Consider the following 57,671-nt stretch of genomic DNA (forward strand, 5'->3'; position numbering starts at 1 on the left):
GACGTAGTAGTTGGTTTGTCAATAGCGATTGCAACGGCCAAGGATATATTTTTTTGTCTTATGGGTTGTAAAAGAACATATATCCATAAAACAAAAAGCCGCGAAAAGCGCGGCTTGTAATGAATATATGTTCTTGTTCTCCGACTTTGGCAACTGTGGATTACAAGGGTACATGCCTTTCTCATCTAAGAATTCGCCGTTATGATGTTTACCATCTGTCGCTAAAGATACCGAGGAGAAAGAAACTTGATTGATTTAGTTATCCCAATTACCCATAGTCGTCAAGAAGGAAATCATCTTTCGTATAGCTTTTTGAAAAAAAGAAATCTAAATCTGTTTCCTAATTCTAAACATGTTGTTTCTTAGCAAAATAAACAGTGCACTCAGTATCACGGATAATAATCCCCCGATAACGATGTATGGTGTGCCGAATGCGGTTATAAAAAATCCCCCAACAGCTGTACCAACTGTTGTTCCTATATTTGCTGATGATAAAAATAGTCCATTTGCGAAATCAGGGGCTTTGGGAGCTGCAGACGAGATCCAAAATTGAGCGATATTTCCTCCAATACCAGCTAATATTCCCCAAACCAATGTAATGATAGCCATAGGTGCAGTCAGTTGTCCGAATGAGAATAATAGGATGTAAACGGCTACTAATGCGAAAGGGAAAATGACAACCGTTTTCATGGCATTTTTAGTAAGCAACTTCCCTGCTAAAATGTTCCCAATCACATTTGCCCCTCCATATACGACTAACATTAAGCTAATCGTTTTCCCGGATATATGAGTGATGGTTTCAAGATACTCTGCAAGGTAACTATAAACCCCAAATATTGATGCATTTATAAAAATAACAGCGGCAATTGAAAGCCAAGTTATTGAACTTTTCAACACACTTAATTGTGATCCGTAAGAAAGTTTTTCCTTAACAGGCATAGATGGTACTAATAGAAATGTAGCAAGGAATGTAATAGCATTTATGAAAGCAAAAAATAACATGGCCAATTCAAGTGAGGATTCATTAGCAATATAACTTGTGATGGGCACACCGAGTACTATACCTGCGGATACCCCTAACATTATTTTAGAAACAGCTTTTGGCGATTCTTCATGACTAACGGAGTTAGCTGCTACTGTAAAAGCCATTGAACAATAAATGGGATGAAAAAATGCTGGAATCACACGAGCAATTATTGCAATGGTAAAGTTAGTTGCGAATATGGATACAATGTTACCCAGAATGAAAATACCGAGGACAAGTAACATAGCCTTTTTACGATTTAAACCTGAAAACAATAACGGCATACTCGGAGCAGAAATTGCAACCACAAGTGCAAAAAGACTCACAAACAATCCAGCTCTTGACACACTGACATCATAGTAATCAGCAATCAAAGGCAATATACCAATAACCCCCATCTCGGTATTCAAAATACCGAAAACGCCTAGCGCCAATATAAATATAAGCAAATTACTTTTTTTATCCATAAAACCCCAACTCCAACCTTCCCTACTTCTTCATTCTTTTCTAAAGCAAAGCAAGAATAACCCTTAAAGTCGACTTTAAGTCAAGGGATATTCTACTTCAGAAGATGAAAAAGTGTTGTTGCATTAAAGTGGACTTTAAGATCTATAATAAATAGGATTCTTGAGTAAATGAATCGAAAAATATCATTAAGACTATGGAGGATACCATGAATTTTCATATAAAAGAAGCTGCAGATAAGATCGGTTTGCCCGCACATACACTGCGATATTATGAACAAGAGGGTCTTCTCCCTTTTATTAAAAGGGATGAACATGGCAACCGTATTTTTAACGAATCCGATTTATTATGGTTAGAACTTATTGTATGTTTACGAAAAACGGACATCCCTCTCTCCGAATTACGTGCGATTGTGGAACTAACGAAAGAGGGAGACGGCACTGCCTTGCAACGAAAACAGATATTTGAAAAACATAAAGAGAAAATGATGGAGAAAAAAAGAGACTTGGATAGCGCTTTTGCCAAAATTGAATTGAAAATAGAATATTACGACGAACTAGAAAAGCAAAACCACAAAACAAAGCTTAATGAAGAACTACACGTAAAATGAAATGCAGTGATCGCTGCACTCTCTTCTTCCCCATCATTTTTTCGGAAAAATGCTTGCCTTAAAGTCGACTTTAAGGAGTAAGCTATCCTTGCAGCTCTTAAATCAATTTAAAAAAAGTTGATCGATGCGGATGACATCTTCAATCTATTTGACAAAAGAAAGGTTTGTGTAATTTTATGTGTAATAATCATAAAGGCGAGATCACGACAAGTGTTCTCAGTGTCTCAAGTGCAAAAGCACCATTTGAAAAGACCACTATTGAACGGAGAGAATTACGATCACACGATATCTTGATTGATATTAAATTCAGCGGTATTTGTCACTCTGATATTCACAGCGCATTCGGTGAGTGGGGTGGCGGAATCTTCCCGATGGTTCCTGGTCATGAAATTGCTGGTGTCGTAGAAGCGGTAGGATCAGAAGTAAGCAAATTTGTCGTTGGTGATCGTGTAGGCGTTGGTTGCTTTGTTGATTCCTGCGGAGAATGTGAATACTGCCTCAGCGGCGAGGAGCAATTTTGTACGAAAGGCGTTATCAACACCTATAACGGTTTAGATTATGATGGCAATCCAACCTATGGAGGATATAGTCAAAAAATCGTTGTTACGGAAGGTTTCGTTGTCCGGGTCCCAGACAGTCTGAATTTGGATGTGGCAAGCCCACTATTATGTGCAGGTATTACCACATATTCTCCTCTAAAGCATTGGAACGTTGGTCCAGGCAAGAAGGTTGCCATCTTGGGAATGGGCGGCCTTGGACATGTAGCCATCCAATTTGCTCATGCTTTGGGTGCGGAAGTAACCGTATTGAGTCGCTCTAATGATAAGAAAGAGGAAGCATTGAAATTTGGCGCAGATCATTACTTTGCAACAAGTGATTCTGATACATTTACACAACTAGCTGGTCGTTTTGATCTGATCTTAAACACGGTGTCTGCAAATCTGGATGTTGATGCGTATTTATCACTCCTTCGTATTGACGGAACACTTGTAAATGTTGGCGCACCGTCTGAATCAGACAAGTTTCATGTATTCTCATTAATTATGGGTCGTCGCAGCATTGCCGGCTCGCTCGTTGGTGGAATTCGTGAAACGCAGGAAATGCTCGATTTTGCAGCGGAACATGGCATTGCTCCTAAGATTGAAGTGATCAATGCTGATCAAGTTGGAGAATCGTATGAGCGTATCCTCAAAAGTGATGTACGGTATCGGTTCGTGATTGACATTTCTACTTTGTAACATGCAAAGTCGTTTTCTAATATCTTGAACTGAACCTATAGAAAAGAAGTCTCAACAAAAAAACAGCGGCATGCCTTGGACGAGGTAATGAAGTCCCTAGACTGCCGCTGTTTATTTAAGCAATCGTCTCTCGAGTGCGAAATATTTGACCGTGAACAGCTGTGTGTCCAGACCTATTCTTCATATAATTCAGTAAGGTTTCTTGTACCTTTTACTCAGTTCAGTTCATAAATACTGCCTTACTCCTGTTTGTGCTGCTATCTCCACTGCATCAAGTAACTGATGAAGCTTGACCGCATCCGCAAAACCTGGTGTTAAGGATGTTCCTTTCTGAATGTCCTGGGCGAACTTATGGTATGCCTGAGCTATATTCAGAACAAATCCTGAATCACTTTTAAGGGATTCAGGTACCCAGTAATAGGAATCTGGGATAGTTAATTCATGTAATTCTTGGTCTGTAGGTCCTGCTCCCCGTAATTGATGTGAACCGAATTGAATCGAAGCAGGCGCATTTAATACGATTGTGCCTTTGTCTCCGAAGATTTCAAGTGTAAGTCCTGTCTGATGTCTGACTCCCCCTTGAATATGAACACTGGCAGCTGCACCGTTAATCAATTTTCCCGTAATCAGAATTTGATCATCCGTCGTCTTCTTAATGACTTTGTGGATATCCACTAATTCGACTTCAGGAAACTGTTGTGCGGTGACGGCAGAAAGTTCTGTAAAGTCACCAAGCATGTAGGTGAATGCATCCAGATTATGCCCCCCTACAATGGTGAGCAAGTTCCCTCCAATTTTCCGATCAAATAAGTACGCAGTAGACTTATCACCTACGCCACCCATCCCGTCAATAAATACCTTTAGATTAGCTGACAATACTTTTCCAACATAACCTTCTGCCAATAAGTCTTTCACAAACTGAATAGCCGGAGCCTGCCTGGCCTGTAATCCAATGGCGTTGGGCAACTGGTTTGAAGCTGCCCATTCCTGCATTTCGATTGCTTCAGCAGTATTTGATCCAAGTGGCCATTCGCAGTATATCGGTTTTCCAGCAGGAGCAATGGCTTTGACAGCATGATAATGGTCCTTGACGTTAATACTAACGACGACCATATCCACATCGGCATGTTGAGCCAAATCCGCCATTTGATCAAAGCCGTGGGCTGCGCCGAAAGCTTGAGCGCTCTTCTTTGCACTATCCATATTGCTCGTCCCGACTGCTGTAAGCTCAAACTCATTCAGCTGTTCGATAGCTGGAATATGTGTGCCTCTCGCCCATCCATTATTAATCGAACCGCCAATAATACCTGTACGTATTTTTTTACTCATATAAAACAGCTCCTTATTATTAATTTTGGTGAAATACTAGGGATATATGAATATCTATCTTCCGGTTAAAACTACTCGTGTATTTTATTTAGCCTGCTAACTAAATGTATATATTATAATGAGGTTCCTTTTCCTCAGCTAACTTGATTACTAATATCTGTTGTATATATTTAGCTTGCTAAATATATAGTGGAGAATAGAGAGCTACAACAGATTACTCTCCATTTGTTGCATTAATCGTTTTAATATCAGCCGGTCTTCCGTAGAAATAGATTGAAGTAACTTCTCCTGATGCTGTCTCCATTTCATCTCAACTGGTATCTCTAATGCTTTGCCTTTATCCGTTAGAAAAATGCGCATGATCCTCGCATCTTGCTCATCACGTTTACGGTATATGAATCCGTTCTGCTCCAGTGATTTCACCATGTTCGTTACTGTAGGCGGTTCGCATTTTAAGTGATCACATAATTGCATTTGAGTTACCCCATCGCCTAACCATAAGCGATACAGGAGATTATCTTGACCAACATAAAGGCTAAGCTCTCGTAGAGATTCACCATAATTTCGACGCATCTGTGAGGAAATCCGATCTAACGACTGACGAATATCACAATCCACTGCATCTGTCATGGACTCACCTCCAACCATCCGTATCATATTTAGCAGACTAAATGTATCATGGTAAAATACAGGTGTCAATTTAGCTAGTTCAAGCGGATAGACACAGAATTGGTTCACTTTTTTTGTGGTAAAATAATATTTAGCCTGCTAACTAAGTGTTGAAGCATGTTGTTCTGTTCAGTGACATTAACATCATCATAAATTCATTTGTTTAATTTGCAAAGAGGGCAATATAAATGAACCTAGTACATTTTTTTGTACCTTTAGATTAGGAGCGGTATCCATGAGGGTTTGTAATGAAGGATTTGATAAAACGTTTATCGATGAAAAAAGGGATATGTATGCGATTGCCTTTACCCAAAATGTGCTTTCAGGACGTTGGAAATACTTTATATTATGGTATCTAAAAGGAGAAACACGCCGTTATTCAGATATAAAAAGATTTCTAGGAGGTTTATCACAAGGCTCTCTCACAAAGCAGCTTAAAGAGCTTGAGAACGATGGAGTGATTAAACGTGATGTTCATCCGGAAGTTCCTCCGCGAGTAGAGTATTCATTAACAGACAAGGGAGTTAAATTACTGCCAATCCTGGAGAAGATGCAGGATTTCGGTAAGGAATTCGGAGAAAAGCCTTAGGGATGAGTGTTCACTGTATCGCTCCTGAAAATCAGAGTGCCGTTCTAGTATACAAAAAAACCACGCATAACGCGGTTATCTTAGTCTTATACTCGCTTTGTCATTCAATCACAATGGAATGTTCCAAGCAATACATTAATTGGTATAGTGAAGCAAGATAAGTTCTCTTGAAATCAGGTGGTGTATAGATCGAACCGGATAACTTGATTGCGTCTATTTGTAATTCGCTTAATTTACTCATCGGATACAAACCAAAAGCCAGTGTAAAAGCAGCATAGATAAAGTTCGTAATACTACCCACGCCTGCTTTTGGGAAAAGTTGACTTACCAGATTAAAGATTGCGGAATTATTCGCTATCGATTTTTTCTCGAATTCAGCAAGTGCTTCCACTGAAACATTTTTCTCAATAGTGGTGTAGAGAATAGCATGTAACTCGATTAGGCGTTCATGCTTCATTAACGTATCCGTCCAAATTTCTCCGATCTCTTGAATAGAATACAGCTTATTAATGTGAAATGACTTGCTTAGTTCGAAAATCCAAGACTCAAGATCCTGGTTTAGGATTAAGAGGATAATTTCTTCTTTTGTTTTGAAATACTTATATATGTTTGGTCTTGTGAATTTTGTGTATTCTGATATCGTAGTGAAATTCAATCCTTCGTAGCCTTCTGCGTCATAGATCATGGATGCTGCTGCAACGATTTCTTGAATTCGATCTTGAATCTGTTCTTCAGATCTTGCGCGCTGGTACTTCATGTTTCAGACTCCCCAATCAGAGATTTTATGCATTGGCATCGATACCTCTAATTATAAACGATCAGCAATGTAATGGCGAGTAACCCATCATGCTATCAATGGGGGTCATTTTATAACATGCATCATCATGGTTTTGGTTCCATGCAAAAAGGACGGGATCGTATATAAATCGATCCCATCCTTTCCATATTTGACTCGAATATTACATTACCCTTTCAATGGTCTTGTTTCGACAATGATGTAGTGTGAAATGCGTTCCTTTATTAGCCATTTTCCATTCTGAAGTACATATACATCATGATATTGAACGCTATAGTCAGTAATCATTTCGATGCCCTCTTCATCTCTCACCATTTTCGTCTGTGAGAATAAAACGCCAGTAGCAGTTTCACCATCTATTTTCACAGTGTGTTGTGCGTTTGTAGAGAAGTAACGTTTCACAAGGGAAACATGTCCGTTGAACTCCTGTTCCAGCTGTTCTGTCCCTGTAACATCGGATACCAATTGTTCACCAAAGTAAACCTTGAACCTTGTATCAGGCGTAAATAAAAGCATTTGCTCCGATACTTTTTTTGCATCTGTAAGAGTGGCATAAGAATCTACTAATTGTCTTAACTCCAATTTTGCTTCTAAAATTTCCAGTGACATGATGTTGTCCTCCTAAGATTCATTAATTACACTTCGTAACTTATTATATATTTTAAATTACATCTAGTCAATTAATTTCGTGTTATTGTTTTTGGCATGATTTATGAGATAACGTTGCATGAAGCATACTGCCTAACGAAATTTTCTCTAATTGCTGTTGAACGAACTTAATGTTAAACATAAAAAAATGAAGGGATTGTCCGACTGTGAAAGTCAGACAATCCCTTCAAATTTAAAATCGTTTATTTTTTGAAAACCACTTTGATCGTCGTTTTTTTCCGCTCTTCCATACTTGTGAGATTTGGCCAACAAATGATTCCTTTAATTCTGCAATTGTCGTATCTGTTTTTACCGAAGAACAACCACCCTGTCTGTACTGAAGCTGCTTGGCTCGATCAAAGTCACATGAATGTTGAATGAGGCTACTTCTTTAGCAAGACTATCAGAAATACCTTCAATGGCATATTTTGTTGCGAGATAATAACCAAGTGTTGGGAATGAAGTTAATCCACCAATGGAAGAGAAGTTGATAATATGACCGGAATTTTGAATTCTCCTATGCGGTAGTACAGCGTTGGTCATATTTGGCGTTTAATTCACTTGTGGAAAAATCCCTGTTGTTATCTATTTAATAATGTATTAAAAATTTCCTTCGTCAAATCTTCCGATGGCTTATTTCCATTTTTCACATATTTGGTTGACATGCCAAATATGCTCCAGCTTATCATCATACTATGCAATTCCAATTTTTCAGAAGTCCAATCTGGGTATTCTTGCTTTAGCAAAGCTTTAAAAGCTTTGCCGAGTTCTTCCTTGATGATGGTTTCAATTTTGGGTGTGAATGCCTCATAACTTCGTGAACATTGATTGGCTAACCCACTTTGTAAGGAGATTAAACTTAATAAAATATCATTTAAAGCTTCCGTCGTTAAAGATTCATGCGAGGTTACATCTTTTAATACTCCCTGTAACACATTTTCACTAAGCATGTTCTCCATTAAGTCATATTTATCGTAGTAATGATAATAAAAGGTTGCGCGATTAACAGTTGCCATTTGGGTAATATCTTTTATCGTTATATCTTTAAAGTCCTTCTCTACGACTAACTCCATAAATGCATCCATAATCAGTTTACGTGTTCTTAGGAACCGTGGATCTAACGATTTTTCCATATTATTCACTCCTGTTTTTCGACATTTGAGATGAAATGTCGTATATACAATCTTTCACTTATATTGTTGATTGTTCAGATATTAAAAGAGATTTAAACTAAATTATACAACAAGTGTTGTACATCCGGAAAGTGAACATGCTGCAAGCAATCCAGGATGAATCTATCCCAAAATGGAGGAAAGAAAAATGAGAATTTTAGTAACGGGTGCATCAGGCAAATTAGGTTCCCAAATTGTAGAAAGCTTAGCCGAGAAAATACCGACTTCACATATTATTGCAGGTGTACGGGACACACAATCAGAGAAAGCAGAAGCTTTCATTGGACAAGGGATTGAGGTCCGCGAAACGGACTTCGAAAAGAAAGATACACTGGTTCAGGCGTTCCAAGGTATAGATCGTGTATTTATAGTTTCGACATTTGGCGATGCAGATTCTTCAATCCGTCAACAAACAAATGCTGTAGAGGCAGCAGTAGAAGCTCGCGTTGCACAAATCGTTTATTCGAGTGCACCACGTGCTGATGTGAGTGAATTCTTTCTTGCAGGTATTCACCGTATTCGTGAAGAGATTATTAAAGCATCTGGCATTTCGTACGTGTTTGTTCGCAATAACTGGTATGTAGAGAATGAGTTAGGGACCATTCAGCAATGTTTGAACGGTGCACCCTGGGTTACTTCTGCAGGTACAGGTCATGTTGGCTGGGTATACCGCCCAGACTTGGCGGAAGCAACAGCAAACGTTCTTATAGGCGATGGTCATGATCAAAAAGCATACGAATTATCTGGTGAGAACCTGACACAGCAACAATTTGTAGGTGCATTAAACGAAGTAACGGACAAAGATATTCCACTATTGGCTGTTGATGATGCTGCTTATGGTGAAATGTTAACAGGTGCGGGTTTACCAGAAGACCTAGTCACCATTCTTGTGATGACTCAACAAGGGATTCGTGAAGGCGGACTAGAAAATACTCATTCTGATTTAGAAATGCTCCTTGGTCGCAAACCAACCTCTGTCAAAGAGGCATTACAACAATTATTAAGCTAAACGATTTTCTTATTCTTTTGTAAGTAGGTGAAGAAATGAATTTCGAATTCGGAGTATATTCGTTAGGTGAACGCATCCCGGATGCTAATGCCAATGTATTGTCTGCTAAGGAACGAGTTGAGAATATTATTCAAATGGCAAAGTGGGCTGATGAAGCAGGACTCGATGTATTTGGGATAGGTGAGCATCACCGTTTGGACTTTGTCACATCAAGCTACGCTACCATTCTAGGAGCCATTTCACGAGAAACAAAAAAGATTAAGTTAACAAGTACATTATCTGTTATTAGTACAGCTGATCCTGTACGAGTTTATGAGGACATTGCCACACTTGATTTATTAAACGGTGGACGAACCGAAATTATTTTGGGGCGTGGTGCCTTTTTAGAGAGCTTCTCCCTTTTTGGGGCCAGCTTAGATGATTACGATCAATTGTTTGAAGAGAAGCTTGGACTTTTCATGCAATTGCAAGAGCAAGAAGTAGTCAGCTGGCAAGGTGATTTCCGTTCACCTCTTCATCATGCACAAATCGCTCCACGCCCCGTTCAACCAAATATTCCAATGTGGATTGGTGTAGGTGGAACACCTGCCAGTGCAGAACGTGCGGGAGTGCTTGGTGCAAATATGGCACTTGGGCTATTAGCTGGCGAGCCAGAGCGCGTTCAATATTTAGCTACACTGTATTGGAAAGCAGCAAAAAAAGCTGGACATGATTTATCAAAATTACAAGTTTCAGTTACCGGTCATAGCTACATTGCTGAAGATGGTAAACAAGCGATGCGTGAGTTTACACCTCATTACAATCAATACATGGGACATTTTATGAAAGATCGTAGACAGTTCTTCTCCCCTGTTTCAGTGGAGCAAATGATGTCACAGCGTGCCGCGAATCAAATTTTAGCCGTTGGCAGTGCTGAGGAACTGGCGGAGAAAATTTTGTATCAGCATGAGCTATTTGGCCATACTCGTTTTATGGGGCAATTTGATATGGGTAATCAGCCTTCCGCGCGTGTTGAGAGAGCTATTGATTTATTAGCAAATAAAGTTGCACCGATTGTTCGTAACGCCTTAAATAAATAATTGCATTTATGTCGTCAAACCGAAGGTTAGAAAAGCAGCCACCGCTTCCCACTCGCTGTTTACAATCTCAGCGAGTGGGTCGATGACTGCCACATTCCTCAGCTTGTCTGCTGATGGTCATATTATTTAATTGCCATAAACCTCGAAAGTGAAATGTCCAGCGTGAACGTTTGCCGGCAAGCCATTGTATACAATCCTGACATACCTTCCATTCGCGGCAAAATGATCGATACGTGTCTGCTCAGTAGAAGTTTGTCCCGTTTGGTTCGCTGCTACGCTCCAATCAATTCCATCAGTAGAAACTTGAATGACATATAGGAAATTCCCTTCCTGATGGAACTTCACCTTGGTTCCGATGATCGCTCGTGCCTCGATGAGGTCTACCTGCCACCAGTGACCCACACTGTCGTCTGACGCAAGCCACAAGGTATGCCCAATTCCATCATTTCCTTTAAACGGTGCATGGTTGTCATCTTTCACGCTATCGCTTGAAGCTGGTTTGCCTATGCCAAGCTCACGTCCCGCAATGGCCTGATTGGCTCCGTCACCTTCGTGAGGCTCTTTCTTCTTCAGCAGCTTCCGAAGCCCTTTCATGTCCAAAGTTACCTCGGGAGCAAAATCATCCCTGGCTATATAGGCGATTAGACTGCTGCGAAGCTGTGCCGCCGCCGGCCTGTTCGCCAAATCCTCCTCTATATTAATACCGCAAATGATTAGCTTGCCCTTGCCGACCCTATATTCTGTCAGGTTTGTAAGCTTTCGATTATGATAAAAATTAGGTATTACCTGAACAATCGGATTAAACGGCAATTCGTCATTAATGGCGAGCGATACGGAACGATCGAGCAGATCCTTCCATTGATGCTCAGCATAGCTCAGCGTAGGGAAACCAGTCAGTGCAGGATGTTTATAGTTTACGACAATCCCGCACGGATTCTCAGTTGCAAAGTGGACCGGACTCCAGAACACAGGGTAAAACTTCCCAGGAGCAGCATGCTCGAGTCCGGCGCCTGAGGCAAGGAAGAGAACATTCTGTCCCTCTGCGAGCATGCGCTCTGTCTCACCGTCTAGATGACTCGTCACCAAAATATTCGCCTCCGTAACTTGCAGTTCCGCCGTAGAGGCATATACCCATATTGGCCATTCACTTCGAATGTCGCTTCCTATCCATTCCAGTAATATCGTCAGTCTATCGCTTTGAATAATAGTCTTCAGCACGTCCGAAATGAATTGACCGATAGGTATGTCAGCGCCAAAAGTGATAATAGCTGATTGCAGCAGTCCGCTGTCAAGGACACGTCCTTCTCCATCGGCAATGGTCCATTTGACATTGGAGGCAGGTAGCTCGCTTGCTCCGTAATTTGTAATCGTCACTTCTGCATGAAAGGTGTCTTCGGTCGTATAAATACGTTTTGACATGCGAAGTAATAGCACAGTTGGAGCGCAAAACTCGCGGAATTGTTGAGGTTCAATTAAACCCTTAGATTCCCAAAACGCATTAAGTATACCTACTGTTGCCGTGCTTTGACCCGGAAAATCATGTAAATCAAGCAATTGGAATCCACCAAGCTCTGGTGTGCGAAGTGCAGCTTCAATCTCATCTCTATAAAGCTGAAGTGCCAGCATGCCTGAACCATGAACAAACTTACGGATATCGCCGAGCAAGCCGCGCTTCTTTAAATCCGCTCTAATGACTTCCAGATTGACCGGGCGCAGTGCTCCGCTATAAGAATCAATTTCCTCTACATCCGGATATACGGTGTATTGGCCCACTTCATGGGTGACAACGGGAACAGGCCGCTTAGAAACGGCAACACGGAAGTCAAGTTGAGTGGTATCGGACAATTGCTCTGGGAAATACTGTCCTCTAGCACCGACGCCGTCAACTGTCTGGGAGCAGAACAAATCATCTTCTGGATCTAGCGGGCGATCCCAATTCGTCGTCAATGTGTACAGGCGTCTATTGTCGTTCTCTTTCAGCTCTGCAACCATCTGATGAAGTAAATTAAAATCACCGTTAAGCTCATTCCCGTTGCTGTATATGCAGAACGAAGGATGATTCCCGTAGGCATCTAGTATGCGGCGTGCTTCTTCCGGCAAATACGTGTAATGCTCCGGATGGGTCCCGACAGGCAAGTTCCAAGTATCCATCCATATCGGACTTTCCACTTGCACGTAGATGCCTAATTGGTCTGCGGCTTCGAAAGCCGCCTTCGGAGGGCACCAAGAATGGAAACGGATATGGTTCAAGCCGTAATCTCTCGCCGTCCCGAATAGGTTGAGCCACGCATCAAGCTCCATCGGTGGATGACCTGTTAGCGGAAATATGCAGCACTCCAGCGTGCCTCTCAAAAAGATTGGACGGCCGTTAACCTCCAATATCCTTCCATTGTTCTGAAAACTACGCAGGCCGAATGTCTGCGTTTCTGTTGAATCTACCTGCACATCTCCGAGGATAAATCGGTTTTCAAGTCTCATCTCATAGATGTTTGGTAAAAATTCGTCCCACAGCAGTGCACCATCCCCCATTTCGTACATCCATTCAAAGGTTTTTGACGAGGACGCGGCGATTACCAGATTTTTCGATATCGTAGGTGCCTCATGTCGTGTTTGCCCATGCTTAATACGAGCCGAAATATTAATCTCAGCTCGCGCCTCCATAGATGACGTATTATAATACGTACCCAACAGTTTAACCGTACGCTGCTTTGGGTCAGGGAAAATCTGCAAGTTGCTTAGCCATATTTGCTCCAAAGCTTGAAGCTCGATTCGCCCTATTATTCCGTTCCAAATTGATTGTGTTTCTTCCGTATAAGCGCTTGGATAACTTCCTAGATTCTGAATATCGCGATTGTCGATGCGAATCGTAAATCGATTCTTTTCTCCCGTTTTAATGAATGCAGTTGCGTCGTAAGTATGGGGAATAGATAAACTGTCCTGACAGCCTGCGAATTGACCATTCACCCATAACGTGGATTGGAACATTACCCGTTCCAAAAAGATTTCGAATCGTTTGCCTATCCATTCGGCCGATACTTCTGTCTCATATTCATACCATGCGGCTCCAATATAAGAATGACGCTGACGCAGAGAGCGTACCGATTCACGATTCATCTCCTCGCTCCACTCCTGGACGTCTCCAACACCATTCAGCGTTAGGGTTCCTGGAAGTGTTACAACGTCTTCCTGTCCAGCAATCTGTGACTGGTACCAGCGTTCACTCTCACCGATATCTTGAGGGTCCAGGGCGTAACTCCATTGCCCCTTCATATTAAGAATTTCAGTATCATACTGCTGCATCTGTTCCATATGTCCAACTCCTTGAGGTAGTATAGTAAACGGTTTCACATTGTGGTTGTCTCGTATTTTATTGTAAAATAGAGGGGGAATGAAAGGAATGATCATATGGCTGAAAATCCTACTTATCCTGCTATTCATCAATATAATATGCAATATACGCATCCGCCTGGAATCCTTATATCTGATCACTACAACGAGCCTCATGGATACACCTGTTATCGGCCGCAAGGGACGAAGGATTGGCTTATTATGTACACACTATCAGGTAAAGGATGTATAAATAATGGCAGGAAAGGTTATCTGACATGTACTTCGGGGACGTTGACCCTTGTATCGCCCGGAACCATACAAAACTATTTCACCGAAGAAGGGCATACTTGGGAGAAGCTGTGGGCACACTTCGTGCCTCGTTTGTCATGGATGGACTGGATTCCAACCAGTAACACGGAAGGTCCTGTCTTTCACCTCCACTTTGATGATGAGAAGTCCCGCCAAGCGTTAGAGTCGGCTTTTCGGAGAGTACTTTCCTATAGACTTGATGGTTATGGATTGCTTCGTGACGAGTTGACCTTGAACGCGCTTGAAGAAATCATCCTGCTGGTTGCCAGCCAGAATCAACAGAAGAAGCTAGATTCGCGAGTGAAAGAAATACTCGATATCCTATCTGAGCATTATACAGAAGATTTTCTTGTGGAGGACCTTGCCAATAAGGTGTGCTTGTCTCCCTCCCGTCTCTCTCACCTGTTCAAGGAGCAGGTCGGAGACTCCATTATTGAAACACTGATGAAATACAGATTAAAGCAAGCAGAGAAATTGCTGCAATACACGATGCGCCCAATTACCGAGATTGCTCTCGGTGTTGGTTTCAATTCGTCTGATTATTTTACCAGGCAATTTACCAGCTTCTACGGAATCAATCCGTCACAATACCGGAAGCAGCATCGGCAATGATTTATAGATCTTACCCGATCGAAAAGCAAAAAATGTCTGCCCCTCCGCTCATGGTGAACGAAAGGACAGACATTCGATCTTCTTTAAATTCAATTTAACTAACTAATATGCATCAAGATACCAATACCGGTTGCTTACCAAAAAATAGTTGAATCTCCCTTTCTGCACTCTCAATGGAATCAGAACCATGAATGATATTACTGGCAATGTCGGTCGCAAAGTCTCCGCGAATCGTTCCTACATCAGCGTCAACGGGATTTGTTGCACCAATCAACACTCTTGATTGTTTTACGGCATTCCTGCCTTCCCAAACCATAGCAAATACTGGACCGACAGAAATAAAATCCACCAATTCCTGAAAAAACGGTTTTTCTTTTAAATCCGAATAATGTTCTTCTGCCTTCTCTTTCGGTACCGTCATTAATTTGGCATCGGTCAAAGTGAAGCCCTTCCGCTCAAACCTTATAACAATTTCGCCAATAAGACCTCTGCTGACTCCATCCGGTTTAACCATAATAAATGTTTGTTCCATGTGTATTCCTCCATTAATAGTTAGTTATACGGCAGGCAAAACATTTTTCTCATCTTTAAACTGTATAGCTGCTTGAGCTGCTGCAATCCGAGCTAAAGGAATTCGATATGGCGAGCAGCTCACATAATTCAAACCCGCGTTATGGCAGAACATGATGGACTGGCGATCGCCGCCATGCTCCCCGCAGATGCCTGTTTTGATACGAGGCTTTACGCTGCGCCCCGAAGCAACGGCCATTTCAATCAGTTGTCCGACGCCTTCGTGATCCAGCACTTCAAAAGGATTATGTGGCAAAATGTTATGATCAAGATAATGGGCAAGGAATTTATGCTCTGCATCATCACGGCTGTATCCATAAGTCATTTGAGTTAAATCATTGGTGCCGAAAGAAAAGAAATCGGCTTGCGCAGCTATCTTTTTAGCCGTTAACGCCGCGCGCGGCACTTCAATCATGGTACCTACTTTATACGGGCAGGCCTGTATTTTTTCTTTGCCAAGCACTTGCAGCGCTACTTTATCAACGAGTTCCCGCATCGCTTTTAATTCAGCCACATCTCCTACCAATGGAATCATTAGTTCAGGTATGACTTCTACACCTTCGTCCAAACAACGGGAGAATGCCTTGAATATAGCTTCGATCTGCATATCATAGATTTCCGGATATACGATGCCGACTCTGCAACCGCGCTGTCCTAGCATAGGATTTTTTTCTTGCAATGCCTCCGTCTTCAGGATGAATGCGCTTAACTGTTGTTGTTTCAGCCGTGATGCCTCTTTATCTTCAACAAGTACAGCTAGCTGTTCTTCACGCTCTAGATGGAGCATTTGTTCGCGGAGTTCATCGAGATTAGGCAAAAATTCATGAAGCGGCGGATCCAATAACCGGATCGTCACGGGAAGCCCCGACATCTCCTTGAACAGTTCAAGGAAATCGGATTGCTGCATCGGGAGAATTTCTTCCAGTACCGCCTTTCTTTCATCAATTGAATCCGCAAGTATCATCCGCTGCACAACCGGCAGCCTAAAGGGTGAAAAGAACATATGCTCTGTCCGGCATAAGCCGATCCCTTCTGCTCCAAGTTTCCTAGCCACGGCTGCATCACGGGGAGTATCTGCATTAGCTAATACCTTTAACTTTCGAATTTCATCGCTCCAACGAAGTATTTCTTCAAGCTCAATCGACATTTCCGCTTCGTGCAAGGATACTTTGCCTTCGATAATTTGGCCTGTACCGCCGTCCAGTGTAATCCAATCTCCTTCATGGATAACAGAAGAAGCAACATACATCGCCTTGTTTACCGGATCAATTCGGACAGCCTCGCATCCGCACACACAAGACTTCCCCATTCCACGAGCCACTACCGCTGCATGGCTAGTCAATCCTCCTCTGCTGGTTAACACCCCTTCCGAAATTAGCATGCCTTGGATATCCTCGGGAGTCGTTTCCTGTCTTGCCAGAATCACCTTTTTACCGGCTTTGCTCCATGCCACGGCTTGGTCGGTATCGAATACAAGTTGGCCTGTCGACGCACCCGGAGAAGCTGCCAAACCAACAGCTAAAACGTTTTGAATTTGGAATTCATTTAAACCCCTGTGCAGGAGTTGATCGAGATGTGAGGGCTCAATCCGCAGGATGGCCTCTTCCTTCGTTATCACTTGTTCGTGCACGAATTCTACTGCTAATCGTACAGCCGCTTGGGCATTTCGTTTACCGCTTCTAGTTTGGAGTATGTACAGCTTACCCTGCTCAATCGTAAACTCGATATCTTGCATATCTTTAAAATGCCGTTCTAGACGTTTAGCCACATCGACTAGCTGTTCAAATGCTGCAGGCATGGCTGCTTCTAACCGAAGGATGGGAAGAGGGGTTCTAATTCCGGCTACCACATCTTCGCCTTGCGCGTTAAAGAGAAACTCGCCATATAATTCGTTTGCGCCAGTAGAAGGATTTCTAGAGAAAAGCACGCCGGTTCCGCTCGTTTCGCCTGTATTTCCAAAAACCATGTTTTGAATAGTAACAGCCGTCCCTTGCTTATCCGATATGTGGTTTATTTTCCGATAGTATTTTGCTCTAGGATTGTGCCAAGACTTGAACACCGCTTCAATCGCAAGCAGCAATTGTTCGTGTGGATCTTGAGGAAAAGGCCGTCCAGCCTGCTCGATCACACATTTCTTATACCTGTCGACGATCTGTCGTAATGCCGCTTCCGTGAGGTCTTGTTCATGATCAAGCCCTTCTTCCCGGAGAAGCGCTGTGAGCTGATATTCAAAAAAATGATGTCCGATGCCAAATACGACGTTTCCAAACATTTGAATTAACCTTCTATAGCAATCGTAAGCAAATCGAGGATTTTTCGTTATGGCGGCAAGTCCTCGAACCGTTTCATCATTCAATCCTAAATTTAGAATGGTGTCCATCATACCGGGCATGGAGGTCACTGAGCCTGAACGAACCGATACTAGCAACGGGGAAAGGGGATCACCCAAACGTTGTCCTTTTTGCTTCTCTAATGTTCCCAACGCTTCAAATAGTTGATCTTTCAATAGCTCATCGATCTTATATCCGCGATTGAAAAATCGTAAACAAGCTTCTGTCGTTATCGTAAATCCAGGCGGAACGGGCATACCCGCTCTAGTCATCTCTGCAAGGTTTGCCCCTTTGCCTCCTAGCAGCGAACGCATTTTGCCGTCACCCTCGTTAAAATCAAAAACCCATTTTGCACTAGTCAAATTCTCTCGCTCCTTCAATTTCGCTTTTGCAGCCTTCAGAGCATTCACCATAGAAACGCTTTACACGATTTGTTGGAAGAGTCGCGATTAACGAGTCGCATCTTTTACAAATTACGTAACCAAGCTCCAAACCGTCTTTCTTTTTGTTACTGCCGTTCATTGCAACGCTTTGGTATTCCATTAGTACTCCGCCTCCTGAAGACCGTTTAATTTCTTGCAAAATGCGCCAAGGAGCATTCAAGCCATGGGGGTAATTCATGACTCTTCGTTTAATGTGATTATCATTTGACGCCTCTCACCCATATAATACAACACAATAATTAAATAGTACACACTATATGATGAAAAATAAACAAAACAGATGATTTGTTGACTTTTAGATTCAATTGTTCGTCACAATAGAAGATAAGTCCACAACAAAAACTTATTTGGCTATATTCCAACGTCATTACGATATTCGTATGGCCAACCTGCAAAGTCGCTTGACAAAAAAAAGCAGCCCTTCGGCTGCTGCATTTTGTGGTACATATAAAGAAATCAAATTTCGATAAAAGATTTAATATTCATTCATTACAATATTTCGATATAGCCATCTGTTCCATGTACTCGAATTCGCTGCCCATCTTTTATTAGCTTGGTAGCATTCTCCACTCCAACAACGGCTGGCAGACCATATTCTCGCGCGATCACTGCTCCATGAGTCATCAGTCCACCCACTTCGGTGACTAGTCCTTTAATGGATACAAACAATGGTGTCCAGCCTGGATCTGTAAAGGAAGTTATTAAAATATCTCCATCTTCTAGATCTGCATCTTCCATACTTAAGATGACACGTGCGCGTCCCTCAACCACGCCGGCGGAAACAGGCAGACCTACAATAGCGTCGGCTGGAAGATTTTCTCGTGCGTACTTCCCGGCGATGATCTCACCATCGGACGTCATAACGCGTGGGGGAGTTAATTTTTCGAATAATTTGTACTCGATTTTTCGTCTGTTGATGATTTGGTTATCCAATGTATTCGTGCGTACGACATCACGAAGTTCATCAAACGAGAGATAGTAAATATCTTCTCTGTCATGAATGATGCCCGCATATACGAGTTGTTCGGCTTCTCTCAGTAAAGCCTGTTTATAAACGAAGTAGCGATTAATCATTCCGTATTTGGGATACTCACGATAACCGATGTACGTTCGGATGATGCTGATCATTCGTTTGGTCTCTTCAGCTTTTTGTTCACCGCCTGGCAGTTGATTTAATCGATGTAATAACTCTTGTTCTTTTTCTAACGCTTCCTGCCGCCCCTGCTCAAATTTACGTTTGCCGGTATTAGGCTCAAGGTTTTTAATGTTACCTAGAATAATCGGGACAAGCGTGAGCGGTTTTTCCGACCAACGAGCTTTAGAGATATCGATTTCACCGGCACATCGCATACCGTATTTATGGAGATAAGCATTGATCGCGTCCTTCGATTCCTGTCCGCCGTCAAACTTAACGAGTTCATCCAGAAAACGATCATCTTTAACATGCTGTAAATAATCAATGACTTCTGGATAAGGACGAATCTTATCTGCAACATCCAATAGTGCTAATCCCATTTCCGAAGTAATATTGTTTGGTACAGATTGAGAAAGCTTGTCTGCTGCGTTTTTTTCACCTAACCACTCATTCATTTTTTCATTGATCCACGTTGAGGCATTCATAGCAGCCATAAATACGCTTGTACTTTGCGGGTCAAATAGAATTTTCTTTAGTTCAAGGATATCTTCTTGAATAAAATCAATTAAATCCGATCCTGATTTCGTTTGGATGTTTTGTTTTAACTTTTCTATCGATGTTTGATTACTCTTAATTAAATTAGTAACGATTGAAGGATCGATTTCGACTTGCGCCAACATTGTTGTATTGCCTCTGCTGCGATTCGGTGCTTTTTGCTCATCCGGTAACGATTTAATAAAATCTCCTCTCTCTAAAACGGTCGTGAGTGCGTCTTTTATGAGCGGATCGGATTGTCCCACGTTATCTAATAACATTATTCTGTTGGTAGGCGAAGCCAGCATAGGCGTAACATCAACAAACAACCTTCCACCGGCTTTGCGCATAGGTGCAGGAGTAATTAATAAGTAGAAAGATAACCCTAGAGGTGTGATGGGGTCGGTCATCATTTGTTGATGACCCACAGATAAATAAACGTGATTATCTTGATCATTCGCTTCCGGAATCGGATACAATGTCGTGATTGGCCGACTTTGGACAATATAAAATGAATGATCGACCAAACACCATTCGATATCTTGCGGGCAGCCAAAATAAGCTTCGATCTGTCTACCCATTCGTGCAAGCTGTAAAATTTGTTGTTCGGTGAGCGTTTGAGCCTTTTGCTGTGGGGGATTGATTTGCTGAATCTCTGTTCCGCCTTCTTTTAGTCCGTAGATAGCTAATTTTTTGGTTGCGATTATCTTACTGACGATGACCTCATCCTGAACTTTATAACTATCAGCAGAGACCAAGCCAGAGACCAGAGCTTCTCCAAGTCCAAAACTGGCATCAATGGATAACAGCTTTCGGTTAGACGTAATCGGATCAGCAGTAAATAAAATTCCAGAAACCTGTGGGAAAACCATCCTTTGAATAATTACGGATATAAAAACTTCCCTGTGGTCAAATCCATTTTGCATACGGTAAATGACTGCACGATCCGTAAATAGAGATGCCCAACATTTGCTAATATGCTGCATGATAGCTTCATGGCCAATGATATTTAAATAGGTGTCTTGTTGGCCCGCAAAAGAGGCATGTGGCAGATCTTCAGCAGTTGCACTAGACCGCACGGCATAAGCATGTTCATTACCAACCAGTGAGAGATAATGAGTAACGGCTTCCTTAACATCAGAAGGAATCTCTATATTCATAATGATTTGTCGAATCTTTAGGCTGATTTCATTAATTTGATCTCGATCTTTTACTTTTAGCATGGATAATTGAACCAACAAAGCATGATATGATTCATTTTGTTCAATGGCTATTTGATATCCTACAGTCGTAACACAAAATCCTTCGGGAACGGTTATTCCTTTAATTTTAGATAATGTCCCTAAATTCAACCCTTTTCCGCCAACGAGCGAAAGCTGCGTTTTATCCATTTCTTGAAAACCGAGAACCAAAGTACTCATTTAACATCGCTCCTTATTATAAAACTGAAAAAAGGTTTGACAAAAACGTACCGGCGTGATATATTAAATATATATGATAGATAATTTATATCCAAATACATTAATTTAATCGCGTCCTTATTATATCATCGTGTATTTTTATATGCAATATGAAAGAACCTGATTAATGAATCAGGTTCTTTTTTTGATTTCTATGATCAATACTCTCGTTTATTTCTCTTTTTATGAAATCCCCTTTTCTCTTTTCAATAAACTCTGTTTGACTAATGGAATGTAACGCCCTCGCGACGATTCGAAATTCACAAAGCATCTCCTTCATCCACTCATCCGAGAACTCTAATTTTATTACATTTGCAACAATAATAATTTTGTGTATGCTTGTACTGTATTGAATTATTGAAGAAAGCAGTGGGAGTGAATCGTATGGAGATAAAAATCGATGATTTAACAGGAACCGAAATAATAGCGTTTATCAAGGAACATCTACAGAACATGTTTGAAAATTCTCCTCCTGAGAGTGTGCATGCATTAAATTTGGATGAATTAACATCGCCTGAAATTACCTTTTTCAGCATTTGGGAACAAAACGAGCTTTTGGGCTGTGGCGCTATTAAAGAATTGGATAAACAACATGGTGAAATTAAGTCCATGCGTACTTCTACCAAGCATCTAAGGAAGGGTGTCGCATCAAATATGCTCGCCCATATTATTGAGGAATCCAAACGGAGAGGCTATCGGCGATTAAGCTTGGAGACCGGATCCATGGCATCTTTCGAACCAGCTATAAAATTATATAAACAATTTGGATTTGAACAATGTAGTCCTTTTGCGAATTACACCGAAGACCCCTACAGCGTTTTTATGAAAAAAGACTTATAAGTGTAACAAGGGTGCTATTGGTATTGAATAAAGATAATTACTTCCACGAACTTATTGTAAGATGTACGAAGAGTAAAATAAGCCCCGGACTACTGTTCGGGGCTAGTTCAACCAACCTTCTCACCATGTTGGAATAGCAAGCTCTGAATTGGAGAAAAAGCCGAAATATTTGCATCTTATTTAAAAATTAACTTCGCTTTAAGATTTCGGTTATTTTCAGTGGATTAAGATGGTCTACCGTCAGACTCACTTCGTCTTGATGCACGATAATCATGTCCATAGTGGCCTTCTTCAGGAGATTAATCAGTGTCTCCAGTATTTCGGGATCATCGTTAGAGTTAGGCGAGAGCTTGAATGTGATTTGTCCAAAATGGGCTTGAGGAACTTTATATTTCACCATATAGGACATATTGTTCACCAAAGTTTCCAACTTACAGGTCGAGTCTATCGATACCTGAATATTACTGAACATTGTTTTCGATAACTGATTCTGCAATTGAACCTGTTCCCATCTCAAAATATCCTCAAGCGGCATTACTTCGCGGAATTTCCTGCCGCGCATTTTATGGTGGGCTAGAATTTCTTCACTAAACAAAGCAAACTCACTTTCTTCTGCTTTGAACGGTACAGTTAGTTTCTTGGGATGATGCCTCTCATTATAAAGCTGTTGGTGTTTTTTTCCTTCCTCCATCGGTTCGTAAGCATCGTAAGGCAGAGCAATCACCGCGACATCCTGGTACGTTCCCGTTCGAGATACCATCAAATCATCACTTAGCGGGTAATCCTTTTTCAGCTTTAGTGCGTTCTCCTCCTCTAGTTCCGTCATTGCCCCCGAAAATGGATGATAATTGTTCGAGTTATGTCCACCGCTTGTGCTTAATCCCATCATCCCGCGCCCTTCGCCTTGCCGCTCGGCTAACAGCATATTGCCTTCCTCGTCAAACGGGACAACGCCCTGATAATTAATCTTGGCGCTCAGCATTCGCTGAAGCAATTCCCGCACAGGCACTTTAATTGTTAAAGTGTTGCCCGATGCCTCGCAATGCTGCTTATCCAAGTTCAATGACTGGGACAATGTGCTTGAAACAAGTTCGAGCTTATCCTTCTCGTTTGATTGATCATTAACTTTAATTTGAACGTAATCTTCATCAATCGTTCTTACCTCGATACTGTATTCCTGGAGCTTATTCTTATTATTGAGTACAGAGCTCTCTGTAGCCCCCTTACCAGTAACGGGATGGATCGCTCCATGCTTTATGAAATAGTCTTCGTTCTGTGCAGAAGTGAGCAGTGTTTCCATTTCATGCTTGAGCAGCGCATCCCGAACTTCCTTTACATTGTTAAATGATCCGTGCCCTTGAGGGGAATCCGGAGCATGTTCCTGACCGTCAAGCATTACCTTGAAATCGGATAACGGGTCCAGTTCGTCCATGGACATTTCGAGGCTGTCTTTGTCCACATAGTGCGTATTGCCCAAAGCCCCCGCTAGTGCGGTAATTGCGGCGGAATGCGTGCCATCAGCACGGCGGTTATGGTTCAGCTTGGTTTTTAATGTAAGCTCGTCCTTAGACAGAAGCGCCGTCGTATATTCGCTCTTGTTTTCCAAAATAAGCTTTTGCAACAAATTGATATCCGTCACTTCTCTTGGAATAACGGCAATGCCTTTATGCGGAACGATATTGTTGGTATACATCACATTCAGCAGCTCAACGATCTCTGATTTTTCGCTGTTTCTCGCAATGTCAAGTGCACTCTTCACAATAAAAGGCATTTTTACCGCTTCGGGATGTTCCATAAAAAAGTTCTCAACTGCCAATAAATCTCCTTCTATAATGCTTTTCTTCAACTCCGCCAACTTCATGGTGACATTCTCCAATTGCTGATTAGAATCGTGGGGTTTGCGAATGGTATCCATATAGCGAATATCCAGTGGCAACGATCCTCCAATGGAAGCTTCCATGAAATAAAACTTTTGAAAAATGTCGGCTACAGCCTGTTTGGACATAAATTCCTGCTCCATTGGTATGTTTAGTTCCTTTGCCTGCTTCAGCGGTTCCAAGATCTGCAGCTGCGCCTTTTCCGGCAATTGATCGAAATGACGCATGATGAAGCTAGCTGTGGCTTTTTTGAAGTTTTTCCCTACCGCTACCTCATCCGAAAGGTTAAAAGAATATTTTTTTATCTCGCCGCTCGACTTATCGCTATAGGTATAGTGAATTTTCGAATCCTGCGTGTGAACCTTTTCGGGTTTGCCGCTTTCGAACTCGATCATGATTTTCATTTCTGAATCTAGATCAATCGTACGTTCGTGCTGCGCCCCCCAGTCCTCGCCCTTCACGACTAAATGCTTCGCATGGAGCGGCTCGGCTTCCATGAAATCATCCACATTCATAATAAATTCTGGATTGGTGGTGCTATTTAGCGATTTTGGCGTTGGAAGCTTGTCCTTGATTGTGCCAGTACTGTGATAATTATAATAATGCGATTGGTTCGATTGGTCGGACTCGGTATTCAACCCTTTGCTTTTGATCCCTTTGACATTTTGTACGCGATCCTGTGACATAAGACTTCCATCTTGCATAATAACATCATAAATAGCAGGATCGGTTAAGGCATGCTTCATGTAATAAGGTATCTGCTGTGCAAGCTTGAAGAACTCCGCTCTCAACTGTTGAAGCTCATGGTGGTCGGGCAGCTCTTTAGCTGCGCTTCGTTCTCCGTAGGCTGCATTGCGTTCGGAGGCTTCGACTAAATCAATGCCTACATGTTTTTTTACTTTTTTATTCGCATGACGGCCGCCGATGATTTTCTGTAAAGTGGTAATCAACTTTAGTGATTTATCTTCCAATAGTTCCTCGCGTATTTTAGGTTTGCGAACGACCTTTCCATCGCCAAAATTTTCAATCTCGTACATCGTGTCGGAGGATTCAAATAACCCCACTAAATCCCCATGCCCATTTTCCTGTAGAAACTGTTTCAGGCTCATCTCTAAGCTTTTGGCTTTTGCATGCTTGTGAATCTCAACATATACCTTGCCGACGGCGACAACATGTTGTTCAGGCACTAGTGCTAGAAACTCCCGAAAGGCATCCTTCTGTTCCGTTAGGCAGCCAAGCATGTGAGCCACGTTCGATGCGGTTTCTTCCTCGTTATCCCATGTAAGTTCAGAAATGAGTTGTTTTGACTGCTTCAGTACATTCTGGTGGCCTTCTTTCACGCTGCGACGAATGGCCGTTCCTAACGTCACGGCATTGCTGCTGTTCAACGTGGTGAAGTCTAATTTTTTGACGATGGTTCTACTCTCGACAGGATGGCCTAGCAGCAATTCTACAACGTCGGTATACTTTCGGTCAGCTGCCGCATCCAATGCTGTCATCCATTGCATCTTCGGTATTTCCGGATACTTCGTATCTTCATCATTTTGTCCGTTAGATTCCGTGATTTGAGGGACAGCCAGCTCTTCTTTGGTTTCTTCGAATTGACCATCGTCGGAAATTTCGAAATCTTGCACATCAACGTCTTCATCATTCTGTTCACTATCCGTATCCGTATCAGTTTCATTGCTCCCATTCGACGACAGGTAGGCGAGGTTCGGATTGGCATGAATGGATAATAAATATTCAACGACTTCGATATGGCCTTCTAACGCGGCGTTTATTATTGCAGAACCTGAATGACCATCGGTTCCAGAAACAGCGTCTATCTTAGCGCCATGGATCACCAATAATTTGACAAGCTCGAGCTTCCCTTCGCCCGCTGCTTCATATAAGGGCAGTTGATCAAGAAAGCTAGGTCCGTTTACATCGGCTCCAGCGTCAATCAATGCCTTAACCATCCCTATGCTACCCTCATTTATTGCATAGCTAAGCATAGTGTTCATTCCCAACTTCGCTTTTAAATCCACACCGCTTTTCAATAGCTCCGTCAGCATATCTTCACGATCCGCTTCAATACATCGAAAGGTTAAAATAACCTTGTTTTTCGGTGCAACAATCATCAATAGATTCCGATTAACAATTATTTTCAGCAACAAATCGATTAAGTTAGGATGATTGCTCACGTAACTAATTACTGATGTCAAATAGGGGTCGGTTACATCGTCGGAATAGTTTTGGAGGATTTCTTGTACTACTGCAAACTTTCCCTCCTTAACAGCTGCAACTAAAGCAGTGTCCTTGTTGACTAACTGTTTAACCTGGGTAGAACTGTTTCCTGACTTTTCAACATGCTGTTTCATCAATTTATTTACAGCCTGATTGCCGATTGTCTGTTGCAAATGATTAATCTGTTCATCGGTTAGATTAGACTGTGGTTTACTCTCGTTTACTGGTTTTTCACTTTTGTTAACAAGATTGGAATCCTTAATTTCTGCTTGCTTCGTTGAATGGGAGAACTGAGGCGATGGTTTCATCGTGGATTCCTCTTTCTAAAAACCAAATTTAAAATCAACGGAATTTTTCTATGCAGAATAAGAGTATGTCCACATGTTTTACCATAGATTACCATAGTTTAAAAAGGAAGAACACCAAAATTGTTTCATGTCGTAATCCAATACATCATTCTCACAAGGAATGATGCTGTAGGTGATTTGAAGTTACCTTTCTTAATGCTTTTCGTATTACCATATGGATTTAATTTGCTTTGTTCATCGATTAACCGTAATAAAAGTTTGTTATATAATTTTAGGAGGCCTGTTATGCCTGATTTGTTGCTGTTGCTATTCTTGTTTAATTTATCTCTATTTCTCCTGCATGAAATGGATGCAATCCGACGTTCGGAGTGGAAACTGTTTATGGTTTTAAAACAAATGGATGATGCAAAAGCCTATAAAGTGTTCACCCTTATCCATCTCCCGTTATACACTATCATTCTTGCTTTTCTATTTAGCCAATATCAAATGATTATGTTTTGGTTTCTAGACATCTTTTTTATAATTCATGCGATCCTGCATTTGTTTTTCGAAAAGCATTCCAGTAATGAATTTAAAAATACATTCTCTCGATTTATCATCTATCCAATGGGAATCATTGCTGCCATCCATTTATTCTTGTTGATTACGGATATATGATATGTTACTTTTAGCAACGCTCAAATAACAAAAGAACCATCGTCAATGCTGAATGACGATGGTTCTTTTGTTTGAATTCGTTTTTTATTTAAATGGTTTGTTTGGAAATTGTCCCGAAATATTCGATAACGATCTCTCGGAACTCCTGAGCTGCCCGTGAAATGTAACGACTCTTGTGCCAAAGCAAAGCGATTTCCCTTACCAATTCGTGATTCTCTATTTGGAGATATGTGATATTTACCGTTGTAAGTCTTGCCGTACTCGGAATAAAGGCTATGCCGATTTCTGCTTCCACAAGCGAGCTTAACCTTGCCGGTTCATCTCCCTCGTACACATAATTGGGAACAAATCCAACCGATTTGCAAATAGAGTCCACTAGATCACGAGTACCATAGCCCCTCTTTACACCGACAAACCATTCATCTCTAAGTTCTGATAGGGATACGCTCTTTCGTTCTGCTAACCGATGCCCCTTTGGTACGGCTACAAGGATAGGGTCGATATATACGATTTGACACTCAATATCATCCCCTTGAATAGGTGGAGAAGACAAACAGAAATCGATCTCTCCTCTATATAGAAGCGTAACCATTTCAAGCGTGGTCAGCATTTGTACATGATAATGGATATATGGCCATTTTTTCCGAAACTCACGAAGGATATTGGGCAACGCGCTTGCTGTGGTCACAGCCAGTTCAAGCTTGCCATGTTCGGGGCTGGTTAAATCGCTAATTTCTTGCTTTCCCTGTTCCAATTCAAACAAAGCCTTTTCTGCACGGCGAAGGAATTTGCTTCCAAACTCATTTAATCGCAGCTTCCTTCCAATTCGATCGAATAATGGGACTCCTACATCCTCTTCTAAGCGTTGAATCGTTTTGCTTAAAGACGATTGAGTGACATGTAGACTTCGCGCAGCTTCAGTCACATGTTCCAAGTGTGCAACCGCTAAAAAATATTTTAATTGAAGTAATTCCATATCAATATCCTCCACTCATTCCTTTAAATCAATGAAATCATAACATAAAATGCGTTGGAATAAATATATGATTTCAATTACCATGACATTAATAAGCTATTGGGGGAATCATACATGAGTGTTAAAAACAGATGGTTAATGATTTCAGTCGGGCTCGGGATATTATTGAATCCTTTGAACTCTTCTATGATTGCTGTTGCTATTGCAAGACTGCAAACGGTATATCAGCTGGATTTTACCGTTGTTTCTTGGATTATATTTTCTTTTTATATTGCCAGTGCTGTCGCTCAGCCTGTAATGGGAAAAGCCAGTGATTTATTCGGTCGCAAGAAAATATTTCTAATCGGACTTGTTGTTGCCTTTGCTGCATCATTACTAGCACCGTTATCGCCAAACTTTGGATGGCTTATCGTGTTTCGTATTGTTCAGTCCATCGGAACAAGCATGATGGTTTCAGTTGGAATGGCCATTGTTCGGATTCACGTTACGGAGAAACAAGCGAGTGCGCTGTCCATTTTGTCCATATTCCTCTCTGGAGCGGCAGCTATTGGTCCATTTGTTGGTGGGGTTTTGATTCACTGGTGGGATTGGCCTGCGATCTTTTTAGTGAATATTCCGTTTGCATTGTTGAGCTTTTTATTAGGCTGGAGGAATATCCCCAAGGACAAGCCGTCATCCTCTATTGCCTCCAACATGACATTTCACAAATGGCTTAATTTAGTCGATGCGCCAGGTGTTATGCTTTTCACTGTAGGTCTCGTTGCTTTGCTTGTTGGATTACTATCAGCAAAATCATCGGGGTATGTCTCATACGGACATGTCATGGTCGGCTTGATTGGCCTTCTTTCTCTATGGGCATTTATACGGCATGAGTTAAAAGCGGCATCACCGTTTATACCTTTACGCACCTTTGCTAAGCATCCTGCGCTGACTTGGGTCAATATCGAATTCATACTCGTTAACGTACTTTATTACTCGCTTTTTTTTGGACTTCCTTCCTACTTGCAGACGGTACGTCATGTCAGCGAAATCCATACCGGAATTCTCATGCTAAGCTTAGGTTTGTGCTCGCTTATTGTTTCTCCGGTAGCAGGACGCTGGATTGATAAATCCGGAGCTCGACCGGCATTGATGGTATCTGGAATATTGATGGCATTTGGGTCAATATGGATCATGACTTTAAACCAAGCTTCACCGGTAATCAGTGTTTGTTTGGCGTTAGCTGCATTCGGTATTAGCAACGGATTAAACAATGTCGGTATGCAAGCTGCGTTGTTCAAAAGTGCACCGAAAGAGATGATTGGAGTAGCATCTGGCGTATTTATGACCTCGAGATACTTGGGAACGATCCTATCTTCCTTGTTGTTAAGCATTTTAATGGGAAACCAGTTCACTGCTGGGGGATTTCGACTGCTTGGGGCTATCCTCACTGTAATTGCATTGTCCTTGGTATTCATGAGCTGGCGGCGCCGGGAGTCAGCGCAATTGGAAGTGTCATAAGCTCTAGAACAATTGAATATTCGGGTCCATTTTTACCCTAAGGAGGACAATAATGGAGATCCATTTATTGTCCTCCTTTCTCATATCTAACAGGAAAAGCGAAGATAGGATTACGCGGAATATCTATCTTAATATGCGTGAAAGATGGAGGATCTCCATCGATTGTTTTCTTTTTTCTGAAGGGATATTTTCAAGTAGGATATGTTCTTTACCTGCTTCAATCATTATTTTGCGCAAGGCAGCAATACGTCCCTTATTGAAATCTATAAACTGAAAATCCAACTGCCTTAATTCAGGTATTGCTGCCAGCGACGCAAACGCCTCAGCCTTTAAAGCCGGATTAATCTCCGTTAATACTAAATGTTCCAAATGAGGAGGCATTTGCAATGGATGAATCTCTTGCAAGGATTTCATGGATACAAGCTCAAGCTCTTTGAGCTTCTCCATGTGGGAGAAATCGCACAGCTGTTTCACTCTAGATAAAGCAAGGCCAAGGAAATGCAATTGCTTAAATTCACCGATCGATGAGATGTCCTCCATTTTGTTAATGGCCGATAGCTTTAGCATCTTCAGCATGGGGAAGTTACGTGCGTCTATCTCACAATTGATGCTGCAGTTGTTGATCAGCATATATTCAAGCGGAAGGTGTTCGGCAAAATTCAGTTGATGGATTGTAGCTTTTAGAATCAAACTTCTCAAATGATCACATTCTGAGAGTGGCGACAAGTCTTTGAACTTTCCATCCAGCTCCAAAAAGCTTAGCTGTTTGAACGCGGTCAAAAACTCAAGAGATATTGACTTTGCAGCTCTTATCCTCAGAAAGTCCAAGTTATGGAGGACTTGCAGCTTGCTTAGGTTTTGGCTCTGCATGATGTTCAAATGTAAGGCTTTGATATGCTTTAATCCTGCTAATGTGTCAATCCATTCCTCGGTATACTCTCCTTTACTGGCCGTACTCCCGATGTTCAGAATTAAATCCGGTCGTTTAGCAAAAAGCAACTCATCAAGCTCAACCAGATCAGACAGCTTGTCCGCACCAAATACAAAACCGATGGATGCTCTCCGCCGCAACAATAAGGCAGCTTCCTGCATCTTCGGAATTGTCCAAGGAACACCATTCATGGAATGAATCCATGGTTCACTCATCAATCTACCTCCTCTATCAAGTGTTCATGATTATCGTTTATTTGTGTTATTTCATCATACGCCTCAGTTTTTCATATAATTTGTGATTTAAGTATGCATACAACCTAGGAAACCAGTAGAAAATGCCAATGACCAAGGCTGTTATTAGCGTTGTTAGCATTCCCATTCGAACAGTTAAAGTCCCCTTAGAAATAAAGATAGACATCAAAATAAAATAAATTATGCTGACAATCCAAATGCCGATCTTAAAAAATAGCTTAATCCCAACCATCCTTCCTCTTGTTATTTAACCAAAAACCGTGCTGCAGCTAGCAGTACGGTTTTTGATTGGCTTTTCGCTGCATCCATTATAAAATTTTAAGAGAAAAAGGTCTGCGGCCTTTTTACCTAATTGTGACAAACAGTCCTAGTGGCATCTACTACTGTTCGACTTCCATGGTCATTACTTATCTCGTAAATTTGGCAGAAATAGCAGAAACGGATGAATATAGATGTGATAGATCCAAAAAAATAGATTTAATCTAGCCCAGCGGCCCAATTGACCTGGATATGGCTGGGTTTTGGAGAAATAGATCTATTTTTTAGATCTATTCTGGCGGAAATTGGCAATTGGGATGAAATAGGTCTAAAAAATAGACCTAATCTAGCCCAGTGGCTTCAAATGGGTAGCTTATGGCTAGGTTATAAGATATGAGAAGCGGTAAGATCGATCGGGAGAAATGAAGGGTTCGGCTTAGTCTCGAGAGTCTTACCTTTACAAGTCTTAGTCTATCTAAAATCTGGCTGCAACCGCGACTTCATAGAATGATCTACTCAAACAGCGCCTAAAACGAGAAACATTAATTCTGATTATATTGTTGTTCAATATCCAATGGTTCTCGGACCATAGCTTTGAATTTCTGCTTACATACCCCATACTCTTTATAGTTCTTTCTTGCTTGATTCAATGAAATATGGTTTGCGCCAATATTTCTATCAGGTTGATCATGGGCGACAGCATCATACTGCCAAAAACAAACATCACAAATATCCACGATTACCTCATCATTGCTTTCAACAGTGAAATATTCACAGCAAGGGCACTGTAATCTCTTCATCTTCAACTGCTCCTATCAAATGGATTGGATCTGGCCACTTCGTTATTGAGAGATAAATGCTTCCAACTTTACTTTGACCAAAGGCCACTCCTGATTGGTAATGCTGTAGATCACCGTATCGCGAATGTATCCGTCATTCAGCACGCGATGATTGCGCAGCACCCCTTCTTTTACGGCGCCGATGCGTTCAATAGCTGCTTGGGACCTTGTATTGCGAAGATCTGCTTTTAGCTGCACTCTAATCATGCCCCGTTGTTCAAATGCTTCGCGCAGCAGCAAATACTTGCACTCCGTATTTATCTTTGTCCGCCAAACGCTCGGATTCATCCACGTATAGCCGATTTCCAAGCCACGATGCTCATCAGATATATCAAAAAACCGGGTGCTCCCTACGATTTTATCCTGCTCCAAATCCCAGATAGCATAAGGGATACAGGTTCCCTCTGCCTCTTCTTTTTTTGCATGTTCAATATACTGCTCGGCGTCAGCTAACGTAGAAATCCCTTTTAAGGGTACGCCCCAAATCGGGGTATCCTTTGCAGCTTTTAGCAGCAGCTCAGCATGATGCTTCTCCAACAAGATCAGTTTGGCGCGAGTTCCTTGCAATACGAATGGCTCAGTTGTCATGATGGGTGTCCTCCGATTTAGTATTTGATTCTTTCGAGGTTTTGTGAGATTGTTGTCATTATATGACGAGTATCGGCTCACTGGTAGATCCAATTTCACTAAATTTGATTAGACCACTTTATCATCCGAAAGGAAACAGACATGTTTATTTATATTGCTTTGGAGCCCTATATGGCACAATACTCTACCAAGTATGAGATGTTATACCATGCCCTGAAAAATACAATCGTACAAGGCAAATTGGCCAATGGGGTTAGGCTGCCTTCCAGTCGGGAATTAGCGCGTATGTATGGATTTTCACGTGGTACGGTCTCCAATGTGCTTGAAGCGCTCACGGCCGAAGGGTATGTTACTGCTGTGGTCGGTAGCGGTACTTTCGTCAATTTTCAGTCCGCCAGTGCGCCAGTGCTCCCTCCCATCAAAAAAAAGGTTCGCTTATCTGAATGGGGAGAGCGGCTTAGAACTCCAACAATTAAGGAATGGGAAGCAGCAAACCCTACGCAGAGTCCAAAAACCTCTTATCACGCATCAAAAGTAGATACATGGAGTACAAAAAGAAACGGGACGGTTTCTTTTCAACTGGGGATAACCGAGATGAGCCCCTTTTCAAAGGAAGCCTGGAATCGTTGCTTGCATGAAGAAGCAAGATCGATGTCTGAGAAAGCTACCGTCGATGCGCATCAGCCGCTTGGCGTGATGGCGCTGCGGGAAGCTATCGCCAAACATTTGCAGCGTAACCGTGGGATTGGTGCGAATGCTGAACAGATTGTGATCGTAAACGGATCGATGCAAGCCATTGCCCTTTTGACGCAGCTTTTAACAGGTCCTGGGGATGCGGTCGTTGCTGAATGTCCCGGGTATCGCGGGATAAAGACAGCTGTACTTGCTTCAGGAGCAAAGCTGATTGAAGGCGAAGTCGATAACCAGGGACTTATTCCACAATCGTGGGATGCCAGGATGCTATTCGTCACACCGAATCGGCAATACCCGACCGGAGCGGTGCTGAGCATGGAGCGAAGGCAACAATTGCTCTCATGGGCTGCCAAACAAAGTGCATTTATTATCGAGGATGAATATGACAGCGAATTCCGTCATCGAGGCAAGCCGATCGAGACGTTTAAAAGCTTGGATAAGTCGACCGAACTCGTAATCTATACAGGCACCTTTTCCAAAACAATGATGACGGATATAAGGCTTGGCTTTGTCGTGCTCCCGACTGTTTTAGTCGAGCCTTTTACCAGCGCCAAGTCGTTATATGAACCGCATCCAAGCGCGATTCTAGAGCAGCGAGCATTGGCCGCGTTTATGAGCAGCGGGCTATATGAACGCCATTTGCGAAGAATGAAGCGAATATACAGCCATAAATTTTCGCTTTTGCGCGACATGTTGAAACGTATGCCCGTTCCGATCCGTTGGATCGACGGGGACGCTGGCTTGCATATTTTCGGATGGTGGTTAGGAACGAAGGAGCAATATGAGACTTATGAAAAAGATTGCCGGGAAGCAGGCGTTGAGTGGGTGCGAGAACGAACAAGCCACGATAAAATAGGCATAAGCCTAGGCTTTTCGCATCTTCAAGACGAGGACCTGATCTTAGGAATTGGAAGAATGATCGAGGTTTGGGAGCGAATGAGCTGAGACTTTAAGTCAACGATAGATAAAATAAAGCCTGCGCACTTCGATTCACAATCGATGTGCGCAGGTCGCGTTTGGCCATAGGCACGGATCGTTTTAAACAGAAAAACTGTACCAGAAGATAATGGCATTTTACAATAAAATGATTTGTTTACGCATAGCTCTGATTACCCTGCCCACACGTCTTTGGCATAACGCCCTTCTGCTTGAAGTTCGTTTAACCATGAATTCGCCTCATTCTGCCCTGCTCCGTGTACATGCTGGTAAGCTTGCATGAGGGTCTTTTCTACATCAGGCGCCATTTTGCTACCGTCACCGCATATATATAGACGTCCCTCATAGGTTAAAATCCTAATCAGCTCGTTGCTGTTTTGCTCCATTAAATGCTGGACATAACAGTTAGAGGATTCATCGACACGGGAGAAAGCGATATGGAGCGTGACAATGCCATCCTTTTCATATTGCTTTAATTCTTCGCGGTAGAGAAAATCAGATTCATTCCTGCAGCCGAAATAAAGATGGGCTTCGCCAAGCTCTACTCCTTGCTTCTTGAGGGCTGCTCTTACCTGCAAGAACCCCCTGAACGGAGCAACGCCTGTTCCCGGTCCGACCATGACAATTGGTACGGCTGCATCGGCCGGCAGCTGAAAACCGGATTCCGGTGTGCGAATAAACATAAGAAGCTGTTCGCCTACCCTTTGATTGGCCAGATAGGTGGACGCCACACCGTGATATTGTCCATTGCCGCTCCATGCGGGTGCATTCAAAACAGCGACCGTCATGCTTGCTTGATCTTGGTGATGCCGAGGTGAGCTTGAGATAGAATAATATCTGGGCTTAAGCGCAGGCAGCAACTCTAAGAATGTCCCAAATGGTAGTTCACAGGCTTCGTATTTTTCTAACAGATCGAGCATGGTCACGCGTTGTCTCAAAACCTGTTGTCGATAGCTATCCTCTTCTAGCATCGCCTCCAATTCGCGTTTGTGCGGCGGGCATACCGTATAAGCGGCGAGAACACGCAGCTGCGCACGTGTGGCGGGTTCCTGCAACTCTACGCTGTTCTTAAGCAGATCGCTAAGATTTACAGGCCGCCCCAGCGGAAAGTGCACCGGATGGCGTCCGTTTGCCGACAAAATCAACTGATCGTTTCCGTCAAGCTTGAACCGGCGTAGGATTCGATTGACATTTGAAATATTGTTGCTCGGAAGCACTCCGATGTGATCCCCTTCTTGATAATTCATTCCAGCTGGCAATGCCATTTCAATATGGCGCGTGCTTCGTCCGCTGTCTTCCGACTGAAGCTCACGGTTTGCCACAATTGCAGCATAAGCTGCACCGTATGTTCGAGCCAGCGGTAAGGTAGGGACGCCATCTACAAATTGAACGGACAATGAAGCCTGTGTTTTTTCTGCCTTTGCCTCTTTGTCCATTTTCAGGTCAAAAGCAGTCAAAATATCCTTCCATAGCCGTTCCTGCCAATCGTCAACCTCCTTCTCAAAATCACCGCCAGCGTCAGCTTCTCCCCGAGCGGATAGCCTAGTCGCCCCCTTCTGATCAAGCTGTTCATCCATCCATTTGGGAATGTTTTGATAAGTATTCGACCAATTGCGGTCTCCACAGCCCAATACCGCATAGCTAACACCGTTCAAATCGCCAGGCTGAGTCTGTTCCAGCCAATTAACGAAATTCGCAGCATTTTGTGGAGGCTTTCCGTTATAGGTTGCAGTGATGATCAGAAGAGCGCCTTCCTTCGGAAGCCTGCCCATCCAGTCATTCAAAGGACCGACCTCGCTCTGCACGCCATACATGCGTGCTGTATCGGCAAGCTCCCTCGCAATTCGCTCAGCCGTTCCTAAATTCGAGCCATAAAGCACGAGCAGAGGCAAACGTTCTGCACCTATGATTGTGCCTTCGTAAGATGATGGTTTTTTCTGTAATTCCTTTACCACGTTTTCTCTCTTAATTGGCATCTCTTGCTGTAGTATGCTTGCTGCCTGTTTATTTGGCCGCATTTTCACTTGGATATTGAAATCGCCTGGTTTAAGGGTTAGTGTCTGCTTTACATCCAACTGGTAATTTTGAAAGTCGATGAGCTCAAAATGCTGCAAAACCATCCCCAGTACCAGTGTCGCTTCATAAAGCGCAAACTGCATTCCAATGCAGGCCCGTTCACCGTTACCAAACGGTTTGTACGCATGATTCGGCACTTTGGAGGGATCGGCGAACCGTTCGGGTCGGAACTCGTCCGCGTCTTCTCCCCATGCGTCTTTATCCCGATGAAGCTGTGGCAGAAGAACACTGACGGTCTCCCCTTTTTTCATAGGGTACTGCCCTCCAATCACGGTATCTTCTTTCGCATAGAGATCAAATCCCGGCGCAGTGGGCCACAGACGCAAGGATTCGTTCAGAATCATTCGGACGTATTTGAGCTGGAGGACCTCTTCATAGGAAGGAGTTGATTGAGTCAGCACTCGATCCACTTCCTCATAGGCCTGCTTTAGGGATTCTGGATTTTTCAACAAGAAGTACAGGGCGAAAGACAATAAACCGCTTGTTGTTTCATGTCCGGCTATGAGAAAGGTAATGATTTGATAACGGATGTTCTCGTCATCGAGCTTCTCTCCCGTATCTGGGTCTACTCCGCTTAACATGCGGGCGAGTAAGTCGTTCTCGCCATCAATACCGCTCGCCTTGCGTTCATCAATGATTTGGTCTACCAATGAAAACATGGTCTGAATATCCTTTTGGAACTGCTTTTTCGTTTTCACCATCAACAGATTTTGTATGCCAAGTCGTGAGCTTTTTAGCATTGCTTCATTGAGCGCGCGTACCATGCTTACGATAAACGGGCTGTGATTCTCTCTGTAGAAGCTGTTAAAACGGTAATTAAATCCACAGAGCCCAATGGTGTCCAGCGTAAGCCTGGTCATGTCATCAGGCACGTCAATGCTCTCCTTCGGATTTAGGCGGCTCCATTTCTGGATTAACTGCTGGGCAATGTCCACCATCATCGAATGATATCCCTTCATCGCATGCTGGCTGAAGGTTGGCAATAGAATATTATGGGCCTTTCGCCAGTTAGGCTCGGCCGTTCTGCTCGTGAACAAGCCATCTCCGCCAAAAGCGCGCACATTCTCCAGTTCGTTATACACGTACTTGTCAAAGCGCGTAACATCGCAAACTTCTGCTACCAGCTGATGCCCTGAAATGACGAGACTGGAGAAGCCTGGACCCGTTAAACGATATATTGGACCCAATTCTTCAGCCAGCTTGCCAAGGGACAGAGTCGGTTTTTCCTTATCAATTAGAGGCAAGTTGCCAAGCGGTCCGTAGGTTTTGGGCTGCGGAACGTTGCTTATTCCAGCTTCTTTCATTGTTTACCTCCTCTGAATGAATCATCAATTTAAGTTTTAACCCCATGAAAGAGCGTATCGTTCACCAGCTTGGCAGCGGAATTTTTGGCGATATTGCCTTGCTGCACTTGCTGCCAGGTCAGAATAAGCAGTGAATACAAAACATTTAAAATCCATTCCGTGTCCAGATCCTGCCGCAGGGTTCCTGCTTGCTGCAAGGACCGGATGGCATTTCGAATCGGTTCTAATATTTTATTTTCGGCTGCAAGCATTTCCTCGTTGTAGTACAACGAAGCATCGTGAGTAAGGAAATGAATCTTAGCTCCTAGTGGAATTAATGCTTCTATGAGAGCCGGAATGTAGCTGTTCCCATCCTTTTCATCTTGCGATAGGCGGCTCATCGTGTCTCCCACGACTTGAACAGCTCTTAAGCCAAGCTGAAGCATAAGCTGATCTCTGCTCTCCACATACCGGTGTAATGTTGCAATACCGATACCGGCATGCTCGGCAATCTCATTCAATGAAGCCGTCGGCTTCTCGACAAGCAGCTCTGTTGCTGAATCTAGAATGGCATGAAGCTTGGCTTCTTTTGCCGTAATTCTCGGTTTATTCATTGGGAATTCCCTCTTTCAATGCTTTGTAAATGATAGATAAAACTATTGTTTAATAGAATTATAAACCATGAATGAACGGATTTCAAATCTTGAGCTTCCGATCTCCTTCTTAACAATAGAATAATGCAGATAATTGTTAACAAACAAAAAAACTAGGACCCCAAAGTGGTCCTAGTTTTTTATAATTGGAGTGTATAAACGTATCTGTTGCTTCCCTAACGATTCGAATTGGGTTGTATTTTACATACTCTGTGCTGTCGGCCTGATCACGATCTCGTTAATTCCGGTATCTTCCGGCTCATGAATGGCGTAAGCGATCGCTCCGGCGATCCGATATGGCGAAATGCTTAGGCTACTGAAATGTGAAGCCATTGCTTGAACTTCAGGACTTTTGACGGTATTAATTAGCTCAGAATCGGTAATTCCCGGGGATATGATCGTTGAGCGGATATTAGAGGTTGGGGATTCTTCCTGGCGCAGTCCTTCCGAAATGGCTCTAACGGCAAATTTGGTAGCACTATAGACAGCTGATGTCGGACTTACCGAATGGCCGGCAACCGATGAAACGTTGATGATATGCCCGTTTTGCTGTTCTCTCATAGCTGGCAGAACCGCGGCAATGCCATACAGCACGCCTTTTATATTCACGTCAATCATATGCTCCCATTCCTCAACTCTTAATTCATTTAGACGTGAAACGGGCATGACTCCGGCATTATTCACAAGCACATCAATGCGGCCATATTGCTTCAAAGCAAATTGTGCCAGCTCTTGCGTATCTTGTTGCGAGGTTACGTCTGTCGTGAAATAAACCGCTTCTCCGCCTTCTTGTTTAATATCGTTGACGATAGCTTGCAGACGGTCCTCTCTTCTTGCCGCCAACACGATTTTCGCTCCCTGCTTGGCCAATAATTTAGCTGTCGCTTCCCCAATCCCACTGGATGCTCCCGTTATGATGACTACTTTGGATGTCGTGTTTTCCAATGTTATCTGTCCCTTCGAAAATAATATTCAAACTCAATTATTCAACAAATGTTGTATAATTGGCGTTCGTTGATTATCATTATATCGAGATAGATAGGATATTCAATCGCTAATCGGATCGTATATGTTCTATACTCAACATCATGAACCAAACTGTTGAGTAACTAGGGAGGAAACTAAATATGAGAGCCACTACTAAAATAGATCGACGTATCGTAAAGACGAAAGAAGCGATCAACAAGGCATTTTTGGAGCTTTTTTCCGAAAAAGACTTTCAGCAGCTAACGATTAATGATATCTCGGAACGAGCCAATGTAAATCGAGGTACGGTTTATCTCCACTACACGGATAAATACGACCTGCTTGATAAATGCATTGAAGAATATTTAAATCAACTGATTGCTTTTTGCAGCCTCGATGAGAACAGCCCGGGCAACACAACGCTAAATAGCGATTTGACCCCTATTTTTATTTATTTCGAGGGGAATTTCACTTTCTTCTCATCGTTGTTCGCACACCAAAGAACGTTTGTTTTCCGCGAGCGCCTACTAGCGTTTATCACATTGAACGTAAAAAAGAAACTTGAAATGCAAAACCTAGATTCGAAAATCGATCATGAGCTTAATGCCCAATTTATGGCTTCGGCCTTTGTTGGAATCGTGGAATGGTGGATACAGCATGCGATGCCGCACCCTCCTTCCTTTATGGCGGATCAGTTGCGGAGATTGTTTGAGAAAAATGACATTTATGCTGATTAAAATATTAGCGAGTCATTTGCTAGTCGCCTAGCAATTAACAAAGTAACCTATGGTACACCCGGTTATGGGGCTTTCAACGTAATAGCGCTGGAGGTCATCCTCATGCAAAGCAATTGCTTTAAAATGACTTCCAGACTATCATTCCACAACAACGGGATTGCTTCCCAATGTTAAATAAAAATTACAGCTTAACAATCTTTGTTGCGATGTTATTGCAAAATTCCCTGTCATGCTCCACAAACAAAATGGTAGGTGCGTATTCCAGCAGCAGCTCTTCAATTTGCATGCGCGAAATAATGTCAATAAAGTTGAGCGGTTCGTCCCAAATATGCAAATGAACTTGTTCGCTTAAACTTTTTGCAATAAGCACCTTCTTCTTTTGGCCTCCGCTGAAGGCGGAAATATCTTTTTCGAACTGAGTTCTGGAAAAATCAAGCTTTCTTAAAATCGATTTAAAAAGGCTCTCGTCAATTCCGCTGCTGGCAGCATAGTCGGACAAACTGCCTTGAAGATGTGAGGTATCCTGTGACACATAGGATATCTTCAACAGGCTATCCTTCCGGCAGGTGCCCGTATAGCTTAGCTCCTCCCCGCAAAGTAGCTTGATTATGCTTGATTTGCCAGAGCCGTTCTGGCCGGAAAGAGCAATGCGCTCACCTGGCTCAATCGTAAAACTCACATCGGTACATACTTTTCGTTCGCCGTAAAAAATCGAAACCTGATCCAGTTCAGCAAGCTGGCTTTTATGAAAAGCAAGCTGTGAAATCTCGAGTCCTTCCGCATTTTCAATATTTTTAAGGAGCTTAGACTTTTCATCGATAGCCGATTGCTGCCGCTGCTCAATGCTTTTGGAACGTTTCATCATTTTAGCGGCCTTATGGCCAATATAGCCTTTATCAACCTTTGAACCGGAGTTTCTTGTACCGTTTTTTGTTTTTTCCACTTCGTGTGACCAGTTCCCGGTCCGCTTAGCGGAATTCGACAAGCGTTTAATGTCTTTTCTAAGTTTTTCGTTCTCGGCAAGCTCAAAGTTGTCTTGTCTCTGTTTGTTTTCCCACCAACTTGAAAAATTTCCTTTTTGAATTTCAATGTTTGTTTTATTGATAGATATAATATGGTCTACGCAGTTATCTAGAAATGACCTGTCATGAGAAACCAAAATATAGCCGCTTTTTGTATTGAGATAATCGCTTACCAGTTTTCTGGCATTCATGTCCAGATGATTAGTCGGTTCATCAATCAGCAGAAAGCTATTTTCCTTTATGAATAATGCAGCCAGCAGCACTTTCGTTTGTTCGCCGTTCGACAATGAATTGAAGGGCCGATACAACACATCTTCAGAAACCTTAAGCAAAGAAAGCTCGCGCATTAGCTGCCAATGAATATAATCCGGAAATATGTCAGTGATCACATCAATGGTATTGTTTTCCTTGTTCTCCACAGGGAAAGGAAAATACTCAAAGGTGACCTTAGCCGAAATAGTACCGCTGTACTCGTATTTCCCAAGCAGCAGCTGGAGAAAGGTTGTTTTCCCTCTGCCGTTTCTTCCTGTAAATCCTAATTTCCAATCGGTATCGATTTGAAAACTCACGTTTTCAAATATGTTATCGTAGCTGCCCTCATAGGCAAACGTAAAGTTTGTAACATTAATTAATGACATGAAATCATCCTCCTGTATAGAAAATAAAAGAGCCACAAGAAAGTTACTTTCTTGTAGCTCAAATAAATACAGCAAATCTAACCCATTATAGGGTCAGATAAGGATATCGTTTGAGTGAAAAGAAGTAGTAACTATCTTGCATATAAACAATAAAACAAACGAAATAAACCAATCGCTTTAGTTGTTTTATTTTTTATATTGATCGCAAGAAAATTTCTACATTATTCTTTTCAGCTCCATTCATTAAATTAGGAGTAGTCTATCATATCTTTTTTTCAATATCAAGTTCCCCATTGGATAGATGGTGTTATAGATATTGACCGCTTCTGGTTGGTGCTTGAAGCTGCTGCAACAATCAGGTGCCGCAATAGGTTTGGTAATTTCGGTTGGAGTCTACTGGCAATGTGGCATATTCAGCCTGCTCAGCCGTGTGCGCATATGGATTCGCAAGAGCCGCAAGCAGCCGTTCCATTACGCTAAAGTCTCCAAGCACAGCTGCTTCCAGTGCCTCTTCAACTCTATGGTTGCGCGGGATCAGAGCGGGATTGCTCTTGCGCATCAATTGAAGCGACGATTCTTTTGATTGCTGCTGCTTCCCAAGTCTTTCTTGCCATAACGCATACCAGTTTACAAACTCCGGCGTTTCGAATAAAGCCTCTCCTGACATCTTATCAAATGTTAATGCCCGGAAGGTATTGGTGTAGTCCGCACCATGCTGCTGCATGATCGTAAGCAAGCGTTCAATCAGCGGTTTATCTTCGGGATCCTCATTGAAAATGCCCAGTTTCGCCTTCATTCCTGTCAGCCATTTAAGCTGATACAATTCAATGAATTCGGATAGCGCCTCTTCTGCCAAGGCTACAGCCTGCTGCTCATTGTCATGCAGCAAAGGCAACAGTGCTTCCGCAAGTCTTGCGAGATTCCAAGCAGCAATTGGAGGTTGATTCCCATAAGCGTAACGGCTATGGGAGTCAATGGAACTGAATACCGTTGCCGGGTCATAGGCATCCATGAAGGCACATGGACCATAATCAATGGTTTCTCCGCTCAGTGCCATGTTGTCTGTGTTCATGACACCGTGAATAAAGCCAACGAGCTGCCATTTGGCAATCAGTGCAGCTTGGCGCTTAATCACCTTATGCAAGAGCACGAGATAGCGGTTCTGATCATGGTCAACGTCTGGGAAATGCCGCTGCAAGGTGTAATCTGCTAGCGCCTGAAGTTCTTCTTTCGTCCCCCATTGGGCTGCAAATTGAAAGGTGCCTACGCGAATATGACTAGCAGCCACTCTTGTTAAAATGGCACCAGGCTCTTCGGTTCCACGGTAGATGGATTCACCGGTAGTCACAACCGCAAGACTGCGCGTTGTCGCAATGCCAAGCGCATGCATAGCTTCGCTAATGATGTACTCACGAAGCATCGGTCCCAGTGCCGCACGGCCATCGCCTCCACGGGAGTAAGGTGTTTTTCCGGAGCCCTTCAGCTGGATGTCAAACCGCTCGCCTATCGGCGTAATCTGCTCACCTAGCAGCAAAGCCCGGCCGTCGCCTAATCGGTTAAAATGACCGAATTGATGTCCCGCATAGGCTTGAGCAAGCGGCATGGCTCCTTCCGGCGCTTCGTTTCCAGCGAGCAATGCTGCGCCTTCCTTGCTTTGCAGTGCCTCAGCGTTCAAACCGAGTGATGCTGCCAGCGTATCATTAAAAATGATTAGCTTAGGTGAACGTACGGGATTTATGTCGAGCCTCGTGAAAAGGGATTGCGGCAGCCGAGAATAACTATTGTCAAAGTTCCAGCCTGAATCTATGATTGCATTTGTCTCTGTCATTGGATCTCCTTTTATAGGCAAATGAAATGTAATGATTTACGTTTAATACCGAAGCATATCAGCTTGTTTAGTGTATACTTTGGTTTTTTTATTATACCCTTTTCATGCTGAGTTTACAGATTTTATTCTATGAATGCTAGTAGTAGATTTCTCTCTCAGATTGATTGCACAAAAACAACCCTCATCTTATGGAAGAAGACGAGGGTTGGCCATTTATGTCGCGTATCGATTTAATGAGAAGCGGTGTATTCTTCCAACTCGGAAGCCGGGTCGAATTTTTCTTTGCTCATGGCCAAAGCAGCAATGAGAGCAATGACAGACGGTATGAGTGCCCAAGCAAAAGTATGGACAAGCGATGAGGACAAGGCCTCTGTTATTTTATCAAGAATCTGAGGAGGAATGTTATCGCGCGTATCCGGTGTTAAAATTTGACTCGGATCACTTAGGTCAATGCTTCCATTTGCTTGTTCTCCACTGTCGAACATGGAAGAGAGTTTATTCGTAAATACATGACTTTGAATTATGCCGAATACGGTAATGCCAAGCGTCATTCCAAGCTCACGCGTAAAGCTTAGGGTCGAACTGGCAGACCCCCGCTGCCTTGCTGCAAACCCATGAATGGCTGCATTGCTGAGTACTGAAAATGACGAACCGATGCCTAGACCGACCAAGACCATATAAATAGTAACTAATAGACGTGAAGAATCGGTTGTCAGCGTGGCTAGCAATGCAATCCCAACAACAAGCAGCGCTAAGGTGGATATCATGATAGTGCGGTAATTAAACTTGGCAAGCAAAAATCCGCCGCCAGCCGCCGTAACTACGGAACCGAGCATCATAGGAAGTAGGACAAGTGCTGAGCTCGTTGCCGAGCCTCCAAAAACACCCTGGATAAAGATTGGGATATAGACGGAAGCGGTAATAAAGGCAGCTCCACTAAATAAAGCCATCAGATTGCTTGTGGTGTAAAGCCGGTTCTTGAACATGCCGAAGGTAATGATCGGTTCTTGCGCACGGCGTTCGAAAAATATAAAACCAACGATAAGCACTGCGAATGCAAAGAACAATCCAATGATCATACTGGAGTCCCAAGCATATTCCTTGCCGCCAAGTTCAATGGCAAACATAAGGCAAAGGATAGAACCGACAAGCGCAAATGCACCAAGATAGTCAATTTTTTGCTTGGAATGCACAATTGATTCTTTGTAGAAGAAAAAAATCATCCCAAATGCGATAAGGCCAATGGGCAGGTTGATATAGAATATCCAAGACCAATGAACATAATCCGTAATATAGCCGCCGATTAGGGGGCCAAAAATGCTGGAAATGCCATAGGCGGCACCAAATAAACCGCCGATCTTGCCCCGTTTTTCCGGAGCGACTACATCGAACATGATCGTAAATGCGATCGGAACGAGCGCACCGCCCCCAATGCCCTGGATCGCGCGATAAATGCTGAGCTGCACGATTGATTCTGCCGTACCGCATAAAGCAGAACCAAGCATAAATACAATAATTCCGAAGATGAAAAAGCGTTTGCGACCATACATATCGGAAAGTTTACCGAAGATGGGCATGCCAGCCATTTCTGCTACCATATATGCAGACGTTACCCACATTAATTTGTCAAAGCCGCCTAAGTCGCCGACGATGGTTCCGATTGCAGTTGCTGTTATCGTGTTATCCATCGAAGCCATAAGCGTGGCCAGCAGCAAAGCCACGATAATTACTGCTACATTATTTTTTTTAGCCAACATCCATTTGTAACCTCCACATTCATCTGCTTGCTTAACCAATGTTAAATTAGCCAGTCATTAAAGCCCTTCTGCCAAAATCCGTCTCAGGAACATGCCCGTATAAGAAGCAGAAACTTCCGCTACCTGTTCTGGCGTGCCCTCGGCTACCAGCTTACCGCCGGCTGCTCCGCCTTCTGGACCGATATCGATCACCCAATCCGACTCCCGGATTAGTTCCAAGCTATGCTCGACAATAACGACTGTATTTCCTGAATCGACCAGCTTATTTAGCAATACTTGAAGCTGTTTAATATCTGAGGGATGGAGTCCGGTCGTCGGCTCATCCAGCAGATAGAGGGTGTGATTTTTGGAAGGCTTGCTAAGCTCTTTCGCCAATCTGATCCGCTGCCCTTCACCGCCGGATAAGGTTTTGACCGACTGTCCCCACTTCAAATAACCAAGCCCAACCTCGCACAGCATGGAGATCAGACCGGATATTTTGCTCTCCGATTGCAAGATAGGCAGGCTTTCCTGCACCGACATGTTCAAAAGGTCCGAAATGGAGAAGCCTTCGTACTGTACCTCCAGCACTTCGTCCGTAAACCTACGACCTTTGCAATCAGGGCACTTCACTTCTAAATCGGGCAAGAAATTCATATCAATGGAAAGCACGCCGAGACCCTGGCATGTCTCGCATCGTCCGCCTGGCGTATTAAAAGAAAAATGCTTTGAGGTCAGCTTACGTCTCTTCGCTTCCGGTAATCCTGCAAACAGCTGTCGCAAATGGGTAAATACCTCCGTATAGGTCGCGACATTCGAGCGCTGCATTCTGCCCATTGGCGTCTGGTCAAAGATGACGATATGGCCGACATGCTCTAAGCCTGTGATCTGATTGAAGCCTTTTGGTTCCTTTTTCATTGTATTTCCTTGCGCTAAAACATCGAATACAAGCGTAGATTTACCTGAGCCCGATACTCCGGTTACGGACACCAAGCTGCCTAACGGAAAAGCTACCAAGGGGATATCGATATTTCTAATTTGCGCTCCCTGAATCGTAATTTGCTTTCCATTTCCCTCACGTCGCAAGCGTGTTGGAATTTCCCGTCCTTCTTCGCGTAAATAAGCTCCTGTCACCGATTCCGAGCTCGCCATCAAATCCTCCACGCTGCCTTCACCTACAACGGTTCCTCCATAAACGCCTGCACCCGGACCTATATCGATGATATGATCGGCAGCACGCATCATTTCGATATCATGCTCGATCACAAGCACGGTATTGCCGAGATCACGCAGCTCCTGAAGCACGCGAATGAGCCCAACAGTATCCCGGGGATGAAGACCGGTCGTTGGTTCGTCAAGAATATAGAGTACGCCTGTCAGTCCCGAGCCAAGAAGCGAAGCAAGCCGCAGGCGCTGTGCTTCTCCGCCGGACAACGTAACGGTTTGGCGGTTCATGGACAGATAGCCGAGCCCGACATCCATAATTCTTTTGAGCCTTATGGGCATGTCTTGAAGGATCGGTTCAAGCAGATGAAGACCTTCAGCGGGCAATTCAGCCTCCAGTCCTCTTGTCCATGCGTATACCTCGCCAAGAGACCACCCGGATACATCAGAGATCGTTGCGTCAGCCACTTGAACAAGGCGAATTTCTAGCTTCAGGCGCGCTCCAAGGCAATCCGGGCAAAGCTGCTCATGAAAGAAACCTCCGTCTTTTTCTTGGGCGCCAGCCTCCCCTTCCTTCTCCTTGTAACGCCGCCATAATCCGGGTATGACGCCTTCGAATTTCGTGCCTTGAACCGGTTTGACATTCGGATAATGACGTTTGAACGCCTCGCTCTCGACTCCGTAGTACAGCAAATCCCGTTGAATTTCACCGAACTCCTTCAAAGGTTGATCAGGATCAAGGTCAAAGCCGTAATGCTTGGCTGCCGCCAGGAGTATTCGGATTTGAATATCGCGATGGACGCCGTTCAGCGAAGCAACTCCCCCGCCGCGCAAACTAAGCTCCGGATGAAAAACAGCTGCTTCATTGATGCTTGCCACATGTCCAAGTCCGCTGCAGGAGCCGCATGCTCCCTCCGGTTTATTAAAGGAGAAGTGCGACATTCCAAGCTTTTCAAGCTCTGCATGGCAATGAGGACATTTTATGGTCTGACGACCCATACTCTCGTCTTCTTCAGCCATTAGACCCGCAGGTTCAAAGGTTGGAAGAATGCTGCCGCTGCAGGATAAGCAAATTCGCGCTCCGAGCCTCGAGAAGATAAAACGGACGTACGTATAAATATCTGTTACAGTGCCAACTGTCGAGCGCGGATTACGGTTCGTTACATGCTGCCCGACGCTAATGGACGGAGACAAGCCTTCAATCGACTCGACTTTAGGCTTACGAATGGAATCTGACGCCAAGCCCATGGACTCCATATACTGTCTTTGGCATTCCCTCTGGAGGGTATCCATCGCCAACGTCGATTTGCCTGAGCCTGATGGGCCTGTCAGAACAACAAGCTTGTATTTCGGAATCGTTAGCGAGATACTCTTCAGGTTGTTTTCCCGCGCACCTTTAATCACAATCGTGTCTTTCACAATGACGCCTCCTCGTGTATCTTTTCGAATGGATCCATTTCGAAACTAGCGGTACAACTGCTTTTTTACTAAGTAAAAGCTTAGTAACTTTGCATTTCAGTCCTGTTTTCGTTAAAATTAATTTGATTAAACAAATGAATGTCTAGTATCTTGATTATGAAGTATCTCGATGGTCGAGATAAATTATATCTTAAAAGGAGGGTTGTTATTTGTCAAGCCATGGTGGACAAGATCAACCAACAGAGCTGCAAGAAAATTTCACTTTGCGCATGCGGGGATTGGGCTCTCGCACGGTCTTATATCAGCAAAACGTAGCGGCTTCCCTAGGTTTATACAATAATGATTTTTTATCCGTCGATATTTTGCGTGAGAAAGGCCCGATTACCGCTGGCGAGCTCTCCAAGCTAACCGGGCTAGCTACGGGAAGCGTAACCTCATTAATCGATAGATTGGAAAAAAACGGTTTTGTCCGCAGGGAGAATGATCCCAACGACCGTCGCAAAGTCATCATTGTCCCTATGTATGAGAATAGAGAAGAAATCAGCAATACGTATCTGCCCCTTCATGCCGAAATGGTCAAGCTTGCTTCCTCTTATAGCGACGAAGAACTTTTGCTCATTACGCAATTTTTAGACCGGGCAAGTGCGGTCCTTGAGGATCAAATTCAATACCTTAGCTCCAAGACAAACGGCAAGTCTTCTTCTTGAAGCTTGCTATCATCAACAAAAAGGACGGTACGCCGATCAGTCAAATGACCTCGGGTATCGTCCTTCTTACTAGTATGCTTTAATGTTAGTCTACCTATTAGGAATTCACTTAATTAATGATTAGGCCAAAACCATTTTGAATGTAGTTTACGTTAGGATGTGCGATATTGCTGGTCGTCAAATTGTTGAACGTGGCTGAACCATTGCCTGTATAGGTATAGATAGCCGCGCCTGGATGTGGCGAGGTAAACCGGGAAGTTAGAATTCCGTCACGTCCAGTTCCATTAATGTTAATGTTGTTAAATACGATATTTTCAAAGCCGCCGCCATAACCAAACTGGATAGCACTGCGCTGCGTGTTGATAATATCGATATTGGTGAACGTTACATTTTTGATGGAATCGTTGGATGCCTCCAAATCGATGGCCCCTCGCTCCCCGTTATAAAGGTCTTTACTGGTTCCGCTGTTAATAATCGTCGTATCCGAGAAAAGAATGCCTGTGTTGTTCTGGAAATGATAACCCGGGAACACCGTGTTCATTCTAATGCCGGAACCGCCGACGGTATCGATGATCAGGTTGTTGGTAGCTTTATGCCCGCCTCCTCCGAAAAATGCAATGCCTGCTGCACGCCAGTTATTCTCAATCGTATTGAATGAGAAGGTATTGTTGACGCCTGCCCTTGCACCATTGACGTTACTCGTCCAGACAGCAAGGCCGTCATCTCCGTTATTTCGTACGCTGCTGTTGCGTACGGTCGAATTGCTCGTTCCTTGGGCGAAATTCACCCCATCCGCAAGGTTGTTCCGAATCCGGCTGTTTTCAATGATGAGTCCATCGGCATAAATGGCAGGTGTATGCGCGTAATCCCCTACCCAGAACCCGCACTCAAAATGTTCAACCCAGACGTTGTGCACCTTTGAATTTTTACCGAAATTGTCCATAAATCCTTTGTAAATCGCATTCTCATGATAACGCGACCGTAGTTTCGAATTCATATAGATATGGCTAAAATCAAGCTTGCCCTCAACCCGGAAGGAAATGCCTCCCGATGCCGAATTTGGACTGGTAAACTGGATGTTTGTATGCCATATGCCAGCACCTACGATTGTAATGTCATTGATCATATTGCTGACAGAGCCTATCTTCCACATGTTTCCAAGATGGAATGTTCCTTCAGGAATATACAAGGTTTTGCTTCCTGCGACAGCGGCAGTTACCGCAGCTTCAAAGGCTGCAAGATCATCTAAGCTATCATTAGCGATTGCTCCGAAATCGGTAACAGAAACCGAATTGGCCGGACGTGCAATTGCTGCAGGCACGGGTTCGATTTCGATGAAATCGACGCCATATTCAAGGTTATCCGCATTGCTCTTCTGGATTCGGATCGTATCGCCAGGCTGGAGCGGTGTGTCCATTTTGAAATGTACCTCGTCAAATCGGAAGAGCGGACGTCCACCGGCAGGCGTATCTGCAGGCTGATCGCTCGAGAAATACTGCCAGTTGTAATACGATGTCAATGGCACGGTCTTGGCTTTCACTCCATTGACATATACGTCAAGTGAGCCGTTTAGACCCATGCCATCCGCCGAGTCTGGCATCGTGAATCTCATCGTTACACCGGCGCCTCCCTCTCCTTGTCTAACAGACCACTCGAGATAGGAACCACTCGTAGGCAGTGCTACATAGCGCTGCCCGGAAGCCTCCGAAGCAATGAGGGCTTGATCGAATGTAGGCGCAGATTGCAGCGTTGCGCCTCCGCCTCTAGCTGCATCGTCGGTATCATACCTGGTATAAGGCATGCTCGCCCCACGGGCAGAATAAACGACCAATGCCGTTGAGCTCACATTATTGGGTTGCTTGATGGCGAGTTCATTGGCATCTGCTGCAACTGTCGTGGTAACCGTATAGCTGCCAGTGGCTGCTGTCCATGCTCCGGGAATGGAGATGTTGACAGAAGCTCCGGCTGCTAAAGCGCCATTATATGAGCCATTAAAGGTTTGGATCGTCGAGCCTGCTGAATTTTTAAGAGCAACAGCAACGCCATGTGAACCGCTTGCTGTTGCAATGTTTCCGATATTTTTCAAGCTCACGTTAAAAGCTACAGAATTATTAGCTACAGGATTGCTTGGAGTCCACGAAACCTCTCCGACTAGATCGGCACTTGCGACAGGAGCGACAATTAGCGGCGTTGCGTTCGTGTAGCTGTTATTCGCTTCGTTTTGCTCGATAATCAAATTGTTCTCATCGACCTTAGCGTTGACCGAATAGGTGGCAGCTGCTTTCGTGCCGGCATTCAGATTTACTGATGCCGAAGCGCCAGCAGCCAGAGCGCCTACGTTTGCAGAGCCCGCAAGTTCGTTGTTTAAGTAGAAGTTCACGGTCGTTGCAGCGGAGCTGGCATTTCCGTTATTTTTAACGGTTGCGTTGAGCGTGATCGTGTTAGTCTCAATGGGAGAAACAGGCGACCAGGTCATTCCTGTAATCTGAAGATCAGGGTTCGTTCCTGGCGAGCCGAATACTTGAAACTCAGCAATTTGGCCAGCCGAAGCGCCCGTATTCGCCGTTATGCTCAATTGTAATCGTTTAACCGTTGCACTTACTGGTATCGTCACCGTATTGCCAGTGGATGGATTAAACGTGTAGGTTTGCGATGAGACTAGGTTACTGAAGGTAGTTGTATTCTGGTTGTGGCCAAGCACTTGAATCGTTTGTGTGCGAGCAGCCCATGAGGAGGATGGATTTAACTTTAGCACAATAGACGTAATATCATGGTTGGCACCCAGATCAAGCGTGAGCGTGCTTGATGCTGCACCACCTTCCCAATAAGTTGTGTTGTTATTGTCATTAGCGTTTGCTGCCACGAAGGAAAGCGTGGTTGAAGAAGCAGTAATGGGTTTGCCCACGGCAAGGTTATCTCCTGGGAGCGGTGTAACTGTAGGTGAAGCTGTAGGTACAACCGTAGGAGTTGGGGTTGGAGCTATTGTCGGAACTGGCGTTGCCGTAGATGTTGGTGTTGTTGTTGGAGTAGGTGCAACTGTAGGTGTCGGAGTCAAAGTTGGACTAGGCGTTGCGGTAGTCGTGGAAATGGTGATTTGATCCAGGTTAATGTTACCGGTATCACCGGCGTCGTATTTATATGCAATGGTGTTGCTGCCTGCATTCAGATTTAGTGTTTCTGCTTTATTGCCCCATGTATCCCAGTTCGCTAGATTTGGCAGCGAGGACTGGCGAATTTTCGTGCCGTTAACGTAGATGCTGATTGTGCTGGCACTGCCATTTGCATTGGCGTATTTGAGCGTTACATCGCGGTTTCCTGCGGAGGCTGCGTTTACCGTGAAGGTTGTTGTCGCCCCTTGCGTCCAGTAGCCGTCAACAAAACCTGTTCCGGAGTAACCAGTATGGTCCGTGTTCACTTTCGCCCCGCCCGAGAGCGCAGCAGATTCAGCTTGGTAGGTTCCGGAAGGCGTTGGTGTCGTTGTTGGAGAAGGAGTTGGGCCGTTCGTACCGTAAATCTCGAATTCGGACAGCTGAGCAGCCGGCCACTCCGTGTTCCCGGTTACGTTCAGGCGAACATAGCGCGTGTTTGCTGCTGCAAAATTAATGGTAACGAAGTTTCCGGCTATCGAAGGATTGAACGTGTAACCGGCTGCGTCGACAATCGTTGTAAATGTGGAGCCGTTCGTGCTGCCTTGCACAGCAATGGTTTGTGTACGCGTTTCCCAGCCTGCCGGCAGCTTAAGCACAATCTGGTCAATGCTGGCAGTTGCGCCTAAATCGACTTGAATCCATTGGGGAAAGGCGTTATTCGCACTCTCCCAATACGTTGCTGCATTGCTATCCTTCACATTAGCTGGTGCATATGTTTGTGATTGGCCGCTCGCGGTAACATCTTTGCCCAGTGTCAGGTTGGGACCGCCTGCTGCAGATACGGGTGCAAAAGGACCAGCAGACAGAAACAGAGTTGAAATCAGCATGGATACAATTAGCGACCATGCCACATACTTGTTGCGCATTATATTCCTCCTCAATAGTTTTGACTGCAAGAAATTATTCATTTTACGCAATTGATCAATGATAGCGTTCGCAAAATAAGTTTCGCTTTAAGTTTTATACATGCTTTTCTTGCTTCCTTTCCGCCCCACCTTTCTTTAAAGGACATAAAATAGCAAGTAGCCCTCCTTCCCATGTCATACCCTTTCATTATAGAGACAGTACTGCCAAGGAAATAAGATGTAATCTTACGCAAAATGTAGGTGTTTCAAAGATCATACTAAATTTTTTAGTGAGGGATTCCGTCTATAAGGTGGGAGTCTTTCCGTTGTTCAAAGATTCGTTGCAATTGATATCGGATTTAGCCCTATCGAGTTATTTTATATCCTCATGGTTAAGGGCATAATGAGCCGAGGCCCTATTATCATGAAACCTATTTAAAACCCTTGTGAATGAAATCACATAATAGGAAGGCGAGTGAAATCATGAAATCAGGCCCTGAAGACCGTACCCGCCAGCAAGAGAAAAAATTAATTATATTGTGCGCGGTCGTAGCGCTGCTCATGCTCTTGGCGATTATCCGCAAGCTGGTTAGTTAGCAATTACAAAAGAATGAATCATCTAAGGAGTGAACGCTATGCTATTAACCGGATATGATCCTGTCATGTTCAGTCGTATTTTGACCTCTTTGACTCTCGGTTTTCATATCATTTACGCGACGATCGGTGTCGGCGTGCCGCTTATGATTGCATTGGCTGAATGGATCGGCATTAGGCGAAATGATTTTCATTACCTGCTGCTTGCCAGGCGCTGGGCACGCGGCTTCGTCATTACGGTTGCCGTTGGGGTGGTAACGGGGACCGCAATCGGGCTTCAGTTAAGTTTACTATGGCCAAGCTTTATGCGGGTCGCGGGTCAATCGATTTCGCTGCCGCTGTTTCTTGAAACGTTTGCTTTCTTTTTTGAAGCTATATTTCTAGGCATTTATCTTTATACATGGGACCGTTTCAAAAGCCGGATGACGCATTTTTGGCTGCTTATTCCCGTCGTTATTGGCTCCTCCGCATCAGCTTTTTTCATTACCATTGTTAATGCGTTTATGAATTATCCTGTCGGCTTCACGTTGAAGGAAGGTGAAATATCGGAGGTGAATCCGATTGCAGCCATGCTGAGTCCGGCCATGCCTACTAAGGTAGCTCATGTTCTCTCTTCTGCCTACTTAACCTGTGCTTTTGTGCTCGCAGCGATTACAGCCTGGTCACTATTGAAAGGCAAAAATCATGTATATTACAAAAAAGCATTAAAGCTAACGATGGTGTGCGCATTTGTCTTTATGGTATCCACAGCTCTCATCGGTGACTTATCCGGCAAGTATTTGGCCAAATATCAGCCAGAGAAGCTAGCGGCAACCGAATGGCATTTTGAAACGATGGGCAAAGCGCCGCTTGTGCTTGGCGGGGTACTAACCGAAGACAATCAGATTCGATTTGGACTGGAGATCCCATTTGGACTCAGCATCCTTGCTCATAGCAACCCCTTTGCGGAGGTCATTGGACTGAACGAGTTCCCTGAGGATGAACGGCCGCCGCTTTGGATTCATTATTTGTTTGATATCAAAATGGGTTATGTTGCATTCATGGTCCTCGTCTCCATGCTCTTCCTTGTGGAGATGATTCGCAAAAAAGGGAATACATATCGCCGTTGGCTACTTCGCGCCATTGTGGTTGCTGCTCCTGTTGCCATACTCACGATTGAGCATGGCTGGATATTTTCCGAGGTTGGGAGACAGCCTTGGATCTTGCGAGGCATTATGCGGACATCGGAAGGGGCTACAACTTCAGGACATGTGGACTTGATGCTATGGCTATTTGCATTGTTGTACCTTGTACTGGGGGTTTCATCAGTAAGGGTGCTGGTGAAAATGTTCCGAAACAATCAGGCTGAGGATGAACTGGCCAAATACGATAAGGAGGCTCGCGACCTGCTATGAGCTATGAGGTTATTGGCATTACCGTACTATGGACGTTTCTGTTTGGTTATCTGATCGTAGCTTCGATTGATTTCGGTGCAGGATTTTTCAGTTATTACAGCTCCATTACAGGAACGAGGCATCTGATTCATTCCATTATCGACCGTTATCTCTCGCCGGTATGGGAGGTTACGAATGTTTTTCTCGTTTTCTTTTTTGTCGGGTTTATCGGCTTTTTTCCGGATACGGCTTATTATTACGGTACAGCCTTACTCATCCCGGGAAGCATAGCCATCGTATTGCTAGCCATACGTGGTGCTTATTATGCCTTTAATCATTACGGCTCGCGCAGCCGGAAAATATATACGCTTATGTATGGAGCCAGCGGGCTGCTTATTCCAGCGGCGCTATCTACCGTATTGACCATCTCTGAGGGTGGATATATTGAAGTAACCGCGGATGGAAAAGTAGTGTTTCTGGTAAAAGAATTGTTTCAAAGCAGCTATTCCTGGTCCGTCGTACTGCTTGCGCTTGTGAGCGTCCTGTACATATCGGCTATGTTTTTAAGCTTTTATGCACATAAAGCAGGCGATCTTCCGGCATTTCACATTGTTCGAAAATATGCGCTCGCGTGGAGCTTACCGACCATTTTGAGCAGCCTGCTCGTCTTTTTTGCCATCCATGGCCATAATCGAGAGCATTTTGAGAAGATGATGGAGCGATCATGGATGTTCGCCTTTTCCTTTTTGTTTTTTATGCTAGCTGTCTATTTCGTTTGGAAAAAGAAAAATCTCGGTTTATCGTTTATTTTTGTCATGCTGCAATTTGCCTTCGCTTTTTATGGATACGGCTCCGCGCATTTGCCTTACATTTTGTATCCCTACTTAACCATCCATGATAACTTTACGAATGAGTCCATGGCTATTGCGTTAATCGTGGCGTTTGTACTCGGTTTATTGCTCCTGATCCCTTCACTCTATCTGTTGATGCGATTGTTCTTGTTTAACACGCCTTATGTGAAAGGAAAATAAATGGAACAACGAAAGGCGGTATTCCTCGTATGGAGTTTTTATTAATTATGGTCGCCCCCTTACTTATTGTGTGCTGCGCAGTAGCTTTCTTATTTCTATGGGGCGCGAAAGGTCAAACGCAGCCGAAAGAATAATCTGCAAATCAACAAAACCAACCCTGCCTCCGAGCGGGGTTGGTTTCTTTTATTTAAGCTCTGATAACCAGTCAGCCAACTGCTGGATTTCTTCTGCGGTAATGCTTTTGCCAAACTTCGGCATGCCCTTGCGCCCATTCGTCACCACTTCAACGATTTGTTCATTTGAAAGTCTGGCGCCAACGTTCTGTAGATTGGGGCCGGCTCTTCCTTTTAGTTCCGCTCCGTGGCATGAAATACACATTTTTTTGTAAAGGATCGCTGCTTCACCCGTTTCTACAACTTCCCCGTAGCTGTTGCTGTATTCCACCCGATCATTCGTTGCTGTGCTGGCGCAACCGGATAACATAACGGTGAGTGCGATAACCCCCATGACAGTGACCTGCTTTAATTTTTGCTTCATTAGCGTCCCTCCTATTCATTTGAAATTTATCATAACGAATCCGCCGTATTTTTGAATGACTAGAAGGGGCTATTTAAGGCCTCCGATTATGAATTTAATCCAACATGTTCCAAAGGATATGAAAATATATCATTAACTTTAATGTTACTTATAATTGATAATTTCATTATGTATTTCTTATTGACAACACGTTACTGCTTTAAATATACTGTTCTTGTGAACAAAAACAATAACATCAGTATTTATGATTAACTTTTAAATTAATTTAATTTAGAGGAGGATTTTTGTGACAGTAACTAATCATGCCATTCCGCGCCCGGAATATCCCCGCCCCCAAATGGTTCGCTCCAAGTGGCTTAACTTGAATGGCGAGTGGGGATTTGAAATCGATAATGGTCAAAGCGGTAAACAGCGCCAGCTGTTCGAGACCAAAGCTTTAGCAGATAAAATCAAGGTGCCTTTCTGTCCAGAGAGCAAGCTGTCAGGCATAGAAAACAAAGATTTTATGGCTGCCGTTTGGTACTGTAAAGAAATAACGATTCCTACGGACTGGAATAACGATCGTATTCTTCTTCATTTCGGTGCTGTTGATTATGAAACCGAAGTATGGGTGAACGGGAAATCCGCAGGTACGCATCGAGGCGGTTATGCCTCATTTTCGCTTGATATCACTCACCTGCTTATCGCTGGAACGAATGTGTTGACCGTATGTGCGGAGGACGATGTCCGCTCAGGTCTTCAACCGCGAGGCAAGCAATCGGCTTTATTTCATTCACATGGCTGTGATTATACGAGAACAACAGGAATTTGGCAGACAGTATGGCTAGAAGCTGTCCCTCAGCACTATCTCCAAGGGTTCAAGTTAACCCCTGATCCAGATAATCAATCTCTGCATGTCGAAGGTGATTTCGTAAATTCTGATGGCTTTACTTTAATAGTGGAAGCCGAGTTTGGCGGAAAAACGGTAGGCACTCAATCCGCGTTCATCAGCGGCAACCAAAGTCGCCTGTCAGTGAAGCTCATGGAGAGTCATTTATGGGAAATCGGTTCGCCTAAGCTCTACGATCTGAAATTATCCATACAGCAAAACGGGAAAACCATCGATGAGGTGGAGAGCTACTTTGGCCTTCGTTCTGTGAAATGGGACAACAATGCGATATTGATCAACGGCATACCTGTGTTTCAGCGTTTAGTGCTGGATCAAGGCTTTTATCCAGACGGAGTATATACAGCGCCTACGGATGCCGATCTGAAACGCGATATCGAATTGTCCATGAGCCTTGGCTTTAACGGCGCACGCCTGCACGAGAAAGTTTTTGAAGCACGTTTCTTGTTTTGGGCAGATCAACTCGGCTACATCGTTTGGGGTGAGCATGCAAATTGGGGGCTTGATATTACGACGGCTCAGGGGCTTCAGCAGTTTTTGCCGGAGTGGATCGAAATTGTGAAACGCGACTATAATAGTCCGGCATTAGTGGGCTGGTGCCCGTTCAATGAAACCTGGGACGGACCGCAGGGTACCCGCCAAAATGATGAGGTGCTGCGGATTACTTACCAAGTAACCAAATCATTGGATGCTACCCGTCCGGTTATTGATACAAGCGGTAATTTCCATGTGGTTACCGATATTTTTGATATACATGATTATGAGCAAAATCCAGAGAAATTTGCCGAGAAAT

42 protein-coding genes (1 of these 42 only partly in view) are annotated in these 57,671 nt (G+C 43.6%); 16 read left to right on the forward strand and 26 right to left on the reverse strand.

The annotated features are described in order from the left end of the window. Positions 1 to 327 precede the first annotated feature (327 nt). The gene (locus E0496_RS08300; RefSeq protein WP_141501126.1) at positions 328 to 1,491 is read right to left on the reverse strand and encodes an MFS transporter; all 1,164 of its coding nucleotides are present in this window, start codon (positions 1,489 to 1,491) and stop codon (positions 328 to 330) included. A gap of 206 nt (positions 1,492 to 1,697) precedes the next feature. On the opposite strand from E0496_RS08300, the gene E0496_RS08305 reads away from it, so the two are divergent. Then, on the forward strand, positions 1,698 to 2,099 hold the full coding sequence (locus E0496_RS08305; protein ID WP_141501127.1) for a MerR family transcriptional regulator: 402 nt from the start codon (positions 1,698 to 1,700) through the stop codon (positions 2,097 to 2,099). 176 nt (positions 2,100 to 2,275) lie between these two features. Then, a complete protein-coding gene (locus E0496_RS08310; protein ID WP_141501128.1) occupies positions 2,276 to 3,337 on the forward strand; it encodes an NAD(P)-dependent alcohol dehydrogenase in 1,062 nt (353 codons plus the stop codon). Between the two features lie 225 nt (positions 3,338 to 3,562). Here the strand turns inward: E0496_RS08310 and E0496_RS08315 are convergent, their stop codons facing one another. Together E0496_RS08315 and E0496_RS08320 are read right to left on the reverse strand one after the other, a co-directional pair. Beyond that, positions 3,563 to 4,666 carry a Gfo/Idh/MocA family protein gene (locus tag E0496_RS08315; RefSeq protein ID WP_141501129.1) on the reverse strand — a complete coding sequence of 368 codons (1,104 nt, stop codon included), beginning with the start codon at positions 4,664 to 4,666 and terminating at the stop codon, positions 3,563 to 3,565. Positions 4,667 to 4,870: 204 nt separating this feature from the next. After that, positions 4,871 to 5,296: a MarR family winged helix-turn-helix transcriptional regulator gene (locus E0496_RS08320; protein ID WP_141501130.1), complete on the reverse strand. Its 426-nt coding sequence runs from the start codon at positions 5,294 to 5,296 to the stop codon at positions 4,871 to 4,873. A 274-nt stretch (positions 5,297 to 5,570) separates the two neighbouring features. Between E0496_RS08320 and E0496_RS08325 the strand changes: the two genes are divergently transcribed. Beyond that, entirely contained in the window at positions 5,571 to 5,924 is a 354-nt protein-coding gene (locus E0496_RS08325; RefSeq protein ID WP_141501131.1) for a winged helix-turn-helix transcriptional regulator, read from the forward strand. 100 nt (positions 5,925 to 6,024) lie between these two features. Here E0496_RS08325 and E0496_RS08330 read toward each other — a convergent pair whose 3' ends face one another. From E0496_RS08330 to E0496_RS08345, 4 genes are all read right to left on the reverse strand, one after another. Continuing rightward, entirely contained in the window at positions 6,025 to 6,681 is a 657-nt protein-coding gene (locus E0496_RS08330) for a TetR/AcrR family transcriptional regulator (protein ID WP_141501132.1), read from the reverse strand. Between the two features lie 207 nt (positions 6,682 to 6,888). After that, complete coding sequence (locus E0496_RS08335) at positions 6,889 to 7,329, reverse strand: nuclear transport factor 2 family protein (protein WP_141501133.1); 441 nt, start codon at positions 7,327 to 7,329, stop codon at positions 6,889 to 6,891. A gap of 348 nt (positions 7,330 to 7,677) precedes the next feature. Further along, positions 7,678 to 7,911 (reverse strand): SDR family NAD(P)-dependent oxidoreductase, encoded by a 234-nt coding sequence (locus tag E0496_RS08340; RefSeq protein WP_141501134.1) that lies wholly within the window; start codon positions 7,909 to 7,911, stop codon positions 7,678 to 7,680. Positions 7,912 to 7,949: 38 nt separating this feature from the next. Then, positions 7,950 to 8,501: a TetR/AcrR family transcriptional regulator gene (locus tag E0496_RS08345; protein ID WP_141501135.1), complete on the reverse strand. Its 552-nt coding sequence runs from the start codon at positions 8,499 to 8,501 to the stop codon at positions 7,950 to 7,952. A gap of 187 nt (positions 8,502 to 8,688) precedes the next feature. Between E0496_RS08345 and E0496_RS08350 the strand changes: the two genes are divergently transcribed. Together E0496_RS08350 and E0496_RS08355 are read left to right on the forward strand one after the other, a co-directional pair. Further along, a complete protein-coding gene (locus E0496_RS08350) occupies positions 8,689 to 9,549 on the forward strand; it encodes an SDR family oxidoreductase (RefSeq protein WP_141501136.1) in 861 nt (286 codons plus the stop codon). 35 nt (positions 9,550 to 9,584) lie between these two features. After that, entirely contained in the window at positions 9,585 to 10,628 is a 1,044-nt protein-coding gene (locus E0496_RS08355) for an LLM class flavin-dependent oxidoreductase (protein WP_141501137.1), read from the forward strand. Positions 10,629 to 10,754: 126 nt separating this feature from the next. On the opposite strand, the gene E0496_RS08360 is transcribed toward E0496_RS08355, so the two are convergent. Further along, positions 10,755 to 13,937 (reverse strand): sugar-binding domain-containing protein, encoded by a 3,183-nt coding sequence (locus E0496_RS08360; protein WP_141501138.1) that lies wholly within the window; start codon positions 13,935 to 13,937, stop codon positions 10,755 to 10,757. A gap of 96 nt (positions 13,938 to 14,033) precedes the next feature. Between E0496_RS08360 and E0496_RS08365 the strand changes: the two genes are divergently transcribed. After that, a complete protein-coding gene (locus E0496_RS08365; RefSeq protein ID WP_141501139.1) occupies positions 14,034 to 14,879 on the forward strand; it encodes a helix-turn-helix domain-containing protein in 846 nt (281 codons plus the stop codon). Between the two features lie 112 nt (positions 14,880 to 14,991). Here the strand turns inward: E0496_RS08365 and ndk are convergent, their stop codons facing one another. The 4 genes from ndk to ppsA all read right to left on the reverse strand — a co-directional run bounded on the left by ndk (position 14,992) and on the right by ppsA (position 21,312). After that, positions 14,992 to 15,411: a nucleoside-diphosphate kinase gene (gene ndk, locus E0496_RS08370; RefSeq protein WP_141501140.1), complete on the reverse strand. Its 420-nt coding sequence runs from the start codon at positions 15,409 to 15,411 to the stop codon at positions 14,992 to 14,994. Between the two features lie 24 nt (positions 15,412 to 15,435). Continuing rightward, positions 15,436 to 18,192, reverse strand: coding sequence for a pyruvate, phosphate dikinase (gene ppdK / locus E0496_RS08375; protein WP_141501141.1), 2,757 nt, complete (start codon positions 18,190 to 18,192; stop codon positions 15,436 to 15,438). Beyond that, a complete protein-coding gene (locus tag E0496_RS08380; protein WP_241674642.1) occupies positions 18,134 to 18,322 on the reverse strand; it encodes a GapA-binding peptide SR1P in 189 nt (62 codons plus the stop codon). The genes ppdK and E0496_RS08380 overlap by 59 nt, the downstream gene beginning before the upstream one ends. A 389-nt stretch (positions 18,323 to 18,711) precedes the next feature. After that, positions 18,712 to 21,312, reverse strand: a complete 2,601-nt coding sequence (gene ppsA, locus E0496_RS08385; protein ID WP_141501142.1) for a phosphoenolpyruvate synthase — start codon at positions 21,310 to 21,312, stop codon at positions 18,712 to 18,714. Between the two features lie 423 nt (positions 21,313 to 21,735). On the opposite strand from ppsA, the gene E0496_RS08390 reads away from it, so the two are divergent. Then, positions 21,736 to 22,191 carry a GNAT family N-acetyltransferase gene (locus E0496_RS08390; protein WP_141501143.1) on the forward strand — a complete coding sequence of 152 codons (456 nt, stop codon included), beginning with the start codon at positions 21,736 to 21,738 and terminating at the stop codon, positions 22,189 to 22,191. A 187-nt stretch (positions 22,192 to 22,378) separates the two neighbouring features. Here the strand turns inward: E0496_RS08390 and E0496_RS08395 are convergent, their stop codons facing one another. Continuing rightward, positions 22,379 to 26,602, reverse strand: a complete 4,224-nt coding sequence (locus tag E0496_RS08395) for an ankyrin repeat domain-containing protein (RefSeq protein ID WP_141501144.1) — start codon at positions 26,600 to 26,602, stop codon at positions 22,379 to 22,381. 285 nt (positions 26,603 to 26,887) lie between these two features. Between E0496_RS08395 and E0496_RS08400 the strand changes: the two genes are divergently transcribed. Next, positions 26,888 to 27,259 (forward strand): DUF6713 family protein, encoded by a 372-nt coding sequence (locus tag E0496_RS08400; RefSeq protein ID WP_139998813.1) that lies wholly within the window; start codon positions 26,888 to 26,890, stop codon positions 27,257 to 27,259. 88 nt (positions 27,260 to 27,347) lie between these two features. Here E0496_RS08400 and E0496_RS08405 read toward each other — a convergent pair whose 3' ends face one another. Further along, the gene (locus E0496_RS08405) at positions 27,348 to 28,235 is read right to left on the reverse strand and encodes a LysR family transcriptional regulator (protein WP_141501145.1); all 888 of its coding nucleotides are present in this window, start codon (positions 28,233 to 28,235) and stop codon (positions 27,348 to 27,350) included. 114 nt (positions 28,236 to 28,349) lie between these two features. Here E0496_RS08405 and E0496_RS08410 point away from each other — a divergent pair, with 114 nt between their 5' ends. Continuing rightward, positions 28,350 to 29,735 (forward strand): MFS transporter, encoded by a 1,386-nt coding sequence (locus E0496_RS08410; RefSeq protein ID WP_141501146.1) that lies wholly within the window; start codon positions 28,350 to 28,352, stop codon positions 29,733 to 29,735. Between the two features lie 123 nt (positions 29,736 to 29,858). Here E0496_RS08410 and E0496_RS08415 read toward each other — a convergent pair whose 3' ends face one another. The 3 genes from E0496_RS08415 to E0496_RS08425 all read right to left on the reverse strand — a co-directional run bounded on the left by E0496_RS08415 (position 29,859) and on the right by E0496_RS08425 (position 32,605). After that, on the reverse strand, positions 29,859 to 30,827 hold the full coding sequence (locus E0496_RS08415; protein ID WP_206669735.1) for a leucine-rich repeat domain-containing protein: 969 nt from the start codon (positions 30,825 to 30,827) through the stop codon (positions 29,859 to 29,861). Positions 30,828 to 31,720: 893 nt separating this feature from the next. Then, positions 31,721 to 31,978 (reverse strand): CPCC family cysteine-rich protein, encoded by a 258-nt coding sequence (locus E0496_RS08420; protein WP_141501148.1) that lies wholly within the window; start codon positions 31,976 to 31,978, stop codon positions 31,721 to 31,723. A 42-nt stretch (positions 31,979 to 32,020) separates the two neighbouring features. Continuing rightward, positions 32,021 to 32,605 (reverse strand): GNAT family N-acetyltransferase, encoded by a 585-nt coding sequence (locus E0496_RS08425; protein WP_175598028.1) that lies wholly within the window; start codon positions 32,603 to 32,605, stop codon positions 32,021 to 32,023. 141 nt (positions 32,606 to 32,746) lie between these two features. On the opposite strand from E0496_RS08425, the gene pdxR reads away from it, so the two are divergent. Beyond that, positions 32,747 to 34,243 carry a MocR-like pyridoxine biosynthesis transcription factor PdxR gene (pdxR, locus tag E0496_RS08430; protein ID WP_141501149.1) on the forward strand — a complete coding sequence of 499 codons (1,497 nt, stop codon included), beginning with the start codon at positions 32,747 to 32,749 and terminating at the stop codon, positions 34,241 to 34,243. A gap of 164 nt (positions 34,244 to 34,407) precedes the next feature. On the opposite strand, the gene E0496_RS08435 is transcribed toward pdxR, so the two are convergent. From E0496_RS08435 to E0496_RS08445, 3 genes are all read right to left on the reverse strand, one after another. Next, positions 34,408 to 37,614: a bifunctional cytochrome P450/NADPH--P450 reductase gene (locus E0496_RS08435; RefSeq protein WP_141501150.1), complete on the reverse strand. Its 3,207-nt coding sequence runs from the start codon at positions 37,612 to 37,614 to the stop codon at positions 34,408 to 34,410. 29 nt (positions 37,615 to 37,643) lie between these two features. After that, positions 37,644 to 38,207 carry a TetR/AcrR family transcriptional regulator gene (locus E0496_RS08440; protein WP_141501151.1) on the reverse strand — a complete coding sequence of 188 codons (564 nt, stop codon included), beginning with the start codon at positions 38,205 to 38,207 and terminating at the stop codon, positions 37,644 to 37,646. Positions 38,208 to 38,447: 240 nt separating this feature from the next. Further along, on the reverse strand, positions 38,448 to 39,191 hold the full coding sequence (locus E0496_RS08445; protein WP_141501152.1) for an SDR family oxidoreductase: 744 nt from the start codon (positions 39,189 to 39,191) through the stop codon (positions 38,448 to 38,450). 182 nt (positions 39,192 to 39,373) lie between these two features. On the opposite strand from E0496_RS08445, the gene E0496_RS08450 reads away from it, so the two are divergent. After that, positions 39,374 to 39,949 carry a TetR/AcrR family transcriptional regulator gene (locus E0496_RS08450; protein ID WP_141501153.1) on the forward strand — a complete coding sequence of 192 codons (576 nt, stop codon included), beginning with the start codon at positions 39,374 to 39,376 and terminating at the stop codon, positions 39,947 to 39,949. A 181-nt stretch (positions 39,950 to 40,130) separates the two neighbouring features. Here the strand turns inward: E0496_RS08450 and E0496_RS08455 are convergent, their stop codons facing one another. The 4 genes from E0496_RS08455 to uvrA all read right to left on the reverse strand — a co-directional run bounded on the left by E0496_RS08455 (position 40,131) and on the right by uvrA (position 47,756). Further along, complete coding sequence (locus E0496_RS08455; RefSeq protein ID WP_141501154.1) at positions 40,131 to 41,609, reverse strand: Lsa family ABC-F type ribosomal protection protein; 1,479 nt, start codon at positions 41,607 to 41,609, stop codon at positions 40,131 to 40,133. A gap of 355 nt (positions 41,610 to 41,964) precedes the next feature. Next, positions 41,965 to 43,437, reverse strand: a complete 1,473-nt coding sequence (locus E0496_RS08460) for a protein adenylyltransferase SelO (RefSeq protein ID WP_141501155.1) — start codon at positions 43,435 to 43,437, stop codon at positions 41,965 to 41,967. A 230-nt stretch (positions 43,438 to 43,667) separates the two neighbouring features. Then, the gene (locus tag E0496_RS08465) at positions 43,668 to 45,194 is read right to left on the reverse strand and encodes an MDR family MFS transporter (RefSeq protein ID WP_175598029.1); all 1,527 of its coding nucleotides are present in this window, start codon (positions 45,192 to 45,194) and stop codon (positions 43,668 to 43,670) included. A gap of 57 nt (positions 45,195 to 45,251) precedes the next feature. After that, complete coding sequence (gene uvrA, locus E0496_RS08470) at positions 45,252 to 47,756, reverse strand: excinuclease ABC subunit UvrA (protein ID WP_141501156.1); 2,505 nt, start codon at positions 47,754 to 47,756, stop codon at positions 45,252 to 45,254. Positions 47,757 to 47,965: 209 nt separating this feature from the next. On the opposite strand from uvrA, the gene E0496_RS08475 reads away from it, so the two are divergent. Further along, the gene (locus tag E0496_RS08475) at positions 47,966 to 48,463 is read left to right on the forward strand and encodes a MarR family winged helix-turn-helix transcriptional regulator (protein ID WP_420799866.1); all 498 of its coding nucleotides are present in this window, start codon (positions 47,966 to 47,968) and stop codon (positions 48,461 to 48,463) included. 109 nt (positions 48,464 to 48,572) lie between these two features. Here the strand turns inward: E0496_RS08475 and E0496_RS08480 are convergent, their stop codons facing one another. Next, positions 48,573 to 52,478, reverse strand: a complete 3,906-nt coding sequence (locus E0496_RS08480; RefSeq protein ID WP_141501157.1) for a discoidin domain-containing protein — start codon at positions 52,476 to 52,478, stop codon at positions 48,573 to 48,575. A 614-nt stretch (positions 52,479 to 53,092) separates the two neighbouring features. Between E0496_RS08480 and E0496_RS08485 the strand changes: the two genes are divergently transcribed. The 3 genes from E0496_RS08485 to cydS are packed head-to-tail and all read left to right on the forward strand — an operon-like array spanning position 53,093 to position 55,589. Beyond that, positions 53,093 to 54,445 (forward strand): cytochrome ubiquinol oxidase subunit I, encoded by a 1,353-nt coding sequence (locus E0496_RS08485; RefSeq protein WP_141501158.1) that lies wholly within the window; start codon positions 53,093 to 53,095, stop codon positions 54,443 to 54,445. Then, the gene (locus E0496_RS08490) at positions 54,442 to 55,455 is read left to right on the forward strand and encodes a cytochrome d ubiquinol oxidase subunit II (protein ID WP_141501159.1); all 1,014 of its coding nucleotides are present in this window, start codon (positions 54,442 to 54,444) and stop codon (positions 55,453 to 55,455) included. The genes E0496_RS08485 and E0496_RS08490 overlap by 4 nt, the downstream gene beginning before the upstream one ends. A 29-nt stretch (positions 55,456 to 55,484) precedes the next feature. Beyond that, a complete protein-coding gene (gene cydS, locus E0496_RS37155) occupies positions 55,485 to 55,589 on the forward strand; it encodes a cytochrome bd oxidase small subunit CydS family protein (RefSeq protein WP_421923475.1) in 105 nt (34 codons plus the stop codon). Positions 55,590 to 55,638: 49 nt separating this feature from the next. Here the strand turns inward: cydS and E0496_RS08495 are convergent, their stop codons facing one another. Beyond that, positions 55,639 to 55,992 carry a c-type cytochrome gene (locus tag E0496_RS08495; protein WP_141501160.1) on the reverse strand — a complete coding sequence of 118 codons (354 nt, stop codon included), beginning with the start codon at positions 55,990 to 55,992 and terminating at the stop codon, positions 55,639 to 55,641. Between the two features lie 286 nt (positions 55,993 to 56,278). Between E0496_RS08495 and E0496_RS08500 the strand changes: the two genes are divergently transcribed. After that, positions 56,279 to 57,671: the 5' portion of a glycoside hydrolase family 2 protein gene (locus tag E0496_RS08500; RefSeq protein WP_277755840.1), read on the forward strand. Its footprint extends 377 nt past the window's final position; only the first 1,393 of its 1,770 coding nucleotides appear in the window; the start codon lies at positions 56,279 to 56,281; its stop codon lies off the right edge, out of view.

The sequence above is a fragment of the Paenibacillus luteus genome (assembly GCF_006542765.1).
In the GTDB taxonomy this organism is placed as follows: Bacteria; Bacillota; Bacilli; order Paenibacillales; family Paenibacillaceae; genus Pristimantibacillus; species Pristimantibacillus luteus.

Bases quoted from the DNA above. Each gene is read 5' to 3' on its own strand.
- E0496_RS08300 (WP_141501126.1), bottom strand. From the start codon at position 1,491: ATGGATAAAAAAAGTAATTTGCTTATATTTATATTGGCGCTAGGCGTT.
- E0496_RS08305 (WP_141501127.1), top strand. From the start codon at position 1,698: ATGAATTTTCATATAAAAGAAGCTGCAGATAAGATCGGTTTGCCCGCA.
- E0496_RS08310 (WP_141501128.1), top strand. From the start codon at position 2,276: ATGTGTAATAATCATAAAGGCGAGATCACGACAAGTGTTCTCAGTGTC.
- E0496_RS08315 (WP_141501129.1), bottom strand. From the start codon at position 4,666: ATGAGTAAAAAAATACGTACAGGTATTATTGGCGGTTCGATTAATAAT.
- E0496_RS08320 (WP_141501130.1), bottom strand. From the start codon at position 5,296: ATGACAGATGCAGTGGATTGTGATATTCGTCAGTCGTTAGATCGGATT.
- E0496_RS08325 (WP_141501131.1), top strand. From the start codon at position 5,571: ATGAGGGTTTGTAATGAAGGATTTGATAAAACGTTTATCGATGAAAAA.
- E0496_RS08330 (WP_141501132.1), bottom strand. From the start codon at position 6,681: ATGAAGTACCAGCGCGCAAGATCTGAAGAACAGATTCAAGATCGAATT.
- E0496_RS08335 (WP_141501133.1), bottom strand. From the start codon at position 7,329: ATGTCACTGGAAATTTTAGAAGCAAAATTGGAGTTAAGACAATTAGTA.
- E0496_RS08340 (WP_141501134.1), bottom strand. From the start codon at position 7,911: ATGACCAACGCTGTACTACCGCATAGGAGAATTCAAAATTCCGGTCAT.
- E0496_RS08345 (WP_141501135.1), bottom strand. From the start codon at position 8,501: ATGGAAAAATCGTTAGATCCACGGTTCCTAAGAACACGTAAACTGATT.
- E0496_RS08350 (WP_141501136.1), top strand. From the start codon at position 8,689: ATGAGAATTTTAGTAACGGGTGCATCAGGCAAATTAGGTTCCCAAATT.
- E0496_RS08355 (WP_141501137.1), top strand. From the start codon at position 9,585: ATGAATTTCGAATTCGGAGTATATTCGTTAGGTGAACGCATCCCGGAT.
- E0496_RS08360 (WP_141501138.1), bottom strand. From the start codon at position 13,937: ATGGAACAGATGCAGCAGTATGATACTGAAATTCTTAATATGAAGGGG.
- E0496_RS08365 (WP_141501139.1), top strand. From the start codon at position 14,034: ATGGCTGAAAATCCTACTTATCCTGCTATTCATCAATATAATATGCAA.
- ndk (WP_141501140.1), bottom strand. From the start codon at position 15,411: ATGGAACAAACATTTATTATGGTTAAACCGGATGGAGTCAGCAGAGGT.
- ppdK (WP_141501141.1), bottom strand. From the start codon at position 18,192: ATGGTGAATGCTCTGAAGGCTGCAAAAGCGAAATTGAAGGAGCGAGAG.
- E0496_RS08380 (WP_241674642.1), bottom strand. From the start codon at position 18,322: ATGGAATACCAAAGCGTTGCAATGAACGGCAGTAACAAAAAGAAAGAC.
- ppsA (WP_141501142.1), bottom strand. From the start codon at position 21,312: ATGAGTACTTTGGTTCTCGGTTTTCAAGAAATGGATAAAACGCAGCTT.
- E0496_RS08390 (WP_141501143.1), top strand. From the start codon at position 21,736: ATGGAGATAAAAATCGATGATTTAACAGGAACCGAAATAATAGCGTTT.
- E0496_RS08395 (WP_141501144.1), bottom strand. From the start codon at position 26,602: ATGAAACCATCGCCTCAGTTCTCCCATTCAACGAAGCAAGCAGAAATT.
- E0496_RS08400 (WP_139998813.1), top strand. From the start codon at position 26,888: ATGCCTGATTTGTTGCTGTTGCTATTCTTGTTTAATTTATCTCTATTT.
- E0496_RS08405 (WP_141501145.1), bottom strand. From the start codon at position 28,235: ATGGAATTACTTCAATTAAAATATTTTTTAGCGGTTGCACACTTGGAA.
- E0496_RS08410 (WP_141501146.1), top strand. From the start codon at position 28,350: ATGAGTGTTAAAAACAGATGGTTAATGATTTCAGTCGGGCTCGGGATA.
- E0496_RS08415 (WP_206669735.1), bottom strand. From the start codon at position 30,827: ATGCAGGAAGCTGCCTTATTGTTGCGGCGGAGAGCATCCATCGGTTTT.
- E0496_RS08420 (WP_141501148.1), bottom strand. From the start codon at position 31,978: ATGAAGAGATTACAGTGCCCTTGCTGTGAATATTTCACTGTTGAAAGC.
- E0496_RS08425 (WP_175598028.1), bottom strand. From the start codon at position 32,605: ATGACAACTGAGCCATTCGTATTGCAAGGAACTCGCGCCAAACTGATC.
- pdxR (WP_141501149.1), top strand. From the start codon at position 32,747: ATGTTTATTTATATTGCTTTGGAGCCCTATATGGCACAATACTCTACC.
- E0496_RS08435 (WP_141501150.1), bottom strand. From the start codon at position 37,614: ATGAAAGAAGCTGGAATAAGCAACGTTCCGCAGCCCAAAACCTACGGA.
- E0496_RS08440 (WP_141501151.1), bottom strand. From the start codon at position 38,207: ATGAATAAACCGAGAATTACGGCAAAAGAAGCCAAGCTTCATGCCATT.
- E0496_RS08450 (WP_141501153.1), top strand. From the start codon at position 39,374: ATGAGAGCCACTACTAAAATAGATCGACGTATCGTAAAGACGAAAGAA.
- E0496_RS08455 (WP_141501154.1), bottom strand. From the start codon at position 41,609: ATGTCATTAATTAATGTTACAAACTTTACGTTTGCCTATGAGGGCAGC.
- E0496_RS08460 (WP_141501155.1), bottom strand. From the start codon at position 43,437: ATGACAGAGACAAATGCAATCATAGATTCAGGCTGGAACTTTGACAAT.
- E0496_RS08465 (WP_175598029.1), bottom strand. From the start codon at position 45,194: ATGTTGGCTAAAAAAAATAATGTAGCAGTAATTATCGTGGCTTTGCTG.
- E0496_RS08480 (WP_141501157.1), bottom strand. From the start codon at position 52,478: ATGCGCAACAAGTATGTGGCATGGTCGCTAATTGTATCCATGCTGATT.
- E0496_RS08485 (WP_141501158.1), top strand. From the start codon at position 53,093: ATGCTATTAACCGGATATGATCCTGTCATGTTCAGTCGTATTTTGACC.
- E0496_RS08490 (WP_141501159.1), top strand. From the start codon at position 54,442: ATGAGCTATGAGGTTATTGGCATTACCGTACTATGGACGTTTCTGTTT.
- cydS (WP_421923475.1), top strand. From the start codon at position 55,485: ATGGAGTTTTTATTAATTATGGTCGCCCCCTTACTTATTGTGTGCTGC.
- E0496_RS08495 (WP_141501160.1), bottom strand. From the start codon at position 55,992: ATGAAGCAAAAATTAAAGCAGGTCACTGTCATGGGGGTTATCGCACTC.